General features: G+C 50.7%; 58 protein-coding genes and 1 riboswitch (1 of these 59 running past the window's edge). Of the genes, 54 read left to right on the forward strand and 4 right to left on the reverse strand.

Translation table 11 applies throughout. From position 1 onward, the window contains the following. Positions 1-6: 6 nt before the first annotated feature. The gene (locus tag L3D05_RS24215) at positions 7-534 is read right to left on the reverse strand and encodes a transposase (RefSeq protein WP_239618957.1); all 528 of its coding nucleotides are present in this window, start codon (positions 532-534) and stop codon (positions 7-9) included. Between the two features lie 156 nt (positions 535-690). Here L3D05_RS24215 and L3D05_RS24220 point away from each other — a divergent pair, with 156 nt between their 5' ends. The 11 genes from L3D05_RS24220 to rsmI all read left to right on the forward strand — a co-directional run bounded on the left by L3D05_RS24220 (position 691) and on the right by rsmI (position 9,721). Next, complete coding sequence (locus L3D05_RS24220; RefSeq protein WP_369418010.1) at positions 691-882, forward strand: sigma factor G inhibitor Gin; 192 nt, start codon at positions 691-693, stop codon at positions 880-882. Positions 883-992: 110 nt separating this feature from the next. Then, positions 993-2,510 carry an aminotransferase class I/II-fold pyridoxal phosphate-dependent enzyme gene (locus L3D05_RS24225; RefSeq protein WP_239618958.1) on the forward strand — a complete coding sequence of 506 codons (1,518 nt, stop codon included), beginning with the start codon at positions 993-995 and terminating at the stop codon, positions 2,508-2,510. A 68-nt stretch (positions 2,511-2,578) separates the two neighbouring features. Next, complete coding sequence (wsfD, locus tag L3D05_RS24230) at positions 2,579-3,991, forward strand: glycan biosynthesis hexose transferase WsfD (protein WP_439647979.1); 1,413 nt, start codon at positions 2,579-2,581, stop codon at positions 3,989-3,991. Positions 3,992-4,016: 25 nt separating this feature from the next. Next, a complete protein-coding gene (gene tmk, locus L3D05_RS24235; protein WP_239618960.1) occupies positions 4,017-4,655 on the forward strand; it encodes a dTMP kinase in 639 nt (212 codons plus the stop codon). A gap of 89 nt (positions 4,656-4,744) precedes the next feature. Continuing rightward, the gene (gene darA, locus L3D05_RS24240) at positions 4,745-5,074 is read left to right on the forward strand and encodes a cyclic di-AMP receptor DarA (protein WP_115995932.1); all 330 of its coding nucleotides are present in this window, start codon (positions 4,745-4,747) and stop codon (positions 5,072-5,074) included. Positions 5,075-5,096: 22 nt separating this feature from the next. Next, positions 5,097-5,540 carry a YaaR family protein gene (locus tag L3D05_RS24245; protein ID WP_239618961.1) on the forward strand — a complete coding sequence of 148 codons (444 nt, stop codon included), beginning with the start codon at positions 5,097-5,099 and terminating at the stop codon, positions 5,538-5,540. Between the two features lie 22 nt (positions 5,541-5,562). Continuing rightward, positions 5,563-6,540, forward strand: a complete 978-nt coding sequence (holB, locus tag L3D05_RS24250; RefSeq protein ID WP_239618962.1) for a DNA polymerase III subunit delta' — start codon at positions 5,563-5,565, stop codon at positions 6,538-6,540. Positions 6,541-6,542: 2 nt separating this feature from the next. Then, positions 6,543-7,343 (forward strand): PSP1 domain-containing protein, encoded by an 801-nt coding sequence (locus tag L3D05_RS24255; protein WP_239618963.1) that lies wholly within the window; start codon positions 6,543-6,545, stop codon positions 7,341-7,343. Between the two features lie 87 nt (positions 7,344-7,430). Continuing rightward, positions 7,431-7,796 carry a DNA replication initiation control protein YabA gene (yabA, locus tag L3D05_RS24260; RefSeq protein ID WP_439647980.1) on the forward strand — a complete coding sequence of 122 codons (366 nt, stop codon included), beginning with the start codon at positions 7,431-7,433 and terminating at the stop codon, positions 7,794-7,796. 147 nt (positions 7,797-7,943) lie between these two features. Then, positions 7,944-8,783 (forward strand): tRNA1(Val) (adenine(37)-N6)-methyltransferase, encoded by an 840-nt coding sequence (locus L3D05_RS24265; RefSeq protein ID WP_239618965.1) that lies wholly within the window; start codon positions 7,944-7,946, stop codon positions 8,781-8,783. A 29-nt stretch (positions 8,784-8,812) separates the two neighbouring features. Further along, positions 8,813-9,721 carry a 16S rRNA (cytidine(1402)-2'-O)-methyltransferase gene (rsmI, locus tag L3D05_RS24270; RefSeq protein WP_239619026.1) on the forward strand — a complete coding sequence of 303 codons (909 nt, stop codon included), beginning with the start codon at positions 8,813-8,815 and terminating at the stop codon, positions 9,719-9,721. A 115-nt stretch (positions 9,722-9,836) separates the two neighbouring features. Here the strand turns inward: rsmI and L3D05_RS24275 are convergent, their stop codons facing one another. Further along, complete coding sequence (locus L3D05_RS24275; protein WP_027086730.1) at positions 9,837-10,091, reverse strand: AbrB/MazE/SpoVT family DNA-binding domain-containing protein; 255 nt, start codon at positions 10,089-10,091, stop codon at positions 9,837-9,839. Positions 10,092-10,423: 332 nt separating this feature from the next. Between L3D05_RS24275 and L3D05_RS24280 the strand changes: the two genes are divergently transcribed. From L3D05_RS24280 to L3D05_RS24350, 15 genes are all read left to right on the forward strand, one after another. Further along, complete coding sequence (locus L3D05_RS24280; RefSeq protein WP_239618966.1) at positions 10,424-11,716, forward strand: HD domain-containing protein; 1,293 nt, start codon at positions 10,424-10,426, stop codon at positions 11,714-11,716. A 48-nt stretch (positions 11,717-11,764) separates the two neighbouring features. Beyond that, positions 11,765-12,538, forward strand: coding sequence for a TatD family hydrolase (locus L3D05_RS24285; RefSeq protein WP_239618967.1), 774 nt, complete (start codon positions 11,765-11,767; stop codon positions 12,536-12,538). A gap of 177 nt (positions 12,539-12,715) precedes the next feature. Next, a riboswitch (cyclic di-AMP (ydaO/yuaA leader) is annotated at positions 12,716-12,937 on the forward strand. Positions 12,938-13,215: 278 nt separating this feature from the next. Then, positions 13,216-14,373 (forward strand): resuscitation-promoting factor, encoded by a 1,158-nt coding sequence (locus tag L3D05_RS24290; RefSeq protein WP_239618968.1) that lies wholly within the window; start codon positions 13,216-13,218, stop codon positions 14,371-14,373. 174 nt (positions 14,374-14,547) lie between these two features. Next, positions 14,548-15,099, forward strand: coding sequence for a ribonuclease M5 (gene rnmV / locus L3D05_RS24295; protein WP_239618969.1), 552 nt, complete (start codon positions 14,548-14,550; stop codon positions 15,097-15,099). Positions 15,100-15,285: 186 nt separating this feature from the next. After that, on the forward strand, positions 15,286-16,164 hold the full coding sequence (rsmA, locus tag L3D05_RS24300) for a 16S rRNA (adenine(1518)-N(6)/adenine(1519)-N(6))-dimethyltransferase RsmA (protein ID WP_305037464.1): 879 nt from the start codon (positions 15,286-15,288) through the stop codon (positions 16,162-16,164). Between the two features lie 63 nt (positions 16,165-16,227). Next, positions 16,228-17,106, forward strand: coding sequence for a sporulation peptidase YabG (yabG, locus tag L3D05_RS24305; protein ID WP_239618970.1), 879 nt, complete (start codon positions 16,228-16,230; stop codon positions 17,104-17,106). A 149-nt stretch (positions 17,107-17,255) separates the two neighbouring features. Beyond that, complete coding sequence (gene veg / locus L3D05_RS24310; RefSeq protein WP_115995944.1) at positions 17,256-17,531, forward strand: biofilm formation stimulator Veg; 276 nt, start codon at positions 17,256-17,258, stop codon at positions 17,529-17,531. A gap of 142 nt (positions 17,532-17,673) precedes the next feature. Then, a complete protein-coding gene (locus L3D05_RS24315; protein WP_239618971.1) occupies positions 17,674-17,856 on the forward strand; it encodes a small, acid-soluble spore protein, alpha/beta type in 183 nt (60 codons plus the stop codon). Positions 17,857-18,023: 167 nt separating this feature from the next. Next, the gene (gene ispE / locus L3D05_RS24320) at positions 18,024-18,887 is read left to right on the forward strand and encodes a 4-(cytidine 5'-diphospho)-2-C-methyl-D-erythritol kinase (RefSeq protein ID WP_239618972.1); all 864 of its coding nucleotides are present in this window, start codon (positions 18,024-18,026) and stop codon (positions 18,885-18,887) included. 101 nt (positions 18,888-18,988) lie between these two features. Next, positions 18,989-19,816, forward strand: a complete 828-nt coding sequence (purR, locus tag L3D05_RS24325) for a pur operon repressor (RefSeq protein WP_239618973.1) — start codon at positions 18,989-18,991, stop codon at positions 19,814-19,816. 27 nt (positions 19,817-19,843) lie between these two features. Continuing rightward, positions 19,844-20,242: a RidA family protein gene (locus tag L3D05_RS24330; RefSeq protein WP_239618974.1), complete on the forward strand. Its 399-nt coding sequence runs from the start codon at positions 19,844-19,846 to the stop codon at positions 20,240-20,242. Between the two features lie 109 nt (positions 20,243-20,351). Further along, complete coding sequence (gene spoVG / locus L3D05_RS24335) at positions 20,352-20,636, forward strand: septation regulator SpoVG (protein WP_115995948.1); 285 nt, start codon at positions 20,352-20,354, stop codon at positions 20,634-20,636. Between the two features lie 117 nt (positions 20,637-20,753). Beyond that, complete coding sequence (gene glmU / locus L3D05_RS24340) at positions 20,754-22,151, forward strand: bifunctional UDP-N-acetylglucosamine diphosphorylase/glucosamine-1-phosphate N-acetyltransferase GlmU (protein WP_239618975.1); 1,398 nt, start codon at positions 20,754-20,756, stop codon at positions 22,149-22,151. A gap of 17 nt (positions 22,152-22,168) precedes the next feature. Continuing rightward, positions 22,169-23,125: a ribose-phosphate diphosphokinase gene (locus L3D05_RS24345; protein ID WP_239618976.1), complete on the forward strand. Its 957-nt coding sequence runs from the start codon at positions 22,169-22,171 to the stop codon at positions 23,123-23,125. Positions 23,126-23,188: 63 nt separating this feature from the next. Then, positions 23,189-23,833 (forward strand): 50S ribosomal protein L25, encoded by a 645-nt coding sequence (locus L3D05_RS24350; RefSeq protein WP_239618977.1) that lies wholly within the window; start codon positions 23,189-23,191, stop codon positions 23,831-23,833. Between the two features lie 64 nt (positions 23,834-23,897). Here L3D05_RS24350 and L3D05_RS24355 read toward each other — a convergent pair whose 3' ends face one another. Then, positions 23,898-24,092, reverse strand: coding sequence for a hypothetical protein (locus L3D05_RS24355; RefSeq protein ID WP_182303991.1), 195 nt, complete (start codon positions 24,090-24,092; stop codon positions 23,898-23,900). Positions 24,093-24,216: 124 nt separating this feature from the next. Here L3D05_RS24355 and pth point away from each other — a divergent pair, with 124 nt between their 5' ends. The 26 genes from pth to L3D05_RS24485 all read left to right on the forward strand — a co-directional run bounded on the left by pth (position 24,217) and on the right by L3D05_RS24485 (position 53,456). Beyond that, entirely contained in the window at positions 24,217-24,783 is a 567-nt protein-coding gene (gene pth, locus L3D05_RS24360) for an aminoacyl-tRNA hydrolase (RefSeq protein ID WP_239618978.1), read from the forward strand. Positions 24,784-24,863: 80 nt separating this feature from the next. Next, positions 24,864-25,094 carry an anti-sigma-F factor Fin gene (gene fin, locus L3D05_RS24365; protein WP_239618979.1) on the forward strand — a complete coding sequence of 77 codons (231 nt, stop codon included), beginning with the start codon at positions 24,864-24,866 and terminating at the stop codon, positions 25,092-25,094. Between the two features lie 114 nt (positions 25,095-25,208). Then, on the forward strand, positions 25,209-28,730 hold the full coding sequence (mfd, locus tag L3D05_RS24370) for a transcription-repair coupling factor (RefSeq protein ID WP_239618980.1): 3,522 nt from the start codon (positions 25,209-25,211) through the stop codon (positions 28,728-28,730). After that, positions 28,717-29,799, forward strand: a complete 1,083-nt coding sequence (locus L3D05_RS24375) for a peptidylprolyl isomerase (protein WP_239618981.1) — start codon at positions 28,717-28,719, stop codon at positions 29,797-29,799. Before mfd ends, L3D05_RS24375 begins: the two co-directional genes overlap by 14 nt. A gap of 248 nt (positions 29,800-30,047) precedes the next feature. Next, positions 30,048-30,833: a methionine ABC transporter ATP-binding protein gene (locus tag L3D05_RS24380; RefSeq protein WP_239618982.1), complete on the forward strand. Its 786-nt coding sequence runs from the start codon at positions 30,048-30,050 to the stop codon at positions 30,831-30,833. After that, complete coding sequence (locus L3D05_RS24385) at positions 30,830-31,498, forward strand: methionine ABC transporter permease (RefSeq protein ID WP_239618983.1); 669 nt, start codon at positions 30,830-30,832, stop codon at positions 31,496-31,498. Before L3D05_RS24380 ends, L3D05_RS24385 begins: the two co-directional genes overlap by 4 nt. A gap of 71 nt (positions 31,499-31,569) precedes the next feature. Continuing rightward, entirely contained in the window at positions 31,570-32,478 is a 909-nt protein-coding gene (locus tag L3D05_RS24390; RefSeq protein ID WP_239618984.1) for a MetQ/NlpA family ABC transporter substrate-binding protein, read from the forward strand. 247 nt (positions 32,479-32,725) lie between these two features. Continuing rightward, entirely contained in the window at positions 32,726-36,643 is a 3,918-nt protein-coding gene (locus tag L3D05_RS24395; RefSeq protein WP_239618985.1) for an S-layer homology domain-containing protein, read from the forward strand. 319 nt (positions 36,644-36,962) lie between these two features. After that, positions 36,963-38,237, forward strand: coding sequence for an urea ABC transporter substrate-binding protein (urtA, locus tag L3D05_RS24400; RefSeq protein WP_239618986.1), 1,275 nt, complete (start codon positions 36,963-36,965; stop codon positions 38,235-38,237). Positions 38,238-38,378: 141 nt separating this feature from the next. Then, positions 38,379-39,284 (forward strand): urea ABC transporter permease subunit UrtB, encoded by a 906-nt coding sequence (urtB, locus tag L3D05_RS24405; RefSeq protein ID WP_239618987.1) that lies wholly within the window; start codon positions 38,379-38,381, stop codon positions 39,282-39,284. 27 nt (positions 39,285-39,311) lie between these two features. Continuing rightward, complete coding sequence (urtC, locus tag L3D05_RS24410; RefSeq protein ID WP_439647981.1) at positions 39,312-40,421, forward strand: urea ABC transporter permease subunit UrtC; 1,110 nt, start codon at positions 39,312-39,314, stop codon at positions 40,419-40,421. Then, on the forward strand, positions 40,372-41,160 hold the full coding sequence (gene urtD, locus L3D05_RS24415; protein ID WP_239618989.1) for an urea ABC transporter ATP-binding protein UrtD: 789 nt from the start codon (positions 40,372-40,374) through the stop codon (positions 41,158-41,160). The genes urtC and urtD overlap by 50 nt, the downstream gene beginning before the upstream one ends. Further along, positions 41,138-41,845 carry an urea ABC transporter ATP-binding subunit UrtE gene (gene urtE / locus L3D05_RS24420; protein WP_239618990.1) on the forward strand — a complete coding sequence of 236 codons (708 nt, stop codon included), beginning with the start codon at positions 41,138-41,140 and terminating at the stop codon, positions 41,843-41,845. Before urtD ends, urtE begins: the two co-directional genes overlap by 23 nt. 607 nt (positions 41,846-42,452) lie before the next feature. Then, the gene (locus L3D05_RS24425) at positions 42,453-43,103 is read left to right on the forward strand and encodes an energy-coupling factor ABC transporter permease (RefSeq protein WP_239618991.1); all 651 of its coding nucleotides are present in this window, start codon (positions 42,453-42,455) and stop codon (positions 43,101-43,103) included. Further along, on the forward strand, positions 43,100-43,453 hold the full coding sequence (locus L3D05_RS24430) for a PDGLE domain-containing protein (RefSeq protein ID WP_239618992.1): 354 nt from the start codon (positions 43,100-43,102) through the stop codon (positions 43,451-43,453). Before L3D05_RS24425 ends, L3D05_RS24430 begins: the two co-directional genes overlap by 4 nt. Then, positions 43,425-45,068 carry a cobalt ECF transporter T component CbiQ gene (cbiQ, locus tag L3D05_RS24435; RefSeq protein ID WP_239618993.1) on the forward strand — a complete coding sequence of 548 codons (1,644 nt, stop codon included), beginning with the start codon at positions 43,425-43,427 and terminating at the stop codon, positions 45,066-45,068. Before L3D05_RS24430 ends, cbiQ begins: the two co-directional genes overlap by 29 nt. Before the next feature lie 185 nt (positions 45,069-45,253). Beyond that, entirely contained in the window at positions 45,254-45,796 is a 543-nt protein-coding gene (gene spoVT / locus L3D05_RS24440; protein ID WP_239618994.1) for a stage V sporulation protein T, read from the forward strand. Between the two features lie 170 nt (positions 45,797-45,966). Next, complete coding sequence (locus L3D05_RS24445) at positions 45,967-47,676, forward strand: polysaccharide biosynthesis protein (protein WP_239618995.1); 1,710 nt, start codon at positions 45,967-45,969, stop codon at positions 47,674-47,676. A 7-nt stretch (positions 47,677-47,683) separates the two neighbouring features. Next, the gene (yabN, locus tag L3D05_RS24450) at positions 47,684-49,171 is read left to right on the forward strand and encodes a bifunctional methyltransferase/pyrophosphohydrolase YabN (RefSeq protein WP_239618996.1); all 1,488 of its coding nucleotides are present in this window, start codon (positions 47,684-47,686) and stop codon (positions 49,169-49,171) included. 189 nt (positions 49,172-49,360) lie between these two features. Further along, positions 49,361-49,633: a non-specific DNA-binding protein Hbs gene (hbs, locus tag L3D05_RS24455; RefSeq protein ID WP_120979884.1), complete on the forward strand. Its 273-nt coding sequence runs from the start codon at positions 49,361-49,363 to the stop codon at positions 49,631-49,633. A gap of 3 nt (positions 49,634-49,636) precedes the next feature. After that, a complete protein-coding gene (locus L3D05_RS24460; RefSeq protein WP_239618997.1) occupies positions 49,637-49,918 on the forward strand; it encodes an RNA-binding S4 domain-containing protein in 282 nt (93 codons plus the stop codon). A gap of 517 nt (positions 49,919-50,435) precedes the next feature. Further along, positions 50,436-51,512: a lactonase family protein gene (locus L3D05_RS24465; protein WP_239618998.1), complete on the forward strand. Its 1,077-nt coding sequence runs from the start codon at positions 50,436-50,438 to the stop codon at positions 51,510-51,512. 59 nt (positions 51,513-51,571) lie between these two features. Next, positions 51,572-51,853: a sporulation protein YabP gene (gene yabP / locus L3D05_RS24470; protein ID WP_239618999.1), complete on the forward strand. Its 282-nt coding sequence runs from the start codon at positions 51,572-51,574 to the stop codon at positions 51,851-51,853. Then, positions 51,850-52,443, forward strand: a complete 594-nt coding sequence (gene yabQ / locus L3D05_RS24475) for a spore cortex biosynthesis protein YabQ (RefSeq protein ID WP_239619000.1) — start codon at positions 51,850-51,852, stop codon at positions 52,441-52,443. The genes yabP and yabQ overlap by 4 nt, the downstream gene beginning before the upstream one ends. A gap of 133 nt (positions 52,444-52,576) precedes the next feature. Further along, positions 52,577-52,885 (forward strand): FtsB family cell division protein, encoded by a 309-nt coding sequence (locus L3D05_RS24480; protein WP_239619001.1) that lies wholly within the window; start codon positions 52,577-52,579, stop codon positions 52,883-52,885. A gap of 124 nt (positions 52,886-53,009) precedes the next feature. Then, positions 53,010-53,456, forward strand: a complete 447-nt coding sequence (locus L3D05_RS24485; protein WP_239619002.1) for a S1 domain-containing RNA-binding protein — start codon at positions 53,010-53,012, stop codon at positions 53,454-53,456. Between the two features lie 201 nt (positions 53,457-53,657). Here the strand turns inward: L3D05_RS24485 and L3D05_RS24490 are convergent, their stop codons facing one another. Beyond that, positions 53,658-53,801 (reverse strand): hypothetical protein, encoded by a 144-nt coding sequence (locus tag L3D05_RS24490; RefSeq protein WP_239619003.1) that lies wholly within the window; start codon positions 53,799-53,801, stop codon positions 53,658-53,660. Between the two features lie 57 nt (positions 53,802-53,858). Here L3D05_RS24490 and spoIIE point away from each other — a divergent pair, with 57 nt between their 5' ends. After that, positions 53,859-56,402 carry a stage II sporulation protein E gene (gene spoIIE / locus L3D05_RS24495; protein ID WP_239619004.1) on the forward strand — a complete coding sequence of 848 codons (2,544 nt, stop codon included), beginning with the start codon at positions 53,859-53,861 and terminating at the stop codon, positions 56,400-56,402. A 542-nt stretch (positions 56,403-56,944) separates the two neighbouring features. After that, positions 56,945-57,671: the 5' portion of a vWA domain-containing protein gene (locus L3D05_RS24500; RefSeq protein ID WP_239619028.1), read on the forward strand. The gene runs 32 nt beyond the window's last position; the window shows 727 of its 759 coding nt (coding positions 1-727); it begins with the start codon at positions 56,945-56,947; its stop codon lies beyond the right edge, outside the window.

Below are 57,671 nucleotides of genomic sequence, written 5' to 3' on the forward strand. Positions count from 1 at the left end.
TTTGCGTTACTGGTGATAATAAGAGACTTCCTTGGATTCCAGTCGAATCACTCCGTCGCCGCGCTCGCGCCGAAGCGACAATAACAGCTTAATGCGAGGAGTAAGTAGCCATAGGTGCCAGTAAGCCATCGCAATGACGAGCGAGGAATGCGCCCATGGGTAGAATAGGCCTGCAACGCAGCACCCGACGAGGAACAGGTGGAAATGCAGCCGGCGGAACAGCGAAAGCTGAGTATCCATAATCGGAAGCGGTCCGATCCAAGGCCAATCCCTTCGGAACGTCCATCTTTTCTCTGACAGTTGGTCCACGCGGCGAATGGTTATTCGCAACACTAGAGCATGGACGAGGAGCATGACGATGGCGCCGACGGCCGAATAGATCAAACCGATCCAACCGTAGATAAAATAAAGCGCGGTTAGAACGAGCAACGCCGTAGACATGTAACTATACTTACTCTCGGGACGTAGTCCTATTTTACGAATGAGCCTATAATGGTAGAAGGTGGCATCTCGCATGATCGATGGTTCGCCCATCTTAATTCTGTCCTCCTTGAACTAAAAACGTATTCTGTTCATTACTATCGGATGTTATTGTTCTTATTGTTATGTTTAGTATAGATTTCTTACTATGAATGTGTATATTTTCATAGAATTCGGACATAATAGATGCAACAATAGGGAAGGGCAGGGATGTTCATGGAAGACAACGAACGAAAAACCTGCATCGTTTGCGGCGAGGCCAGGGAAGAAGGCATTACTGTTGTAACGGAATTCATCTGTACGTCATGCGAAGCTGAGATGGTTAATACGAACGCGGAGGATGACAAATATTCCTTTTTCGTGAAACAATTAAGGCAGCTATTCGTGCGGTTTCATGCTTAATAGAACATTAATGAACTTAACAGGGTTAGAGAGGAACAACGACCGATCGTTGTTCCTTTTTTTTTATTTGTCTATAATGATGGAATATTAGAAATGTAGGAGGAGTTAGGTTGTCGCATGGAAGTGAAAGAGCGCCGCTTTACGAGGCGCTAGTCGCTCATGACAGGCTGAAGGCTCATGCATTCCATGTGCCGGGACATAAGCAACGCGCAGCATGGGGGGATACGCTCGCGGCTTCCTATTTCAGCCATCTCTTAGCCCTTGATGTGACGGAGCTGTCGGACACGGATGATTTGCATCACCCGGAAGGACCGCTAGCAGACGCTCAGGAGCTCGCGGCTCAATGTTACGGTACGGATGAGACAAGATTTCTAGTGGGCGGGAGTACAGCCGGTAATCTTGCGATGATCATAGGAGTATGCCAACCAGGAGATCTGGTCATTGTGCAGAGAAACGTACATAAATCGATTATTCATGGTTTAATGCTAGCCGGAGTCCGAGCGGTGCTGTTGCCCCCGGATATCGACGAAGCTTCGGGATTGGCGACGGTACCGGGAAACAAGCTACTGCAGTCGACACTTGAACGCAATCCCGATGCGAAAGCAGTCATCCTCTCTGCGCCTAATTATTATGGAATGAGTCCTGATCTGAAGCCGCTTGTTAAACTTGTTCACGAACAAGGAATTCCCGTACTCGTAGACGAAGCGCATGGAGCGCATTTCGGGTTTCATTCGCGTTTTCCGGACTCAGCGTTGCAATCGGGTGCAGACGTCGTCATTCAGTCGACGCATAAGATGCTCTCTTCGATGACGATGGGGGCGATGCTTCATATGCAAGGGGAGCGTATCCGTAGATCGGCGATACGGCATACTTTAACGATGGTGCAGAGCTCGAGCCCATCATTTCCGATCATGGCGTCATTGGATTTAGCACGTATGCAGCTCCATACTCAAGGCGAACATGCCTTTAATACGGCACTGGATGCTGTGTCGCAGGCGGTAGAAGGAATCGGGGTTACGTCATTCAGAGCATTGGGTTATGGTGAATATGCAAGCTCAGGGATCTCTTACGATCCGTTAAAACTCGTTCTGTTCGATGAGACGGAAAGATTAAGCGGATTTACGCTTAGAGACGAGTTGCTGCGGAGAAACTGTATAGCGGAGATGGCGGATGCCAGGTATGTCGTCATGGCTTTCGGGACGGGTTCCACGTTGGACGATGGCATGTGCTTGAGGGAAGCGTTGCTGGACATCACTGCCGCCGATAGCGGTAACGGTATCGATAATGCAGAACATACGAACAAGAACAATGGAGTTACTAAGGCCCTACCGAGAACTTATCAATCTCCTATAGATTCCAACACGGATTCAAGCGCTGTAATTGAACCTGTATTATTCGGGCGAGAAGGGTTCCCTTCGCATTCTGTACCCATTGATCGTTGCGTGGGTTTAACGGCAGCGGAATGGATAATTCCATATCCTCCAGGTATACCCGTACTCTATCCCGGCGAGATCATCACGGAAAATATCGTGAACCAATTAAAGCTCTGGAAGCACGAGGGAGCACAAATTCAAGGCGCTCATGATCCTGAATTGCAAAACATCGAAGTAAGGAAGGAATTAAGTTGACGTAATAGAGGTGAACGAAAATAAAACAGGATTCCAATCGGGAGATTCGAATAATCGTAGCGTGGGTAATGGGTATCACAGCGAGTCTTCTAATAATAGGGCTCTTAATGATTCCTCCTGTGATCGGGATGGCGGACAGCGGTGATTTCGGACGCGTGTTAGGCGTAACCGGATTGGCGGTGCTGGACCCTCATCAATCGTACGAGCAGTTATATTTTAATTACGCGCACCAAAAGTACGGATACGGCGGATATCAACTAGGCGGATATGTGTCCACGCATGTTATTCTAGTCGCGATTGCAGGGTGGATCGGGAGAATCGTGAATAGCGAAGTGTTCGATATTCGAATTCTTGGATTAACCTATTCGGTATTTTTCGTCTGGGCGCTGACTTTGCTTGTAAGGAACGCGCCAGAGGCCGGCAACAAAAGAAATACATTAATCGTTACGTTAGCATTATCCCTTAGCTTGTTGTTCGTATTTGGCGATATCGGGTACTTAGCCTATTTCCAATCGTTCTTCGGTGAGCCGTTCGCACTGATCGCTACGTTGCTGATGGTGGCTTCAGCGATTGCATTAGCTTCTTCTCCTAGACCTACAGGGAAACTGCTAGCCTTATTCATAGTAGCTGCATTAGCGGTGGCCACCTCGAAAATTCAGAATGCGCCGTTAGGGTTTGTATTCGCGTTGCTAACTTGGAGAATGAGCGGGTTAAGGGTCGATATCAAATGGAGAAAACAAGTGTGGGCGGGAGTGGCCATACTCCTATTCGGTTCCGCGTTGATGATCCTCGTTGCGCCGGATAGGCTTAAGAATACGAACCTCTATCAATCCATCTTCTACGGAGTATTGAAGGATTCGCCGAACGTGGCAAGAGATATGAAAGAACTGGGTATACCGGAAAAATACGCTGTGCTTGCGGGAACGAATTATTTTCAGAAGGATACGGCGATTCCGCAGAAGGACCCTATCTTGCGACAGGAAGTGCTGGAGCAACTGAGCCATAAAGATATTGCGATGTATTATTTGCGTCACCCTTCCAGGTTTATGCAGAAGCTGGATAGGGCGGCCGAGAATGCCATGTATATCCGGCCTTATTACCTGGGCAATTACGATCAATCGGCAGATAAACGGCCTAAGGAGATTTCCTATTCGTTCAGCGCATGGAGCCAATGGAAGGACAAACAAATGCCGAACAGCGCGGGAGTGTACATTGGCCTCATCTTCGCGTACTATGTAGCGCTAGGCGTCTTGTGGTGGCGAAACCGATCCAGAAGGCTAAGGCTAGTAGCAGAAACATTAGCGGTTATTGCTTTGGCGGGCGTCTTTTCTTGCGTTGTACCTTTAATAGGCGATGGAGAGGCGGATCTCGGCAAGCATTTGTTTATGTTTAATGTCTGCTTTGATATGATGGTAATAAGCGTAATAACGGGAGCGGTCTACGGACTCGTTCGTCTCGTTGAGCGAAGAAATCGGACATAGGGGTTAGTTGAAAGGGGTAAGCCAGGTGTCGGGCGGACTGTTCATTACAATAGAAGGCGGAGAAGGCGCGGGGAAGACGACGCTTATCTCCAGATTGTCGGAAAGAATTTATGTGGAAACGAAACGAAAAACGCTCAGTACCCGGGAACCGGGAGGAGTTCCGATCGCGGAATCAATCCGTAAGGTGATACTGGATACGAAGAACACGAAAATGGAAGCGAAGACCGAAGCCTTACTATACGCAGCGGCTCGTCGACAACATCTCGTCGAAGTTGTGATGCCGGCATTGAGCAGGGAAAACATCATTATTTGCGATCGTTTCGTCGATAGCAGTCTTGCTTATCAAGGTCATGCGCGAGGACTGGGAATCGATAAGGTTTGGGAGATCAACCGGTTTGCAACGGAAGATTGCATGCCCCACCTGACGCTGTATCTCGATATTGATCCGGAATTAGGACTGTCCCGTATCGAGGCGAATGCCCATCGCGAGGTGAACCGACTCGATTTGGAAAACTTGTCTTTCCATACGAAAGTTAGGGAAGGTTATATGGAGGTCTTAAAAAGGTTTCCGGACAGAATCCGAATGCTGGATGCTTCGGGCAATCCGGATGAAATCGCCGACCAGGCTTGGGAGCATGTAAGCAAGTTACTGAGCGAACAATGATCAAAAAAGAGGATTTTAGCGTATAAGTGTCCAATTTATATATAAGAAGCTACAGACCCCTATTTAAGAACTTAGAGGAGGCCTGAACGATGAAATTACTGATAGCTGTCATTCAAGATAAGGATAGCAACCGTTTATCCAACGCACTAATTAAGGAAGGGTTCCGGGCAACTAAGCTGGCTAGTACTGGCGGGTTCTTGCGCGCAGGAAATACGACTTTCCTGATCGGAATCGAGGACGACCGAATTCAAAGCGCGCTCGACGTTATTCGAGCGAATTGCAAAGTGCGGGATCAGCTGGTTACCCCGGTATCGCCTGTTAGTGGTGCCGCGGATTCTTACATCCCTTTTCCTGTCGAAGTGCAGGTTGGCGGAGCGGCCGTGTTCGTGCTTCCGGTTGAGCGGTTTGAACACTTCTAATGTGGCCGGGCGGTGATTGTGGATGAAGATTCAGACAGGCTTCTACCCCGTTAACAAGACAGTACAGCGGGGCGAGATGACGGCTAGGCCAACGCAGACTCAGAACTTCGGCGATATGATGCAGCAGCAGGAAGAGCAGCGAACGCACGAAGAGCTTCAGCGGAAGCTGGAGGATATCCGGATGCAAGGCGAGCGGTTGACCCGTTCCATGACCGTGCGGGAATTGGTTCTGTATCGGCAGATGGTTAAAGCATTCTTAGAGGACACGGTTCGTCGGGGAATTGCTTTGAAGGAGACCAAAGGCTGGGACCGGAGAGGTCGCGGCAAAAGATATAAATTGTTGGAAGAGGTCGACTCGATGCTCGTTGCTATGGGCGAAGAGCTACTGCAGAGCGAAGAAGGCAGAATAGATCTTCTTCAGAAGGTCGGCGAAATTCGTGGAATACTAATCAATATCGTATTTTAAGTTCGACGTAAGGAGCATCATCATGGGATTTCAACACCTATCGGGGCAAGAAAGGGCAAAAGCCCTTCTGCAGAATGCGCTGGCTTCCCGTAAAATCGCGCACGCTTACTTGTTCGCGGGACCGGCCGGTTCAGGTCGTCGGGAAATGGCAAATGTATTTGCCCAAGCCCTGTTCTGCGAAAGAGGCGGGAACGATGCTTGCGGCGAATGTCTGGAATGCCGTAAGGTGATGCATGGCAACCATCCCGATCTCCATGTCATTACTCCGGATGGGGCAACGGTAAAGATCGAGCAGATTCGTACGCTTCAGAGGGAGTTAGCCTATCGCAGCGTGGGAGCGGGTTATAAGGTCTATATCATTGAAGGCGCGGAGACGATGACCGTTCAAGCGAGCAATAGCTTGCTTAAGTTTCTGGAAGAGCCTCCATCTCCCGTTGTGGCTATCCTGTTAGCACCCAGTGCCCAAGCGGTATTGCCTACGATATTATCGCGTACGCAACTGATCGCATTCGTGCCGGGAGACCGGGAAGCGTTGGAAAAGGTACTCGTACAAGAGGGTAAATCTCCGCTTCTGGCACGCGCGGCGGTGAATCTTGCATCCGGCTTGAATGCTAGCAGAAAATTAGTAGAAGAGAATTGGTTTGCAGAGATCCGAAACGTAGTGATACAATTAGGCAAGGAGAATCCAACCCGGTTCACTGCGAGTCTGCTTCAAGCACAAGCGCAGGTATTTAAAACGGATCTCTCGGAACATGTGGAAACTTTGCTACAGTTGTTAGCTTTGTGGTATAGAGATATGATCTACGCAATGACCGACCGTCAGAGCCAGATGGTATTTCCGGACCAATCGGAATGGATCTCGAAGACGGCATGGAGCCGATCTGTCCAATCCTGGGTTGCGGTTATGGAGTCCGCGCTGACGGCGGCAAGACGAATAAAGGCTCATGTGGCGCCTCAATTGGCGCTTGAGCAATTTCTGGTGAACGTGCGGGAGGGATAGATTTGTACGATGTGGTGGGAGTCCGCTTCAAGAAGGCGGGCAAAATCTATTATTTCGATCCCGCCGAGCATCCGGTGTCCAAAGATCAGCATGTCATCGTGGAGACGGCGCGTGGCGTAGAATACGGCAAAGTCGTCGTTGGCCCGAAGACGGTAGGAGAAGCGGATGTCGTTCTTCCTCTGAAGAAAGTCATTCGGGTAGCGGGAGATCCCGACGCGAAGGCGGTCGAGGAAAACCGCAGTGCAGCTAAGAACGCGTTTACCGTTGGACTGCAGAAAATCAAGGATCACGCGCTTAAGATGAAGCTCGTGGACGTGGAATACACGTTTGACCGGAACAAAATCATCTTCTATTTTACAGCTGAAGGACGCGTCGATTTCCGGGAATTGGTGAAGGATTTGGCCGGTGTATTCCGGACCCGCATCGAATTGCGGCAGATCGGCGTGCGCGATGAAGCTAAGATGCTCGGTGGTATCGGGCCGTGCGGGCGCGTGCTTTGTTGTTCTTCTTGGTTAGGCGATTTCGAACCGGTCTCCATTAAGATGGCGAAGGATCAGAATTTATCGCTTAATCCAACGAAAATATCAGGCTTGTGCGGTCGCTTAATGTGTTGTTTGAAATACGAGCATGACAACTATGAAAGTGCCAAAGAAGAATTACCTGCGGTTGGCCGTACGGTTGTGACTTCCATGGGCGAAGGTAAGGTCGTCGGGATTAACATTGGCAGCCGTAGCGTACACGTTCAGTTGTTCGACCTGGGTAAGGTGAAAGAGTTGCCATTTGACGATGTCGTCTTGAAATAATTCGTGACGACTGGACATGGTGAATCATCACTTTGCATCAGTCTCACTCCAATCGACATAATCGTGCCTTGAGGTGGATCGTTGTTCATGAAAGACATTTTCCTTCGCGTGGAAGAGCTCGAATCGCATTTAGGAGACGTACATGCCGACTTCGGGGATCTCAAGCTGAAGATTAAAGAGTTGTTGGAAGAGAACCAACGACTTAGAATCGAAAATCAGCAGTTAAGAAAAGTACTGAAGCGGGAAACAGAACCCGCAGCAATGACCCAAGAAGTGGCGGAAGAACCGGCTGCCATCAAGGGAGACAAGCCGTCAGTCGTCATGGGCGTCGGCGAGGGTTATGATAATTTAGCCCGGTTGTATCATGAAGGCTTTCATATTTGCAATGTGTACTATGGTCATTTGCGAATGGAAGGCGACTGCTTGTTCTGTTTATCTTTCTTAAGCAAATAGCCATTACGATTAAAAGCAACGTACCTCTCGAGGCGCGTTGCTTTTTCTTTAGTTTTCCTGCTATATGCTCCAAACATTGCGATAGGCCAAGGAATCAAGTAAGCTAAGTGGCGTGAACCATTATTTTGTTGGAAGGTGCATGATGGAATGGAACCGAATCCGATGAAAGAAGTCGAACCGTCTTTGCAAGCGGGAGAACGGCTTGACGATCTTCTTACTCATAACTTACAAATTATCCAAAGCTCAGAAGTATTCAGCTTCTCGCTGGATGCCGTATTACTGGCGAGGTTTGCCGGAGTGCCCCCGAAAGGGCGCATTCTCGATCTATGCACGGGTAACGGCGTAATCCCTATGTTGCTTACGACTAGAACCGATGCAACGATTGACGGCGTGGAGATTCAGCCTCGTTTGGCGGATATGGCGAGACGAAGCGTGGCTCTGAACGGATTAACCGATAAAATCAATATCGTGGAGGGGGATTTGCGCGAATGGAAACCGAATGGCGAGCTTTATGACGCCATTACGGTTAATCCTCCATACCTTCCTCTGCAAAGTGGCGATTACAAGGAGAATCACCATCAAGCGATGGCGCGCCATGAGATCGGCTGCAAGCTGGAGGATGTGATCGCCGCCTGCGCCAGATCCGTACGAATCGGCGGACGCGTTGCCATGGTGCATCGTCCGAGCCGAATGGTCGATATTATCGATCTCATGCGCCGATATCGTCTGGAGCCGAAGAGGATAAGGTTCGTTCATCCCCGTAAAGAAGCGGAAGCGAACATGATATTAATAGAAGGAACACGAGACGGCAAGCCAGAGGTAAGGCTGTTGCCGCCGCTGATCGTATATGAGGAAGACGGGGAATATACCCCCGAATTGCTCGCAGTATTTTATGGCCAAGCTGCCGAATTGCCCGATTTCAAACGACAGAACGGGAGAGCGCCGCTAACTAGGACAACGAATGAAAGGGAGGAGGGAAGTAAGTGAGTAATGAAAGCAATGACAAAGGGGTAAACATGGAGAAAGCAACCGTTCAGAAGAGCTTCGCTGCCCGGGAGGTTCCCGGAACTTTGTATTTGGTTGCCACCCCGATTGGCAACTTGGAAGATATGACCTTCCGTGCCATTCGAACTCTTAAGGAAGTACAGTTAATTGCCGCAGAAGATACAAGGCAGACTCGAAAGCTGCTTACGCATTATGAAATCCAGAACAGGTTAGTTAGCTATCATGAGCACAATCGGGACGCAAGCGGGCCTGAGCTCATTCGGATGCTGCTAGAGGGCCAGCATATCGCATTGGTGAGCGATGCCGGTATACCTGCCATCTCCGATCCGGGAGCCGATCTTGTGCGGGACGCGGTAGCCGAAGGCATTCCAGTCGTTCCGATCCCGGGAGCTAACGCCGCGTTGTCGGGGCTCATCATCTCCGGACTTCCCACCGATCGATTCTTGTTCGTCGGGTTTCCCCCGCGCGACCGCAAAGGTTTGAACAAGGTACTGGATAGCCTGGCCGGAGAAACCGGGACATTGCTGTTCTACGAATCGCCTCATAGATTGAAGAAAACGTTAACTGTGATCGAAGAACGATGGAGTAAGCGTAAGATGGCCATCGTACGGGAACTGACGAAGCGGCATGAGGAAGTTATCCGCGGAACGGTAACTGCGTGCTTGGGGCAGATCGAACAAGTTCCTCCGCTTGGAGAGTGCTGCATTATAATAGAAGGAACAAGTTCGAACGAAGAGGGAATGACGGCAGGAGAAGCGGGTATAGGGCAATGGTGGTCGCCATTAACTTTAGCCGAGCACGTAGCTCACTATGAGTCTCGACAACTAAACCGTAAGGAAGCGATGAAGTCGGCCGCAACGGACCGTGGCCTATCCAGGCGCGATGTCTATCAAGCACTTCTGGGAGAAAGCGACGAATAATGGAATAAGCGCAAAAAAAAGCCTCCCGACATCATCTCGGGAGGGGCGCAAGGAGTATTAAAAAGGTTGGAATTAACAATTATTAGAATACAGTTTTTATTATAAACTATTTTCTCTAATTTGTCACAGGTGAAGGCAAATCCTTCAAACATTCTCTGCAAACAATTTTTCCCTTGAAGTAAGTAACGTTCTCTGCATTTCCGCAGAAGATACAAGCAGGCTCGTATTTCTTAAGCATGATGCGCTCTCCGTCTACGTAAATCTCAAGAGCGTCTTTCTCGCCGATACCTAATGTACGGCGCAATTCGATCGGAATAACCACCCGTCCCAATTCATCAACTTTCCGTACGATACCTGTAGATTTCATCATTTGGTAATACCCCTCTCATAAGGTTAAAATAAAAACAAACGGACCCTTTCAAGTTGAGCTTGTCCGTGTTCGCCAGCATTCGACAAAGTTCTCTGTTTTCCGTTTTCTATCGTACCAACCTTTCCCAAAAAAGTCAACCTGAATTGCTAGTGTTGAAGGCCTTTTATTGCTGAGAATTTCCTGAGAATACTATTAAATAAGGCGATTTGAAGAACTAAGATACATGTCTCAAAGCTCGGAATAAAAGGAAGGCGAAATTCGACATCATTCGACATAAAACGCTGATGTATTTGGTATATTGTCGAAAACTGACAAATAATGAGGTGGAGTCCATGCTCAAGAAATTGCTAGAGGAGAAGGTTTTTAAGGATCCCGTGCATCATTCTATATACGTACAGGACCTGACTATCTGGAAACTCATTAATACGCCTGAATTTCAGCGACTTAGAAGAATTCGCCAGTTAGGCACCTCCTATCTCACTTTTCATGGAGCGGAGCACAGTCGTTTTTCCCATTCCTTGGGTGTATATGAAATTACAAGGAAAATAATCTCTCAGTTTGAGCGTAATGGATACTCGGATTGGCCGCAAGAGGAAAAATTAGTCAGTCTATGTGCTTCTTTGTTGCATGATGTCGGACATGGTCCGTTTTCTCATTCTTTGGAACAAATTTTCGATACCGACCATGAACAGTGGACCTGCGAGATTATTCTGGGGGATACCGGAGTCAATCGCGTCCTACGCGAGGTTGATCCGCAATTTCCTGCTCGAGTGGCCGCGGTCATCCGCAAGAAATACGAGAAACCAATTGTCGTGAGCTTGGTATCGAGCCAGCTTGACGCGGATCGGATGGATTATTTGCTTCGGGATGCTTATTTTACGGGAGTGAATTACGGTACATTCGATTTGGACCGTATCCTACGCGTATTGCGTCCTTATCAAGGAAAGATCGTGGTGAAAGACAGCGGAATGCACGCCGTCGAAGATTACCTCATGTCCCGTTACCAGATGTATTGGCAAATTTACTTTCATCCGGTTACCCGAAGCTCGGAGATCATTCTACGGCAAATTTTTCGCAGAGCAAGCGAGCTGTACCGTACAGGATATGAATTTGCCTTTATGCTGCCGCCAATCCGTGCGTTGTTAGCCGGCAATATTGCCCTTGAACAATACATAAAACTCGACGAAGCGATGGTACAAACAACCTTCGGACAATGGTCGGAAGAACGGGATGAGCTGTTGTCGGATTTGTGTCGACGATTCCTGAATCGACAGCTCTATAAATACGTTCCATTAAATCCGGAGGACCAAAGCTGGCTTGAGGAAGTTCGACAGGAATGGCAACAAATCGGGCTCAACCCGGAGTATCATCTTGAGGTCGATACCCCTATGGATTCGCCATATGATGTATATAAACCGGGGACGTTGCCCGATGCTAAGGAGAAGCCTCCGATCCTATTATTGGATGAGCAGGAGCAATTGACGGAGATCTCCGTCAAATCGGATATTATACAGTCAATAGCCGGTCTGCATCGCGGGAAATACTACATTTATTATCCGGAGGATAAGGTACTTCCACACGTCCACAAGCTCCGATCCGAGACGCGCAAAAAACTATCTATATAATAGAAGAAAGCGATTTATATTTACTATAGAAGGGAGACATTTTCCGACATGCTTATTGACACACACGCCCACCTGGATTCTCCCAAATTCGACGCCGATCGCGAAGCGGTTATATCCCGCGCTCTTGAGGCAGGGATCGACACGATCGTCAATATTGGCTTTAACCGAGAAACGATTCCAACGACGATGGCATTAGCTGAAAAGTACCCCTTTATATACGCTGTCGTAGGTTGGCACCCTACAGATGCGATAGAGATGAAGCTGGAAGAAGATCTCGCCTGGATTGAGCAGTTATGCAACCATCCCAAAGTCGTGGCCATCGGAGAAATCGGCCTCGATTACTACTGGGATACCTCACCGAAGGAAATACAGCATATTGTATTTCGTGAACAAATCCGACTGGCCAGACGTTTGAACAAGCCGATCGTGATTCATAACCGTGATGCTCATGAAGATGTAGTGAGGATTCTTAAAGAAGAGAAAGCGGAGGAAGTGGGCGGAATCATGCATTGCTTCTCCGGCAGTCCCGAAACGGCGAAAAAATGCCTCGATATGAACTTCTATATTAGCTTCGGAGGACCGGTTACGTTCAAAAACGCAAGAGTTCCTAAAGAGGTTCTGGAGCGGGTTCCATTAGACCGAATATTGCTCGAAACGGATGCTCCTTATTTAGCTCCGCACCCTCATCGAGGACAACGAAATGAATCGGCTTTTGTTCGTCTTGTCGCCGAGACGGCAGCGGAAATAAAAGGAATTTCATTGGCAGAAATGTCACGTATTACAAGCGAAAATGCTCAACGTTGTTTGGGCATAACGAGATAAACGGATAATATGGGAGTAAAACAGCCTGCTTTGAAGAAAAAACTAGCATTTGCTTAGAATAATCCTTAAGAAATCGTCTATTTCCGTAAAAATGGGGAAATTCGTCCGATGCATCATCTTTACACCGTTGGTGAGTAGAGGTTATTATCATCAACAGAAGTTCGAATATGACATTCCTTTTCCAGTGCGCTTAATCTCCCGAGTGGGAGAGTGGGGGACCCAACGCAACGACGTTTATGTGTACAAACGTCCAAAGCGGTCCGAGCAATCTTGGGGTGAATTATGCAAGTGTTATGGACGCGGCTCTATCTGAGTAACTCGGCCTAACAGGAGCAAATAGGGCAACTCTCTTTCGCCCGAACCCGACAGCTAACCCCGCAAGCGTGATAGAGAGAGGTCAACCTCGTGCCGCGATAATTCCCTTTAATTCTACTACATGCGGAAGCCACGAACAGGTCCTCTGTCTCGATGGCTTTTTGTGTTGAAAAAAAGAGCCGTGAGAGCTTGTACACCTTGCAAAAGGGTACAACGAACTGGACAAGGCGGCACTTAATCATTACGGCCAGAATGTGAGAGACTGGCTGATAATAGAGTGTCGATAACCATTTTGGATTAGTCGCGTCTGACAAGTATCATGCATCACAGTCGACGGCGGGGCTATGAAGGAGGAGCGAGATATGGGCAGTATTCCTACTGAGGAAACCCATGTTCCACGACCGACCGGCAAGCTTTTCGCACTGCGATGGAAGCATGAGCATTTGCGCGCAGCTCTACTAGGCGCAATTCTCGTTTTTGCCATCACCATCATGTTCGTATCGCTGTTACAGAGAGCAGCGACTAAGAGCATCACGATTATCGATAACGGAATCGCATCCGTTCTCAAAACCAAATCTTCGAACGTACTTAATTTGCTCGAAGAGCAGGACATCGAAGTTGGACCGCACGACCGCCTTTCGTTATTGCCTACCGATTCTCTTAAAGAGGGTAGCCAGCTCGTCATTGATCGGGCAGTAGGAGTAACGGTTAAAGCGGACGGCAAACAGCAAGTTGCCTATACGACCGAAGATACGGTTGGGGGAGTCATAAGCACGTTAGCTATTAAGCTGTCGGATCATGACCGGGTAGTTCCGGCGATGAACAGCCCCTTGAAAGAGGGAATGACAGTGGCGGTCGTCAGGGTACATAAAGAAGTCACAGAGACCAAGTACCCGATCGCTTACAAGGTTGTGAAGCAGGACAATGACAAGCTGGAAACCGGCAAACAAAAAATCGTGACCGCAGGGAAGAATGGCCTTGTCGTATTCAAGACCGAGCGGGTGTACGAGGATGGCAAGCTGGTTAGTCAGGAAATGATCGAGAAAACCGTCGCTCAGCCTGCCGTACAGCAAGTCGTTGCAATTGGAACAATGAAGAAAGCGGAAGTGGCTACGTTAACGTATAACGGTCCGCCATCCGCATCAGAAGCGCAAGTCGTGAAGTTAAACGGACAAAGCGTAAAAGTTAAACGCATGCTTCACAATGTAACGCTGACCGCTTACTCGGCCGGATTTGCTTCAACGGGTAAGTCCGAAGGAGATTACGGTTATGGAGTTACAGCGTCGGGCACAGTCGTTCAAGAAGGCCGCACGATTGCGGTGGATCCGAAAGTGATCCCCATTGGCTGGTGGGTCTACATCGACGGCATTGGATTCAGAAGAGCCGAAGATACAGGCAGCGCCGTCAAAGGCAAGAAGATCGATGTTTATTACGATAGCGAATCGCGTGCGAACAAGTTCGGGTTAAAACGCGGCTATAAGGTATACGTAATCGGACCGAAAAAGCCATCATTGGATTAATCCGAGAAGCTGCATGCGTTTGAATAGCAAGATTAGTCGGGGAGAGGCTGAAAAGCCGCTTCCCGGCTTTTGTTTTAAATACGGCCATAGGGGATTGCGTTCGATGTACTTGCCGTCTTCCTGAATCTCGTATAGGCTTGTAGGAATGGCTGTGTAAAGGCGGAATGAAATGTTATGATTCGAGAAATGATTGTCGTTGAGGGGAAGGACGATACAACGGCTGTCCATAGGGCTGTCGGAGCCGATACGATCGAGACGGGCGGGTCCGCGATCGGAGAGGACGTGCTTAGGCGCATCGAGTTGGCTTATGAACGTCGCGGAGTCATCGTTCTGACAGATCCGGATGCCCCTGGGGAGCGCATCCGTAAGATCGTTACGGAACGCGTGCCGGGCTGCAAACATGCTTTCCTTACGAAGAGCGAGGCAAGAAGCCGCAAAGGAATCGGAGTCGAGCATGCGTCCGATGAGGCGATACGCAGAGCATTGGAAGCTGTGCGAAGCCCTGAGGGCGATTCCGGAGAGCTTGGAGAGATAGATTGGAGCGATCTGCTCGATGCAGGGCTTATCGTGCAGGCGTCAGCTGCAAGCCGCAGAGAACGCATGGGAGAGCTTCTAGGAATCGGGTACGCGAACGGCAAACAATTTTACAAAAGGTGTCTCATGTTCCGGATTACGCGAGTTGAGTTTCTAGCCGCGTTGGAACAGCTGGAGCGGGAAGGGTTATAGACGAACATGAAGAAAACGACAGATAAGAACGGCGGAGCCAAAAGCGGAGGTACTAACCGCGGTACTAAGAACGGCGGGGAAAAGAAGTACGGTCCCCATACGAAGCCTTACCAATACTTTAAGTCGTCCAAGCCGGAGGGCGCAGCGGCAAAAACGAGCGGTTCGTCGGGTACGAGTTCCAACGACATGCTGAAGGAGATTGCCACCTCCAGCCGCACGCGCGATATTATTCGCAAGCATGGCTTTACCTTCAAGAAGAGCTTGGGGCAGAACTTCCTAATCAACTCGGATGTATTGGATCAGATTATTGCCGCCGCAGGCCTGGATGAGACGCGTGGAGCGTTGGAAGTCGGTCCTGGGATCGGATCGCTCACGGAACGGCTGGCGAAGGCGGCGGGTAAAGTAGCGTCGGTCGAAATCGACAGGCGCCTTATTCCGATACTAGAAGATGTACTATCTCCGTACGGGAACGTTAACGTTGTCCATAGCGATATTCTAAAGACCGATCTTCAGCAGTTATGGAAAGAGCAGTTCGCGGGACTCGCGGGCGTAAGCGTAGTGGCCAATCTTCCTTACTACGTCACGACTCCGATCATCATGAAGCTGCTGGAAGAAAGACTGCCGCTGGAGAATATCGTTGTTATGGTGCAGAAGGAAGTCGCCCAGAGAATGGCGGCTAAGCCCGGCGGGAAGGATTTCGGAAGCTTAAGCATTGCCGTGCAATACTACTGCGAGCCTGAGCTCGTGTGTATCGTGCCTGGTAAAGCGTTCATTCCTGCGCCTAACGTGGAATCCGCGGTCATTAAGCTGAAACGTCGTGCGGAGCCCGCCGTGATCGTGTCCGACGAAGCGAAGTTCTTCCATGTCGTTCAGACTTCATTCGCGCAGCGTCGCAAGACGCTAGCAAATAACCTCGCGGCGTTGTCCGGCAAAGACCGTAAAGGCGAGCTGACGGAATTGTTATTAGCGTGCGATATTAATCCGGAGCGCCGCGCGGAGACATTATCTCTCCAAGAATTCGCGCGAGTATGCGAAGCGTTAATCCGAAGCGGGATGCTCGTTTAAAGTTCGGGGACGCGCACCCGAAGTTCATTCGCACCATAGGATAGACGAAGAGGTGATTTGCCCATGAAGCAGGGGGATCTAGTCGTTCGCAAATCCTATGGTGGAGACGTATTGTTCCGGGTCGCTGCATTCGCCGCGCATCAAGCCGTACTCAGGGGAATGGATTATCGCTTGCTTGCCGACGCGCCGATTGAAGATCTCCAAACGGTGCGAAATCCGGACGAGCTAGGTGGGACGCGCCAAGCGCGCGTGCAGGCGAACGAATCATTGCGCCGCATGAACGAGGAACGTAATCGGCAAGCCGCGCGGGTAGGGTTCTCTACGGCTCTAGATGACCGCAGGCAGCCCTTCTTCGAGGTGCCAGGCAAAGTTCTCCACTTAGACGGAGATGCCAACTATTTGAGGAAGAGCATGCAGGTATATAACCAATTAAAGGTGCCTGCAGAAGGAATACATTGCCACGAGTCGCAGATGCCTCAGGTTCTATTACGAACGCTTCCTCAACTGCATCCGGATATTGTCGTGATTACCGGACATGACGGCGTTCTCAAGCAACGAGAGGATCTGCAGCAGCTCAGCAGCTACAAAAATTCATTGAATTTCGTGCAAGCGGTAAATGTGGCTAGAGACTACGAGCGTAATCGCGATTCGCTGGTGGTCATCGCGGGAGCCTGTCAATCCCACTTCGAAGCATTGCTTCAGGCGGGAGCGAATTTCGCAAGCTCTCCAGGCCGAATTATGATCCATGCGCTCGACCCTGTGTACGTGGCCGTTCGCGCTGCTTTCACCCCTTTCAGGGATACGATCAACATTGCCGACGTCATAGCTCATACGATTAGCGGAAGGCAGGGCGTTGGGGGAATCGAAACGATGGGGCGTTATCGGATAGGAGTCCCGAATTTAAAAGCGGTGAATCCGGAACAAAATGTGAACATTGTGTGACGAAAATGAAGATAACTTTAGAAAAACCCTAGATCCATAAGGAAAATGACCGTTGACATGAAATCAGCATCGTTGATATAATATTCTACTCATTTGACACCTCCCCTGATTTTAGATATAATTTACAGGGAAAGAGGTGGTAGTGGATCATGGCTAAAAACGCTCTTCTAGAGATCAAACGAAGCCTGGAACCGCATGTCGGCTCCAAAATCATGCTCCGCGCCAACGGTGGACGACGCAAAACCATCGAACGCACGGGGGTATTGGAAGAAATCTACCCATCGGTTTTCATTGTTAAACTGGATCAGGAACAGCACGCGTTTAAGCGGGTTTCGTACAGTTACGCTGATATTTTGACTGAATCCGTGGAAGTTATGCTGTGCAATGACGATGGCCAGGTACGCATCAATTATTTATCGCACTGACACGGTTTAATAGTACGGGCAGCATCGCGCTTGAGATCAAGCGCTGTGCTGCCCGTTTTGCATGTATTGGCTTGCGCAGAGGCATTCTAAAGAAGGACTCAACTTAGTTAGGATTGTTAACTCATGCGTAGGAGGCGAAGGGATGAGTCGCAGAAGAGGGGTTATGTCCGAGCAATTCAAGGCGGAGCTGGCTAAGGATTTAGGATTCTACGGAACGGTGCAGCAGGAAGGCTGGGGCGGCATACGAACGAAGGATGCCGGAAACATGGTGAAGCGGGCTATTCAGATCGCGGAGCAGGCAGCGTCGAAGTCTCCGCAATCCTAACGACGGATGGAATCACGAAAGGAGGCGAAATCCCTATTGGCGGGAATTCGACCTTCTTTTTCGCATTTAGAGGCGCTGTTTGTTATAATATGTAAAGGTTTTTTGAGGACTTGCGTATTGTAAATTACTGTCTGAGATCAACTTAGCCCTTAACATGGGAAGTGGTGATGAACTTGTCGAAAATTTATGAGAAAGCGCCCGCCAAAATCAATTTGCTGCTAGATGTTCTGCGCAAGCGGGAGGATGGCTTTCATGAAGTAGAAATGATCATGACGATGGTCGACTTGGCCGATCGCCTGGAGATGGAAGAGCTTCCTCGCGATCAGATCGTGCTGTCCAGCCAAGTAGGCTTTATTCCTCTAGATGAGAAGAATCTGGCCTTCCAAGCGGCTAGATTAATTAAAGAACGCTATGGAGTCACGAGAGGCGTCTATATTCATTTGGATAAACAAATACCGGTCGCCGCCGGTCTTGCGGGCGGAAGCAGCGATGCCGCGGCAACGTTAAGAGGGCTTAATCGGCTATGGAATCTAGAGTTATCGACGGATGAGCTGGAAACGCTAGGCGCAGAGCTGGGTTCGGATGTACCTTTCTGCATACGCGGAGGAACCGCTCTTGCCCGAGGTCGCGGAGAGAAGCTGCAGACGATCTCGCCGCCGCCGCAATGCTGGGTCATACTGGCCAAGCCTCCGATTAACGTATCGACGGCAGACGTATACGGGAAGTTCAGAGTCAACGACCTGAAGGAGCATCCGTCTATCCCGAACATGCTGGATGCGCTGTCCCGGCAATCTTTCCAAGAGATGTGCTCTTCCCTAGGCAACGTGCTGGAGAGCGTAACGCTTAATCGTTATCCCGAGGTCAGGCAAATTAAAGATTGCATGATTAAAGCAGGGGCAGACGGGGTGCTCATGTCGGGTAGCGGACCTACCGTGTTCGGACTTGTATCCAAGGAAATCAAAGTTGCACGGGTATATAACGCCTTAAGAGGGTTCTGTAAAGAAGTATATGTGGTAAGAATGCTAACATAATTTCTCTATTAGGGACCACGAAGCCAATCTTCTTGAACAAAACCGTATAAAAATGTTATGATACTCCTAAAATATTCGGATTTTGGACGGGAGAGGGGAACTTGAAAAAGTTGAAACGAAGCGCTAGGCTCGTGGAAATGACGCAATACTTATTGGCCCGCCCTCATACGTTAATTTCTCTGACAGCATTTGCTGAGCGTTATCAGTCGGCCAAATCATCGATTAGCGAGGATTTGGCGATTATCAAAGAAGTATTCGAGGACGAAGGAATCGGGGAATTGAATACGTTGGCCGGTGCTGCCGGCGGCGTGAGGTTCGTACCTAAGTGCCGTAAGGATCAAGCTTTGGAGAAGATGGGTTCCATCTGCCGCGAGCTAGAGCAACCGGAACGGTTGCTTCCGGGCGGTTATTTATATATGACGGATTTGCTTGGGCAGCCTGCGATGATGCAGGAGGTTGGCCGGATGTTCGCCACGGCATTCGCGGATCGGAATATCGACGTGATTATGACAGTGGAGACCAAGGGGATTCCTCTTGCGCATGCGACAGCGCAATATTTGAATTTGCCGGTCGTAATCGTTCGCCGCGACCATAAGGTTACGGAAGGTTCTGCCGTGAGCATCAATTACGTGTCCGGCTCCACTAAGCGTATACAGACGATGTCTTTAGCTCGTCGTGCGCTTAAAGAAGAATCGCGAGTGCTAATCATTGACGACTTCATGAAAGCCGGCGGAACGATTCAAGGGATGGTCGACTTACTGTACGAGTTTCGAGCCGTCGTCGCCGGGGTTGGCGTATTCGTGGAATCGGGCGAAATCGATAGCGAGGAAAGATTGCTTCATGACTATGTTTCGCTTGCCCGCTTAACGGAAGTCGATCTGAAAACTCGCCAAATTAACGTGCAGCCGGGGAACTTTTTTCTGAAATAAGGTTACATACCATTGGAGGAATAGATTATGGCGCTCAAAATCGTCTCTACACCGGAAGCTCCTGCGGCAATCGGACCTTACGCGCAAGCCGTTCGCGCTGGTAACCTACTGTACACTTCCGGACAGATTCCGCTCACTGCAGCTGGCGAGCTTGTGGTCGGCACGATTCAGGAACAAACGCATCAAGTTTTAACTAATTTGAAAGCGGTATTAGCAGCCGAGGGTGCCAAGTTCCAAGACGTCATCAAAACGACCGTGTTCTTGAAAGATATGAATCAATTTACGGAGTTCAATTCCGTCTACGCAGCCTACTTCGGAGAGCATACTCCTGCACGTTCAACCGTAGAAGTGGCAAGGCTTCCGAAGGATGTTCTTGTCGAAATAGAATTGATTGCGACGATATCTGTCGAAACTGTCAGGAATTAAAAAATTATTTCAAATTTAGCAATTGTTTTTCCATATTTAAGAAGGAATTTGCCCTGATTTGTGGAATATTACACCAAGTCTTTCTGATGGACAAAGGTGGTGAACACAGGTGCAAATTACAGACGTGAGACTCCGCCGCGTCAATTCGGAGGGGCGCATGAAAGCCATTGCTTCAATCACGATCGATAACGAATTCGTCGTACATGACATACGCGTTATCGACGGAAACAATGGAATGTTCGTCGCTATGCCGAGTAAACGGACTCCGGATGGAGAATTTCGGGATATCGCTCATCCGATTTCTTCTGGTACACGCGAGAAGATTCAAGCTGCAGTATTGGCTGAATATGAGCGAGCCGCGCAAGAAGAAGAAGTTATGGTCGAAGGGGCATAATAGTGAAAATCGAAAAGAGGGCCCAAGAGGCTCTCTTTTCATTTGCGCAAGAATAGGCTATGATTTTGGTGATGTTTAAATGAAAGCGAATTGCAAGGGAAGGGGCGTATTTACCCGATGAAAAAGATGGCGATCGTGCTTGCCGCGGGACAGGGCAAGCGCATGAAATCGAAACTATATAAGGTGTTGCATTCCGTATGCGGCAAGCCTATGGTAGGGCATGTATTGGATGCAGTTCGCGGGGCATCCTGCGAGCGTTCCGTCGTGATCGTAGGTCACGGAGCCGAGACCGTTAAGAACACGTTGGGAGACAACGTAGAATATGCACTGCAGTCCGAGCAGTTGGGTACAGGGCATGCGGTTCTGCAAGCGGCTCCGCTCTTGGCTAATGAAGAAGGCGTAACTATCGTAATCTGCGGGGACACTCCTCTCGTACGCAAAGAAACAATAGAAGCGATGATTGACCTGCATACGAAGCAAGGCGCGGCGGCTACGATCCTCACGGCTGATCTAAGCGACCCAGCTGGATACGGCCGCATTGTGCGGGGCGCGGATAACGGCGTTCTTCGCATCGTGGAACACAAGGATTGCTCGCCTGAAGAAGCCGGCATCAAGGAAATCAATACCGGAACTTATTGTTTCGATAATCGTAAGCTATTCCAAGCGTTGGCACAGGTAACGAACGATAACGCTCAGGGAGAATATTACTTGCCGGACGTGATCGGGATATTGCAGCGCGAAGGGGATGCCATCGTGGCTTGCCTGGTCGACGATCCTGCGGAAGCGATCGGCGTGAATGACCGTATCGCGCTTGGAGAAGCAGAGCGACTTATGAGACTGCGGATTAATAAAGGCCATCAGGTGAATGGTGTGACTTTCATCGATGCCGAGCATACGTATATCGAAACGAATGTACAAATCGGTCCGGATACGATCCTCTACCCAGGCACTGTCCTGCGGGGCCGTACGACGATCGGATCCGATTGCATCATCGGCCCATCGACCGAATTAACGGATACGGTACTAGGGGATAACGTGACGATCCGCCAAACCGTCGCCGAAGGAGCGGAAGTCGGGGACGAAAGCACAATTGGACCGTTCGCATACTTACGTCCTGGAACGAAACTGGGACGGCACGTGAAAATCGGGGATTTCGTAGAGATTAAGAATACGGTTATCGGAGAACATAGCAAAGTACCTCATCTGAGCTATGTAGGTGATGCTATCGTCGGATCTAACGTAAATATTGGCTGCGGAGCGATTACGGCTAATTACGACGGGTATAATAAATCGAAGACCGAAATCGGCGACAACGTATTCGTCGGCAGCAATTCCAATCTCATTGCTCCGCTCAAAGTCGGCAACGGAGCTTATATCGTAGCTGGATCCACCATAACGCACAACGTTGCGGACAATGACATGGCTATCGCTCGCGAGCGGCAAGTGAACAAGCCGGGTTATGCGGATAAACTACGCGCGCGTGCCCGGGCTAAGAAGAATAGAGAAACCGAGTAAACAAAGGCGGTTATGCGATGGCTTATTCGGATCCAACATTAAAGCTATTTTCCTGCAGCTCGAACCCCGAGTTGGCGAAAGCGATTGCTAGCCATATCGGGCTTGAGCTAGGGAATGCTGAAATGAGCCGGTTTAGCGATGGAGAAATTCATATTCGGCTTGATGACAGCGTCAGAGGCAGCGACGTGTATGTTATCCAGTCTACGTCTGCGCCGGTGAATGATCATCTTATCGAGCTTCTCGTCATGGTGGACGCCTTGAAAAGGGCATCCGCTAAGACGATTAACGTCGTTGTTCCTTATTACGGGTACGCCCGCCAAGATCGCAAGGCTCGTTCTCGGGATCCTATTACGGCGAAGTTGGTCGCCAATCTTATTGAGACGGCGGGAGCACATCGTGTAATCGCTATGGATTTGCATGCGATGCAAATTCAGGGCTTTTTCGATATTCCCGTTGACCACTTGCTAGGCGTTCCGATCTTGGGGGATTATTTTCACAGCAAAAAGCTAAATTCTCCCGTAGTCGTCTCGCCGGATCATGGCGGTGTGGTTCGTGCACGCAGATTAGCGGATACGTTACAAGCGCCCCTGGCGATTATCGATAAGCGCAGACCCGAGCCTAATGTCGTGGAAGTGATGAACATTATCGGTGACGTCTCCGGCAGAACGGCTATTCTGATCGATGATATCATCGATACAGCGGGTACGATTGCGCTTGCGGCCAATGCGCTTAAGAAAGCCGGAGCGGGCGACATATATGCTTGTTGTACGCATCCCGTTCTCTCAGGCCCCGCTATTGAGCGGCTCGATGCTTCTCCGATTGTCGAGATTGTCGTCACGGATACGATTCCATTACGGCAGCCGTGTCACACGGATAAGGTGAAGGTGCTTTCCGTAGCGCCATTAATTGCGGAAGCGATTGTCCGAATTCACGAGAAGCAATCGATAAGCAAACTGTTCGAGCCTCATGTTTAAATGTTTAATGACCTCCTCTAAAGGGTAAAACAAGGTTATACGTACTTGAGGAGGTATTCATTAATGAGCGCAACGTTACAGGTACAAGCACGCGAAGCTTCAACAAAGGGTGAACTAAGGCAAATACGTAACTCCGGTAAAATCCCGGGAGTTGTTTATGGGAAGGGCTTAATGAGCCCTTCGAAAATATCAATGGATGCCAAGGATCTGAATACGCTGCTTAGAACCCATTCTCATGCCGTAATCGAGATGGAAATTCCCGATCAAGGAAAACAGCCGGTTATGTTATCGGAAGTGCAGCGAGATCCGTTATCTCGCCAAATCCTGCATATCGACTTTCATCGAATCGACTTGAACGCGAAAATCTCGACTGCGGCTCGTCTTGATGTGACCGGAGTTTCTCCCGGGGAAAAAGAAGGCGGAATGCTCCAGCTTACCCTTCACGAAATCGAAATCGAGTGTTATCCGAAGGATATTCCCGATTTCATTGCCGTCGATGTCGGCCGATTGGAGATAGGGGAGCATTTGACGATAGGGGAACTGACGCTGCCGAACGGAGTAGAGGCGACTCAAGATCCGGATACGGTCATCTTGGCCGTATTGGCTCCGCAGAAAGAGCGTACCGAAGAGGAATTGGATGCTCTCGATGATAAGGCCGAAGAAGACCGCAAGCATTCGGAAGCGGCATTGGCCATCGATAAAAATTGATCCGAACATAGAAGGGGCCGCGCTTAAGCAGCGCGGCCCCTTTCCTGCAATAATAAGCTTGCGGTTAATATCCCGGACGAGACACGAAGGTGAATTGCTTGCGATTGTAGAAAATATTGTTGACCTGAACGAATTCTTTGCCATAATATTCGATGAACCCAATATCGCTGTGTCGCTGCCCGCAGTAAATTTGTACTGGAACTTCCGAAGACATATGATCTAGGAAATGTCGATCGTCGTAGAGCATTTGACCGTTCATGTACACCTTCAATTCCCCCCTCTTCTTTGTGAACTCTGTATCCTTTAGGACACACGAGGGGTAAAAATCGTTGCATCTCTAAAAAAATATTTGATTCGTTACAATTTGGAGGATGAATGTTGTTATGCGTTGGATAGTCGGATTAGGGAATCCAGGCTCCAATTATGCCCATACTAGACATAATGCCGGATTCATGGTGATTGACGAATTGGCGCGCCGTTTGAATATCGAGGTCGGTACTCAGAAGTGCAAAGCTCTCGTTGGAGAAGCGCGCGTCGGAGATACGAAAGTGGCGTTATTGAAGCCCATGACCTATATGAACTTATCGGGCGAATCGTTACGGGCATTCATGGACTATTATAAAGTAAAGCTTGAAGATCTGATCGTCGTATACGATGACCTCGATACCGAGGTTGGCCGTATTCGATTGCGGTATCAAGGGAGTCCCGGAGGGCATAACGGGATCAAATCGATCATCCAGCACACCGGTACTCAGAACTTTAACCGTGTCCGTGTAGGCATCTCGCGACCGAAGCCGGGGATGGTTATTTCGGATTACGTATTATCGAATTTCGCCAAATCGGAACAAGATGATTTGCGTAAGTCTGTCGAGGATGCGTGCGATGCGATCGAGTTTTCATTGAGCCACTCCTTCGAGCAGACGATGGCCAAGTATAACGCCAAAGGCTGATACGCTTAAAAAAGGGACTTTGCGGGAATACTGGAGAGAGAAGCGGGAAGCCGCATAACCTTACTTCAGGAGGCATACATATGGCTGTAAACTATATTTGCCGACATTGCAGCATGTCCCTTGGGCGGTTCGAGAACGCAGATGTCCCGGAATATCGGCTGGGCCTGCATTTCTTGACCCTCGAAGAGCGAAAGCGTATAATAGCGTATAATTCCAACGGGGACGTGACCGTACGGGTAATATGCGATTATTGCAGCCAAACTTTGGACGCCCACCCCGAATTGGCTTTGTTGAACAATCCATTGCAATGAACGCTTTAGTATCACGTTCCGACATCCTCAAGGAGTCCTTGGCATGTGCCGGGGCTTTTTTCATGATTCTGCAGAGCGAATTTACGTAAGTGTGTATCGGAGAGGGGAAATGCCATGAAGCCGCTAATCCAATCGCTGGTGACCGATCCGGATTTAATTAGCGTCATACAAGGGCTGAAGGGCGGAATGCGGGAGCAGCTTGTCGCTGGCTTGTCCGGTTCCGCGCGCCAAGCGGCTATCGCGGGTATGTATCGGGAATTACAACGGCCTATTCTCGTCATTACCCATAATATGTTCTCGGCACAGAAAATGGCGGACGATCTGCAGGAGTGTCTCTCGGCAGATGACGTATTGCTGTATCCTGCTAACGAGCTGATTGCGGCTGAGACGGCGATCTCAAGCCCGGAAACATCAGCGCGACGCCTAGATGCCATACTTAAGCTTGCGGAAGGCTTCCGCGGCATTATTGTCGTGCCGTTCGCGGGTATTCGGAGATTCCAGCCCGACCTGAGGACGATGGCGGAAGCCCATATGGACCTCGCGGTCGGCAACACGCTCCCGATGGAGCAATTTCTGCGCAGAATGATCGAACTCGGTTACGAACGGGTCGATCGGGTTGAGCAAAAGGGCCATCTAAGCGTTCGCGGAGGAATCGTAGACTTCTTCCCGCTTGCATCTGGGGTTGCTTACCGGGTGGAGTGGTTCGACGATGAGATCGATTCCATCCGTACGTTCGATCCTGCAGACCAACGGTCGATCGACAAGCTGGAGACGTATACGGTACAGCCTAGCCGCGAGTGGATCGCGGGAGAAAGGCGGTTCCAGAATGCAGCTCAGCATGCCCATGATCTGCTGGAGAAGCAATTGGAGAAAATGTCCGACCGGCAAGCGAAAGAAAGGCTGAGCTCGGAAATTACCCGGGAAATCGAGCTCCTGCGGCAAAATGTGTATTTCTCCGAAATTTACAAATATATTTCTTTGTTGTATCCGGAGAGACAGACGTTATTAGACTATATTCCTAAAGATGCAGTGCTCCTGATGGATGAACCGAACAGGCTGGGCGAGACCGCTCGTCAACTGGAACGCGACGAGTCGGAGTGGACGACCCATCTGCTGCAGCAAGGGAAGTCGTTGCCCGGTTTCGTGCTGGCCGTTTCTGCGGAGCAAGCGCTCTATCCGAAAGGTTTCCAAACGGTTTACATGAGTTTGTTCGTAAGGCAAATTCCGCATACGCAGCCTCAGAATATAATCAACTTCGTCTGTCGTTCGATGCAAAATTTCCATGGGCAGATGAATGTGCTCAAGGCGGAGATGGAGCGTTGGCGCAAGAGCGGGATCCGCATCTTGATGTTAGCGGGCAATGCTGAGCGCGCGGATAGAATGAGACGGGTGCTCGAAGACTATCAGATCGATACACCGGAAATTCTGCAAGGGAATTTGCAGAGTGGCTTTGAGCTGCCTTCTATTAAGCTTGTCGTCATTACGGAAGGCGAGATGTTCACCCAGAAGCAACGCAAGGCTAGGCGCGTCGACCGCCATCTGGATAACGCCGAGCGGATTAAGAGCTACACCGAGCTTAAAGTCGGGGATTACGTCGTACATCAGAATCATGGCGTCGGCAAATATCTCGGCATCGGAACGCTTGAAGTCGGAGGTATCCATAAGGATTATCTTCATATCGTATATGCGGGAGGAGACCGACTTTCCGTACCCGTCGAACAATTCGATCTCATTCAGAAGTATATTGGCAACGAGGATAAGGAGCCTAAGGTCAGCAAGCTAGGCGGGGCGGATTGGAACCGAGTGAAATCTAAGGTTCGCAGTTCGGTTCAGGATATCGCGGACGATCTAATCAAGTTATATGCGGAACGGCAGGCCACGACGGGTTTCGGCTTCGGGGAGGATACGCCGTATCAACAAGAGTTCGAAGAGATGTTCCCCTACGATGAGACCGTTGACCAGCTTCGCGCCATACAGGAAATCAAGGAAGATATGCAGACTCCTCGGCCAATGGATCGGTTGCTTTGCGGAGACGTTGGATATGGGAAGACGGAAGTCGCTATCCGTGCCGCGTTCAAAGCGGCTATTGAAGGCAAGCAGGTTGCCGTATTAGTTCCGACGACGATTCTAGCGCAGCAGCACTACGAGACGTTCCGGGAGAGATTCTCCGGTTATCCTTTCAATATCAAAGTGCTGAGCCGGTTCCGTTCCCGCAAGGAGCAGACGGATACGATGAAAGGATTGAAGGCGGGTACGGTTGATGTCGTAATCGGCACGCATCGCCTCCTCTCCCAGGATATCGTATTCAAGGAGTTGGGGCTGCTTATCGTGGATGAGGAGCAACGTTTCGGGGTTACCCATAAGGAAAAGCTCAAGAAGATCAAGACGAACGTAGACGTGCTGACCCTTACGGCTACGCCTATCCCGCGTACTCTTCATATGTCCATGCTTGGCGTTAGGGACTTGTCGGTCATTGAGACTCCGCCTGAGAACCGTTTCCCGGTTCAAACGTACGTGGTGGAATATAGCCCGACGCTTGTCCGCGAAGCCGTGGAGCGGGAGCTGGCCAGAGATGGACAGGTCTATTATTTGTTCAATCGCGTGCAAGGCATATACCAGATTGCGGAGCAGATTAGCGGGCTCGTTCCGGCTGCCCGCGTTGCCGTCGCGCATGGCCAAATGTCGGAGCAGGAGCTGGAAAGAACGATCTTGGACTTCCTGGACGGCGAATACGACGTGCTCGTCAGCACGAGTATCATCGAGACCGGGGTCGACATTCCGAACGTCAACACGCTGCTCGTCCATGACGCGGATCGCATGGGATTATCCCAGCTATATCAACTTAGGGGGCGCGTCGGGCGTTCGAACCGGATAGCCTATGCCTATTTTACCTATCAACGAGACAAGGTGTTAACGGAAGTTGCGGAGAAACGTCTGCAATCGATCAAGGAATTTACCGAACTCGGTTCCGGCTTTAAGATTGCGATGCGCGACTTGTCTATTCGCGGAGCGGGTAATTTGCTCGGCGCCGAGCAGCATGGCTTCATTGCTTCGGTCGGTTTTGATCTGTATTCCCAAATGCTTGCCGAAGAGATCCAAAGCCGCAAGCTGGAGATGGGGGGAGTCGTCCTGCCTCCGCAGCCGGTGAATACTCAACTCGATCTGGGCGTGGATGCGTATTTGCCTCCGGAATATATATACGATAGCATTCAGAAGATCGAAATCTACAAGAAAGTCGCTACGGCAACTTCGCTCGAGGATGTCGAAGACTTGTTCGAAGAGCTGATCGACCGTTTCGGAGAACCGCCGAAAGCGGTTCTTAACCTGATGACGGTCGCGAGACTGAAGGTATACGGCCGTAAATACGGAATCGAATCCATCGTTCGACGCGGAGATGAGCTTACGCTGAAGCTGGAAGAGCGCCGTCGGGCGGACATCGAAGTGAGTAAGCTTAAGGCGATGGAAACCAAGTTCCAAGGGCGTATGGTTACGGCATTCACCGATCAGCAGCTACTTATCCGCTTTAAGGTACGAGGAATGGATGAGAACGCTTTATTGGCGCTCGTGGAGGACTTTCTGGTACAATATAAAGAAGCGATAAAATCAAAGGGGGAACTACAAGATGTTGCACCATAAAAGCATGCCGTACCGCCGGCTCGCTACGCTGACGCTGGCATTGGTCATGCTCGTCGCATTGATTTCCGCATGCGGCAAGAAAGAAGGAGCGGCGGGGGGAACTGTAATCGCCACTTATAAAGGCGGAGAGGTTACGGAAAAAGAGTTCAACAAATACGCGACTTTTCAGTCCATTATGAACCCTCAAGCTTCGATGTACATGTCGATCCCGCAAATTAAAGAGCAATTTATCAAGCAGTACATCGTGAGCAAGGTTCTGATCAAGGACATCTCCAAAGAGGAAGACAAGAAAGCTCAAACGGCTGCAGATTCTTTCAAAAAACAGCTGGAAGAGATCATGAAAACTGAGCCGGATTTGAAGAAACTCATGGCTGACGGAGATCTTTCCGTAAAAGAAGCGGTCGCGCATTACAAAGATTTGGCGGCTTTCCAGTCCTATTACGCGGCTAAAGGCGAAGAGCTGAAGCCGACGGTTAAGGAAGAAGAAATTAAAGCGGAGTTTGAGAAGAATCCATCCGACTTCAACGTCATCTCCGTTCGCCATATTCTGATTAAAACGACCGATCCTCAGACCGGAGATGCCGTAAGAACGGATGAGGAAGCTTTGAAAATCGCCAAAGACGTTAAAGCGAAGCTTGATGCAGGCGGCGATTGGAAGGAACTGGCCAAGCAATATTCCGAAGATGACGGATCTAAGGAAAATGGCGGGTTGTACGAGAATCAGAAATCCGGCGGTTGGGTAGCGGCTTTCAAAGAAGCGGCTAACACGCAAGCGGTCGGTGTGATCGGCGAGCCGGTTCAGTCGGAATACGGCTACCACGTCATGAAAGTCGAGAGCCGCGTAGCGGCTGCGTACGATAAGCTCACCGAAGCGGACAAAGACGGGATCAAAACATCCGTCGCGTCCGTCAAATTGAACGAATTTTTGACAGCGGAGCAGGACAAGCTGGAGATCAAGGTAACGCTGCCGGCAGAACCATCGCCTAGCGCATCCGGTTCTCCTAGCGCATCCCCATCGGCATCGCCTTCCGCTTCCCCGAGCGCGTCGCCATCGGCTTCCGCTAAGTAATTTCATCAATAACCGTAGACGTGATCTGGAATTCCTATCGATTAATCGAGGGGTTCCGGGCACGTCTTTTTTGTATGGCGAATGCAAATAAACCTTGACATTAGGTCAATCTTGAACTAAATTAAATAAAAACCAATATGTTTACTTGGAATTAAAACAGTTGACCAGTTCACTGGAAACTAAGCCCGTTACGCTTTAGTCAAAGCGCGCGGAAGCTTGGTTTTTTTTGTTGGAATGGGAGTGGAGTCATGATCGTCATACGCGATTTAAGCAAAGCTTACAAAACCGCGAACAACACGTTAACGGCTTTGAACAAACTTAATCTTACGATTAAACGGGGAGATATTTTCGGGATTATCGGTTTCAGCGGAGCGGGGAAGTCGACGCTGGTTCGATGCATGAACCGGTTGGAGGAGCCGGATGCGGGGAGCATTCTTATCGGGGATACGGTTATCACGGATCTGAACGATAAAGAGCTTCGACTTGCCAGGCGCAAAATCGGAATGATCTTTCAGCAGTTTAATCTGCTTGACGGTAAGACGGTGTTTCACAACGTCGCTTTTCCTTTGAAGGTTGCGGGCTATGGCAAAGCGGCTATCAAGCGGCGAGTTAGGGAAGTGTTGGAGATGGTTCAGCTAAGCGATAAGGAAGATGCGTATCCTTCGCAACTAAGCGGAGGTCAGAAGCAGCGCGTAGGTATCGCGAGAGCCCTTGCCAATGAGCCGGATGTTCTGTTGTGCGACGAAGCTACTTCAGCCCTAGATCCTCAGACGACCTATTCCATTCTGGAATTGCTTCAAGAGATCAATAAGAAACTCGGTCTAACGGTGGTGTTGATTACCCACGAGCTCGATGTGCTTCAACATATTTGCAATCACGTAGCTGTTATCGAGAAGGGAACAATCGTCGAGACCGGTACGGTCGACAAGTTCTTCCTCGCCCCGGAAAGCGACACGGCGAGAAGATTCGTCAACATCGTGGAGCATTATCGGCAGAAACGTTACGTGGTGGAAGGAGCGGGGTCCGGCATATGAGGGATGATCTGCTTGAACTGCTATGGGAAGGGTTGCGACAGACGCTCTACATGCTTGTATGGTCATCTGTTTTTGCCATCATTCTAGGTTTGATTCTCGGAATTACGCTCGTCGTTACGGAGAAGGGTAACGTGCTGGAAGCACGGTTTATCCATAAAATCGTTAGCTTCATTATCAATGGAGTTCGTTCCCTTCCTTTTATCATTTTAATCGTGCTGCTTCTGCCTGTGGCCAGATGGGTCGTCGGTACTTCTTTAGGCCCTACTGCCGCGATCGTATCTCTTTCTATTGGAGCGGCTCCATTCTTAGGCCGTATAGTGGAAAGCGCCTTGAAGGAAGTGGTGATAGGGAAAATCGAAGCCGCTAAGTCGTTCGGAGCCTCTCCATTCGACATTATCTTTCGCGTGCTTATCCCGGAAGCCCTTCCTGCGCTTGTGCGCAGCTTGACGATCGCGGTCATTGCGATTACCGAGCTTACGGCAGTTGCCGGTGCGATCGGAGCCGGCGGACTCGGTAGTCTAGCTATACGGTTCGGATACCAGAGATTTCGCGAGGATATTATGATCGCTACCGTGGTCGTGATCATTTTACTCGTCCAGACCCTTCAGTGGACCGGGGATTGGATAGCCCGCTCGATCAATAAAAGGCGGTATAAGCAGGAGTAGCGCGCATGGCTAACAAGAGGTTTCACGGTTTCACCAAATAGATAGCTAAAAATTAGCGGGAGTGAGAGAGAATGTCCAAGAAAAGTTTGTTTGTCCTAGTGTCTTTATTCGTAATCCTTAGCGCGGTAGTTACGGGGTGCGGCTCGAAAAATAACAATAACGCATCGCCATCGCCATCCGCGTCTAGCTCTCCGGATGCTTCGGTAACGCCTTCCGAATCCAGCAGTCCTTCCGCATCCGAATCTCCATCGGCTGCGCCTGAAGTCACACTCAAAGTAGGAGCTGCGGCAGTGCCGCATGCGGTTATTCTAAATTTCGTCAAGCCGGCGTTGAAGGCGCAAGGGGTGAACTTGGAGGTTATCGTATTCGACGATGAAGGTCAATTAAACCCGGCTCTGAACGAGAAGCAGATCGACGCTAACTACTTCCAGCACGTTCCTTATCTAGACTCGATCAAAGGGGAGAAGGGCTACGATTTCGCCGTGACGACGAAAGTGCACGTGGAGCCAATCGGTTTCTACTCCGATAAGCTCAAATCCAAGGACGATATCAAAGAAGGCGCGACAATCGGAATTCCGAACAATCCGTCCAATGAATATCGGGCTCTCGTGCTATTGGAGCAGCAAGGCTTCATTAAGCTGAAGGAAGGTATTACGACGTATGAAGCGACGCCGAAGGAAATCGTAGATAATCCGAAGAAGCTCAAGTTCGTCGAAGCCGATTCCGCGACATTGCCGCGAGCGTTACCCGATCTGGATGGCGCGATTATAAACACTAACTTGGTGCTCGAAGCGAAGATCGATCCGAACTCGGCTCTGTTCCGCGAAGACGCGAACTCTCCTTACGCTAACGTTATCGTTGTCCGCAAGGGTGACGAGAATAACGAAGCGATCAAGAAGCTCGATGCGGCATTAACAACGCCGGAAGTGAAGAAGTTCATCCAAGATACTTACGGAGTGGCGGTCGTTCCGGCGTTCTGATTCGTAGCGAATCTGACTTACTAATTCAATATGAAGAAACCCTCGCTTGGGAGTTTGAGAGACGCAAGTCTTGATACCCATAAGTCGAGGGTTTTATTCTATTTATTCCAAAACAGCCTTATTTAATGGAGATTTTAGGAAGGGAATAAACAAATCGTGTTAAAATATGTAATATATTATCGAAATAAGGGGTAATTTTCCCTTGGGAATCGGTAATGATTTCAATTCACAAACAGGAGGAGTAGCTTTGAAAAAGTCAAAGAGTCGATTGTTTTCAATTCTATTAGCATTTCTCGTAGCGATGATGAGTATTATGCCTTCCGTATCGGCGTCCAAGTTAAGCGATTCACAAGGCCATTGGGCGCAGAAAGCCATCGAGAGATGGAATGAATCGGGGGTCGTGAGCGGGTATGGCGGACAGTTCAGGCCGAACGACCATGTAACAAGAGCCGAATTTGCCATGATGATTAACAATATTATGAAATACATAGAAAAAGGAAGTAATCCTTTTACGGATGTGAACTCATCGAAATGGTATTCCGAATCCATCATTAAATTAGGTACGGCAGGTGTCTTGAGCGGAGAGGGCGGGAAAGCGTTGCCCGATCAGAATATTACTCGCCAAGAAGCGGCTGTTCTGATCTCGAAAGCATTCGGAATTCCGGATAGCCCTAGCAATTCGAGTGCAACTAACTTCAAAGACAATAAAGATATTGCGGCTTGGGCTAAGCAAGCAGTTGCGGCTCTAGTCTCCAAGAAAGTGATCCAAGGCTCGCCGGATGGCGCTTTTAACCCGCTTGCTCCTTTAACGAGGGCGGAAGCGGTCACGATGTTTAACAATTTCGTTCAAGAACTGATCTCTAAACCGGGCGAATATTCGAAAGACGTACAGGGGAATGTCGTTATCAATTCCGCTGGCGTTATTCTGAAGGATATGAAGATCTCGGGTGACCTCTATATCGCACAGGGTGTCGGCGAGGGCGAAGTTACGCTTAACAATGTAAAAATAGAAGGTTCCGTATATGTTCGTGGCGGCGGAGAACATTCGATTATATTCAATAGCGTCGATGTAAACGGTGCGCTTGTCGTAAATAAATATAACGGTAAAGTACGCATCCTCGCGACAGGTAACACGTCGGTTTCCGTTACAAAGCTGGAAAGCGGAGCATTGCTAGTAACCAAAGAGCTTACGGGCGGCGGATTTGAAACCGTTGAAATTCCGGCAGATCTCGTGGCAGGCCAAGAGATCGTCCTGGATGGTAATTTCAATAAAGTCGTTAATCATTCCGAAACGGCCCAAATTACCGTAAACGGCAAAATTAAAGAACTGGTTGCGGAAGTTGACACGAATATAAGCGGCAAAGTTACGATTGATAAGGTAACAACCGCGAGCGGAGTAAGCGCTACGGTAAACAATCAACCTATTCCTTCGACTAGCGGAACTAGCAGTGGCGGTGGCGGTAGTGGTGGTGGCGGACCAGGCACTGCAACAGTCTCGGTAACGGGTGTTTCAATTAACGAGACTAATGTGAGCTTGGTTGTCGGACAGACCAAACAGCTCACCTCGACGATAACGCCGAGCAGTGCCGCTAACAAGACGGTAACTTGGTCGGTAGCGGATAATAGCACCAACGTCGTAACCGTTAGTCAGAATGGATTGTTAACGGCCGTCGGGGCAGGCACGAAGGCGATTAAGGTCGTAACCCAGGACGGAAACAAATCGAATCAAATCACTGTCCAAGTCGGTAAAGCTCCATTCAAGGTCGCTCTCTCGAAGTTCGAAGGTGCAGTGATCAATCAGAGCGAGGCGTTGGACAATGCTGTCGTTACTAACAGTGGGAAGCTGTCTATTCAAGGCAGCGGCTCAGCTGCCGGACAGTATCATGCATTAATTACCGCAACTGCGGCAATGCAACAAACGGTGCAACCGGCGGGCCACTTTGCTTATGCCATTATTACATTGACGGATCTTGCCGGAAATCCAATCACAGATACAACTGGAATTAACGCGAGCGTGACAGGTGCAACGTATTCGTATCAGCCGGTCTTCGGTGCTGGGATTGCCGATGGGTACAAGGCAGGAAGCTTTATCTTAAAGCTCGATGCCGGGAATCCTGAAGCGATTCAACATTTGAACTGGACTTTCACGCATAGCAACTACGCTAACACAACCTTTGCAATCGATTATTTGCCTGCGGGAACGGCATTCATTAAGGGCATCCAGCCGATTACAGGCGAGAAAAATATCGGATCGGTATTAACGGCCGGTAATGTTCAGTACGAAGGCACTCCGGCAAATAACAATGTATCTTATAGATGGTTAAGGTCTGATTCTGCTGATGGCTCTTATTCCGTTATTGGCGGCGCTACCGGCAATACCTATACGATAACGGCGGAAGACAGTAACAAGTATATCCGCGTTGAAGTAACGGCTGATCAAGCCCTTGTGGGCGGTACTGCCGTAAGTGCTGCATTCGGCCCCATTCAGAAGGTATTAGGGGCTTCAGAGGTATTCGCGGCTATTGAAGCGGCATACTTGTCGGGTAACGCGGACCGGAATAATGTCATTTCCAATTTGAACCTTGTCACATCTTTGCCGGAGTTCCCGGGCGTTGCGATTTCCTGGACTTCTAATAATCAAGCAGTAATAACGAACGGCGGGGTTGTAACTAGAGGCGAAAAGGATGATCAGTTCGTAAGCTTGACGGTAACTCTTAGCGGAAGCATAACGGGTACGCAAACCTACGAGTTGATCGTTAGAGCCAAGGGCACTGATAACGTAGATATCGTTGGTTTTGTTGATCCTTATTTTGTCGATGGTTACCCGCAAGCTTTCGTGAAAAACGGAAAGATTTCCGTTCGGTATAAGTTAAATGCTCCGGCCGAAGTCTATATGGTAGTGAACTCGATAAACGGACTATGGGAGTCGAGCGTAAAAGCGGTGCTGGAAGGACGTGCGGGGCCGGATAACGATATTATTTATGTAGATGACTGGCCGTACTCCAAACTGGAAAGCTCCGGCGTTAATCAATTGCAAGAATTCGATACCGGCGTTAACTTGGGGGAGCGAACGACTCGCGTGGAATTCGTCATTCGGGATACTAGCAGGAGCTATACTTCCAGTGCCGTAACTACGATCTTATTCGATCAAGAGACGGTCAGCGCTTTAGATACCTTCCCTCCGAGAGCAAACGGCTATTTCGTTAATGATGATTTGAGCGCAGTCTACATTTATTATAACGAGAACATTGATTTAACCAGTGTACCTCAGGCAACGGATTTTCAGTTGAATTATGGAACGGTAAACAATGTCGTTCTATACAATTACCATGACCAATATGGATTTATTAACTCTTATGTGAAACTTCTGGTTAGCGGAATACCGCTGCAGCAAAAAAATGCCTTGCGACTATCGTACACGGGTACTGCCATTCAAGATCTATCCGATGCGCACAACAAAGCGGAGACATTCTCCGATTATTCGCTAGCCGCTGATGATGCACAGATCAAAAAAGTCACGATCAGTTCCGATAGGAACTCCATGATTGTTGATATCTTGCCTGGATTGAATCCGAGCGATAATAAACAAATCAATCTAATGGACGCTTCCAGATATATGATTACCGTCGCCGGGCAGAATTACGTTCCGTCTTCGGTAAACTATAGCTATAGCGTTGGCAATCTATCGTTCAAATTAAAGTTCGACACCCCGCTTCCTGCCGGAGCTGCATCCGTCAAAGTGAACACGTCGGGCATCGTGGATTGGAGCATGGATAGCTATCCTGGCGAGATTTCCTCGCAAGCCATTACGGAAATAGGGGCGCCAGGCACTCCGACTGCTTCCTATGCGGGCGGAATAATTACGCTTACTTTCGCGAGCGGGTTTGAGCTTGGCACCAGTTCTTCGGCCGTAGGTTTCGTTTTAAAGGTAGATGGCGTTGAATACGCTCTTAGAGGGTTTATCGCAAGAACGGGTTGGCCCAACAGAAATGTTCGACTGTTCGATCTAAACGATAAGTATTCCTCCCAGTTCAAGGCTGCGATCGATTCCGGATCGGCGATTGAAATCAAATACACGAAGCTAAATGGCTCTGAGTTCTCTCAGCCGTCCGATTCTGCTGGAGCATTGCTTCCTGACTTCGGGTATATAACGGTTACAAAATAATAGGATACCGGAGCGATCATCGCCCCGGTATTCTGAAACCCCCGCTGGGGGAGTTGAGACAAATCTCTCAAACCTCCCACAAGCGGGGGTTTTCTTGTTTAAAGGGCTTTAGCTAAGGTTAATCAATCATTAAATGTAATATAATATTACATATACTCACTCAAAAATGAGTTAAAGACGAATAAAAACATATTTTATGTAAGGTATATTGACACAAAACCTATCATAGCCATATAATGTAATTACGAACGGTTGGGCTGTGGAGAGATCCGAACGTTCGGTTTTAGAGAAACCATACTAAAGATCGGGGAGTGGAAGGATGAAGAAGGGCAGTGGGTTAAAGGGATTCGTTCTGGCATTGACGGCAAGCTTGGTATTGGCGGGTTGCGGCAGCAACAACAACGAGGCAGGAAGTTCGACGTCATCGTCCGCGCCTGCATCCTCGGCGGCAGCATCGTCGCCGGCAGCAAGCGGGGGCACGGTTAAAGTTGGGATTCTGCATTCCTTGAGCGGAACGATGTCCATCTCGGAAGTGACGGTTAAGAACTCCGAGCTAATGGCCATTAAAGAGATTAATGCCAAGGGCGGCGTGCTGGGCAAACAGATCGAAGCGGTAGTCGAGGATGGCGCATCCGACTGGCCGACATTCGCGGAGAAAGCACGCAAGCTCTTGTCCGAAGATAAAGTCGCGACGGTATTCGGAGGATGGACTTCTTCCAGCCGGAAAGCGATGTTGCCCGTATTCGAAGAGTTGAACGGACTGTTGTGGTATCCCGTTCAATATGAAGGATTGGAATCATCCCCTAACATTTTCTACACTGGCGCAACAACGAATCAACAAATCATTCCTTCCGTTGATTTCTTATTAGAGAAAGGCAAGAAGAAAGTGTTCTTGCTAGGCTCGGACTACGTGTTCCCGCGCACCGCCAACAAAATCATCAAGGCGCAATTGGCGGCCAAAGGCGGAGAGACGGTAGCGGAAGAATACACTCCTCTCGGACATACGGATTACACCACGATCATTGCGAAGATCAAAGAAGCGAAGCCTGATGTCGTGTATAACACGCTGAACGGCGATAGCAACGTGGCATTCTTCAAGCAATTGAAGGACGCGGGAATTTCCTCGGCGGACCTCATGACGATCTCCGTATCCGTTGCGGAAGAAGAAGTGAAAGGGATCGGTCCAGAATACTTAACGGGTCACCTTGTCGCTTGGGATTATTATCAAACGACCGATACACCGGAAAATAAAGTTTTCGTAGAGAACTTCAAGAAAGAATACGGCGCGGATAGCGTAACGAGCGATCCGATGGAAGCCGGTTACGTAGCGGTGTACCTGTGGGCGGCTGCCGCCGAGAAAGCGGGATCCTTCGAGGTGGATAAAGTGAGGGAAGCGGCCAAGGGCATCGAGTTCAACGCTCCGGAAGGCAAGGTCACGATCGATGGAGAGAACCAGCATATCTATAAAACCGTTCGGATCGGCGAGATCAAGGCAGACGGTCAAATCGTGGAATTGTGGAACTCCGGAGGTCCCGTTAAACCGGACCCTTATCTCAAAACCTATGATTGGGCTAAAGGTCTAAGCGATCAATAATGGATTATTCGCAGTAGAAGCCGGGGAAGTGTTCGGTGCAAACCGGGGCTTCCCCTCGCTTATAAAGTGATGGGTGAGTAGGGTAGGACGCATCGATGTTCTTGGAAAGAGTTTGATGCAATTGGAGCAGGGGGTTACGTCATGGAGATTTGGTTCTCGCAAATTTTTAACGGTTTGAGCGTTAGTTCGATTTTGTTGCTGATCGCTCTTGGTCTTGCCATTACTTTCGGTTTGATGAGAGTCATCAACATGGCGCATGGAGAGTTTATTATGATTGGCGCCTATGGGGCGTACATGACTCAGCAAATATTCAAATCAACCCTTCCCAAAAGCCTATTCGACGCTTATTTTCCCGTAGCTATACTTGTCAGCTTCGTCATCGCATTCGCGATAGGTTATTTGCTTGAAGTGACGCTCATCCGATTTCTCTACGGCAGGCCGCTCGACAGCTTGCTTGCCACTTGGGGAGTCGGTCTAATGCTCCAGCAGCTGGCTCGCTCTATCTTCGGAGCGCCTAACGTTGCCGTAGCGAGTCCTTCTTGGCTGAATGGCGGACTGACCGTATTCTCGGGAGTGGTGCTTCCTTATAAACGGTTGTTTATTATTGCTCTCGTGGCTCTTTGCCTAATCGGCATGTATCTCTATATCTACCGTAGCAATGCGGGACGGCGTATGAGGGCGGTTATGCAAAACCGAGAAATGGCGGCTTGTCTAGGAATCTCGACTAGGAGGGTGGATTCGTTCACGTTCGCCATAGGTTCCGGAATCGCCGGCATCGCGGGATGCGCGTTAACGCTGATCGGCCCGATCGGACCGTCAATCGGCACTTATTATATTGTGGATGCTTTTATGGTCGTCGTACTCGGCGGCGTTGGCAAATTACTTGGTACCGTAGCGGGCGCGCTCGGCATCGGGGTGTTCAATACGCTGTTCGAATGGTGGTCGGATGCTTCGCTCGGTAAAGTGTTGGTGTTCCTCTGCATCGTCGCTTTCCTTCAGTGGAAGCCGATGGGGATGTTCGCGGTAAGGACGCGGTCCTTGGATTAGTAACAGATTAACGTATGGAAGAAGGTGATCGCGGTGCTATCCTCCTCTATTCTACCGCGCCGTGTCTGGTTGTTGCTCGGCTACGCTTTCGCTGCGGCCGCGTTGTTCTCTGCGCCGCTCTATTTGAACGATTTTCGACTGAACCTATTGGCGAAATGCTTGGCGTTCGCTATCGTCGCGCTCGGATTGGATCTGTTATGGGGTTATACGGGTATCTTGAGCTTGGGGCACGGCGTGTTCTTCGGGCTCGGAGCTTATGCGATGGCCATGCACTTGAAGCTCGTGTCGAGCGGTTCCCGTATGCCCGATTTTATGGATTGGATGGGGCTGACGAAGCTCCCTTGGTTCTGGGAACCGTTCAAGAGCTTCGCTTTCGCGGCTTTCATGGGGATTGTCATACCGGCAGGCTTGGCGTTGGTGCTTGGGTTTTTCACCTTCCGTAATCGAATCCGAGGAGTTTATTTTACGATTCTTACCCAGGCGTTGGTTATTATTACGGTGACGTTATTCGTGGGACAACAGGCGTATACGGGCGGAACGAACGGACTTACGGGTTTTACGAAAATGTTCGGATATAGTCTGAAGTCGGGTACGGCTAAAACAATGGTTTACTTGGCTACGGTAGTCGTTCTGATCTTGGCGTTCCTGCTGTGCAGATATTTGGTCAAGAGTCGTTTCGGTAAGGTGTTGCGGGCGATTCGGGACGGCGAGAACCGCACTCGGTTCCTCGGCTATGATCCTTCGAGCTACCAAATGACGGCATTTGCCGTATCGGCGGGTTTGGCGGGAATCGCAGGCATGCTGTTCGTGCTTCACGTAGGCATTATATCCCCGACGATGATGGCGATCGTACCTTCTATTGAGATGGTGCTCCTAGTCGCGATAGGCGGACGTGGAACGTTGGTGGGCGCGGTCATCGGCGCGGTGATTATGACGCAAGCGAAAAGCGAGCTTAGCGCTTCCTATCCAGATTTCTGGTTGTTTTTCCTAGGTGCGTTGTTTATCGTGGTCACGGTGTTCTTGCCGGGCGGAATCGTCGGCTTGGTCCGTCAATTGCGCCAAACGATTATAAGGAGGCGGAGTGTAAATGAAATCAACCTCAATCCTGTCGTGCCAGAAAGTAACGGTGTCATTTGACGGATTTAAGGCGGTACAAGAGATGAGCTTGGAGCTTGCCGCTGGCGAGCTTAGATTTCTAATCGGTCCTAACGGGGCTGGCAAAACGACGATGTTGGACGCGATATGCGGCAAAGTCAAACCTGCCTCGGGCGGCGTTGTGTTCCATGGCCGTAAAGGGACGGTTGACGTCACTCGGCGTAAGGAGCATGAGATTGCGGAGCTGGGTATCGGACGGAAGTTCCAGACGCCGTCGATCTTCACGGGGCTGACAGTCGAAGAGAATCTGGAGATCGCGATGGCGCAGAACCGCGGAGTGTGGTCGACCTTGCGCGCTAAGATGAAGAAAAGCGATCAAGAGCGCATTGATACGGAGCTTGAGCTGATTGGACTCGGCGACAAGAAGTTGCTTCGCGCGGGGCTTCTGTCCCATGGGGAGAAGCAATGGCTGGAGATCGGCATGATGCTGCTGCAAGAGCCGGAAATTCTTCTGCTTGATGAACCGGTAGCGGGAATGACGGACAAGGAAACGGACAAAACGGGCGAGCTGCTGCAGGAAATCGTCCGCAAGCGCACGGTTGTCGTCGTTGAGCATGATATGGAATTCGTTCGTAATTTCGCGAGTAAAGTGACCGTCATGCACGAAGGAAAGCTCCTTAAAGAAGGGACCATGGACGAGGTGCAAAGAGACGACCGGGTGGCGGAAGTGTACCTGGGCAGGAAAAGGCGGGATTACGATGTTATCAGTTCAACAGCTTGAAGCGGGATACGGCGAGAGTGTGATTTTGCGAGATGTATCGCTTACGGTTGAACCGGGTCAGGTTGTGTGTCTGATGGGCCGCAATGGCGTGGGGAAGTCGACGCTAGTGAAGAGTATTATGGGATTGCTTAAGGCGCGCAAAGGTTCTGTATCGTTCAAAGGCGCTGATGTGACGAAGAGGGCGCCGGGGGAGCGCGCGAAGAAGGGAATCGGATACGTTCCTCAAGGGCGGGAGATTTTCTCTCAACTGTCCGTCTATGAGAATCTGCGAATCGGACTTGAGGCTCACCCGGATTCCGCTAAGCGCAGGAGCAAGGAAATTCCGCAAGACGCGATTGAGAAATTCCCGATTTTACCGACCTTCTACAAGCGTCGCGGCGGCGATTTGAGCGGCGGCCAGCAGCAGCAACTGGCTTTCGCGCGAGCGTTAATATCCGAACCGGATCTGCTCGTGCTCGACGAACCTACCGAGGGCATTCAGCCTTCTATCGTAGATGATATCCAAGATGTCATTCGGTCTATTCGCGACGAAGGCAAAACAGCAATCCTATTGGTCGAACAAAGCTTAGACTTCGTTCGCAGCGTCGGAGATCGCTTCTATATCATGGAGAAGGGCACGATCGTATGGCAAGGCGGGCGCGATGATCTGGACGATCCGGCGGTTATGAAGCACTTGACGATATAAAGGAAAACCGATTGCGGTGTCGCACAAATAGAAATGGGGTGGAGAGGGGGGGGGGGCGTGCCTGTGCTCCGCCCTTTTTCGTTAAGGCAGCTCAATTGGCGCGTTCTAGTAACGGTGAGGACACAGGAGCCCTTATTTATGTGTTTTTAGGGTCGAATAGCTTTCTGGCGGACATAGGAGCCTTTATTTGCCCTAAAACGCATGGGAATGTGCGAAATAAGGTCTGTAGTGTCCGTAACTATTCACCAACAGAGGTTTATGCAGCGGATAAGGTCTCTGATGTCCGTTCGTTTAATGCCAAGCACCGATTTGGTGTTGATTTTGTTGGTTATGATTCAAAAAAGCTAAAGTTTACTATCGATGGAAAAGGCTCAATGTGCCTATTGGCTGCGTCTGGCCAAAATTAAAGAAGAATCGGAACTAGGTTCAATAAATATACTTAGATTACATTGGCCTGTTTTCTTGTAAATGTAATAATATCTAACATAAATATTGACGTTGGAAAAGCCGAATTGGTAGAATAGTAACAATTTAATAGGGATTTTTCTTATTTTTGTGAATAAACCTAACAATCACGCTTGTGATAACGGCTAGGAGGGAACTCGCTATGCACATTCCGGACGGATTCCTCGATGTGAAGTCATGCGTAACGACAGGCGTGCTTGGAATTGGAGCGGTTGCCTATAGCTTAAGAAAAACGAGGCTGACGCTGTCCCGGCCGGAAGTGCCGAAGATCGCATTAATCGGGGCGTTCATCTTCGCTGCTCAAATGCTCAATTTTCCTATTGCGGGCGCGACTTCCGGACATTTTCTCGGAGGGGCCATGGCTTCAATCTTGTTCGGTCCCGCCGTCGGCGTCGTGATCATGTCCGCGGTGCTGATCATCCAAGCTCTGATCTTTCAGGACGGGGGACTAACCGTTCTTGGAGCCAACATCATCTGTACGGGTGTCATCGGATCTTATGTGGGATACGGCGTATACCGGCTAGGAGTCAAGTGGCTTCGCGGACATGCGACAAAAGCGGTAAGCTTCATCGCCGCTTGGTGCTCGATCGTGTCGGCTTCGTGCGGGGTGGCGATACTGCTCGCTTGGTCGGGCACATTTTCTCTCGGAGTCGCGCTGCAAGCGATGGCAGGCTGGCATAGCCTGATTGGCGTTGGAGAAGGCTTGATTACGGCGATGGTCGTCGCCTATTTGACGGAACGAAACGTTGCCTTCGATGGAATCCCATCCAAGAAGGAGGCTAGGCTGTCATGAATAAGCAGCCAGATCCGGTAGTTACGAACAAGAGGATGAAATGGATCGTGATGGCGGTAGTCACCTTGATCGCCGCAGGCCTGATCTCATACTTTGCCTCGCCTCATCCCGATGGTTTGGAGCGGGTTGCCGCAAATCACGGGTTCATCGATCGGGCGAAACAGCCTTCCTGGTCGGCGTGGATTCCGGATTACGAATTTCCCGGCATCCATTCGGCGTATGTTAGAGTCGGTTTAGCCGGAGTTATCGGAGTGGCGACTCTGTTCGGAGTCTTATATGCGTTGACGAAGCCGCTAGCTCGTCGCGAGGAGGTAGAGAGCCATGGGGAAGGCGATCATCACTCTTCATGAGAACGAAGGGATTCATCCCTTCATCGCCAAGCCGGCGCACCGCCTATGGACGGTGCTCATTCTCCTTGGCGGTACGGTTGTCGCGTGGCAGCCCTCCGTTCTCGCAACTGCAGCAGGGGTGTTGCTCTTGTTGCTGCTGTGGTGCGGCATATCGATTAGAACGATACTGGGACGTCTGCTGCTCTTGCTGCCTTTTGGCGCGGGAGCGGCAATTTTTATTCCTTTTCACACGGAAGGGACTGCGGCTTTCGAATGGTTAGGCTTTGTTGCCACGGATGAAGGAATTCAGAGAGCCGTCGTCATTTTACTAAAATTGGTAAATGCGAATTTTCTGCTGACGTACTTGCTGGCGGTTACTCCGCTATTCGTGCTTCTCCGAAGCTTACGTTCGGTAGGGATACCGGCGGTGCTGCTCGAGCTGATCCTGCTCATGATGAGATACTTCTTCTTGTTGAAGGAGGAAGCTCTCAGTATGGTGAAGGCGCAGCGGTCGCGGGGAATGAGCTTTAAGGGCTGGATATGGAGTGCCAGGGCTTACAAACGGTTCGGTGAATTGGCGGGCGTATTATTCTTGCGGGCTTACGAACGGAGCAAGCGGATCTACATCGCGATGTCGGCAAGGGGCGGATTGGAAGGGGAGAAGATCATGGGGACAAAAGCTGCGGATACGGAAAAAGAAAAGAAACAATCTCCCGCCAATGGACGCGGTAACCCGTCGTCGTTATTTGCCGTAGAAGTCAAAGGTGTAAGCTTTGCTTACGGAAAAATCAAAGCGTTAAGCGGGGTGAGCTTCGATATTCCAACTGGCTCGAAGGTAGCGTTAATGGGACCTAATGGGGCCGGGAAGTCAACGCTTATCTCCTTGCTTAACGGATTGGAGCTTTCCCAAGCGGGAGAGGTCCGCCTATTCGGCGAAACGGTAAAGCGGGACAATGGCGATCGCTTGCGCCGCAGGGTCGGAGTCGTGTACCAGGACCCGGATGATCAAATTTTCTCAACGTCGGTCGAGGAGGATGTGGCGTTCGGCCCTAAGAATCTTGGCTTGCCGGAGGCGGAAGTGGAGGAACGGGTGAACGCGGCTCTTGGCAGCGTCGGCATGAGCGAGATGAAGCGGAGGTCTCCGTTCGAGTTGAGCTACGGTCAGAAGCGCAGAGTCGCCATCGCCGGAGTGCTAGCGATGCAGCCGGACTTCATCATCCTCGACGAGCCGATGTCCTTCCTCGATCCGAAAGGGCGAGACGAGCTTCAAGCGCTGCTGGAAGGAATGCGGCTGAAAGGAATGACAATTCTGATCGCGACGCACGACGTCGATTTCGCCGCGGAATGGGCGGATAGCGTTCTCTTGCTTAAGGATGGGAAATTACTCGCGTCGGGTACTCCAGAGCTCTTGTTCGAAGAGGAATTGATCGAGCAAGCTTCGCTCCATCTCCCCAGATTAGCTCGTCCTTTTCGCTTGTTGCAAGGAGCGGAAGGGTACCGGCCGCGTTCGGTAAAACAAGCGGCGCAGATGATCTGGAGGCTGATCATGAAAGGTGCTTCCGATACGGACGACCGCGGCGAAAGTGAAGAATCCATGCAACGGTTAGCAAGAATGAAACGTTTGCCCCCTTCTTGATAACGAATTGGATGATTCCTCCAAGCGAGGGTGAACGCATAAGAAAATGGGAGCGGTTAAATACTACACTCACGATTCGATGACACCTTTTTCCGATTGTTCAAGCGTTCGTCATACAAGCCGGCATGTCATTGGCGTCGGCAACCGCAGTGTGAATACACCAACGAAAGTGGGGCAACACGAGCATGAAAGCAACCGGGATTGTACGCCGCATTGATGACCTCGGTCGGGTCGTCATTCCGAAAGAAATTCGTCGCACGCTCCGAATCCGCGAAGGAGATCCGCTGGAAATATTCGTGGATCGCGACGGTGAGGTTATTCTCAAAAAATACTCTCCAATCGGCGAGCTAGGCGATTTCGCCAAAGAATATGCAGAGTCATTGTCCGAGAGTACGGGGCATATCGCTATGATTTCCGACCGCGATACTTTTATCGCCGTAGCGGGAGCATCCAAGAAGGAGTATTTGGACAAGCCGATCGGAAACTTGCTGGAAAGCTGTATGGAAAATCGCAAAATTATTTTGGAGCCAAGCTCGGGCAACTATGAAGTTCTGCGCGATGTGAGCGAAACGGTCAGCTCGTTCGTCGCGGCTCCGATCGTAGCCGGCGGAGATCCCATCGGAACCGTGGTGCTGCTAAGCAAGGACGAGCAAGTGAACATGGGCGACATGGAAAGCAAGATGGTGGAGACGGCGGCAGGATTCCTAGCGAAGCAAATGGAGCAGTAAACGAAACGCCCGTCGGCAAAAAAGTTTCCCGTACAGATGCACGATCTGTTCGCCGGGAAGCTTTTTTGCTGTGCGGGTATCGTTTATAATCGAAGCAGAGGCCATGCATCGGGAGAATGAGAGGAAGCCGGTTTTACGCGTCTTAAAGAGGGAATGGGGAATGGTTGGCAATGGAAACTGAATACGAAGCCCGGAACGTGGGGAAAAAAGCGATTTGGCACGGGGCTGCATTGCTTGGAGGAGCGGCGCTGTTATCCAAGCTGATTGGCACGCTGCAGAAAATTCCGTTGCAGAATATGGCCGGAGATGAAGTGTTCGGCTTATATAGCGCGGTCTATGCTTTAGCCGTCATGTGGATGACGCTGGCTTCCGCGGGAATTCCCGTAGCGGTCAGCGTGCTGGTAGCCGAAAAGACGGCGCGCGGCGATGAACACGGGGCACAGCGGGTTCTTCGTTGGGCTTTGGGGCTACTCGGTATAAGCGGGCTCGTGATGTTCGTTATTTTGTGGCTGGGGGCGGATTTGTTCGCGGGCTGGATGGGGCTGGAGTCGGCCGCTCCGGCTATTCGGATGTCCTCGTTGGCTTTGCTTGTTGCCCCTGCGACAGCCGTGCTTAGAGGTTATAGCCAAGGCAAAATGGAGATGCTTCGACCGGCCGTGTCCCAGCTTGCAGAACAAATCGCGCGGGTTACGTTTATGCTGGTTGCCCTCCTCTTGGCGGTTAACGCATCCTGGTCGGCTTCTGCGACGGCGGCTTCCGTGCACGGGGGGCTAGCGGCGGGAGCGGCGGCCGGATTGATCGCCATGTTATGGGTCACAAGCCGCAGTCGGAACAAGCCGGTCGTCATCCGCGCGACAGGCGCAAGGAAAACCTTCGGTAAAGAAGGGCCTTCCGGAGCGACAATCCGGATCGTCCGGGTGACCGAAACGCGAACCGTTTTGCTAAAACGTATTTTCGCGGTAGCTATTCCGGTCGCAGTCGCTTCCGTTGTCGCTCCCTTATTCGGATTGATCGATGCCTTCTCTATTCCGCGTTTTCTACAGCAGGAGGATGGAGAGGCGGCGTGGACGATTGCCCAATACGGCGTTTATAATCGCGGAGTCGCGTTGTTGCAGTTGGTCATCATGGGCGCGGCCGGGGCAGCCTCCGCCCTTGTTCCGGCTCTAACGGCGGCCCGGGCTCGCGGCGACGACAAGGCATTCGCGTCGCGCGCACTGTTCGTTATGCGCCTAGCGTGGTGGATCGGCTGCGCGTCGGCCGTCGGATTGGCGCTGCTCGCGTCGCCGATCAACAAGGCTCTGTTCGCCGACGGCAACGGCACGGCCGCGATGGCGATCATCGCCTTTGCCGCCGTAGGCGGCACGCTGCAGGCGGCAAGCGCCGCACTGCTGCAGGGCATGGGCGACCTGCGGTCGCCCGCCGTTAACTTGGCCGCAGCCGCGCTGCTCAAGTTAACGCTCAACGCCGTGCTGGTGCCCACGCACGGCATCCGCGGCGCAGCCGCCGCCATGGCGATGGCGTTCGCCATCGCGGCAGTGCTGAACGCGCTATCCTTGCGTCAGCGCGTTCGATTGCCCGCCCCGCGCGTTAGCCTCGCGTGGCGCTCCGGCGCTGCGCTGGCCGCGATGGCGGCCGCGGTCGCGCTACTCGCGCTAGGGCTGGGCGCGCTAACCGCGGCCTTGCCTACGCGCGTGGCGGCCCTGCTCGTCACCCTGCCGGGCGTCGCGGTCGGTGCCGCCGTCTTCGCCGCGGCGCTCGTCGCCTTGGGCGCCGTCGCTCCGCAGCAATGGCGCGAGCTGCCGGGTTTATCCGGCAGCCGCTTTGAACCTTATTTGCTTCGAATTCGATCCCTTTTTAAACGCTTGCACAAGGAAGGATGATTGACATATGCCACCCTCAATTACGGTCGTTGGACTCGGTTCCGGCGGAGAAGATCAATTAACATTGGGCACGCTCAAAGTACTGGAACAATCGGCGCGCCGATATTTACGTACGGCCGACCATCCGGTCGTGTCCGATCTGAAGCTGCGCAACATCACTTTCGAGTCGTTCGATCGCCTATACGAGCAGCTCGATTCCTTCGAAGAAGTGTACGAAACAATCGCTCAACAATTAATCGAAGCTTCTAAACGATACACGGGGGAAACGATTATTTATGCGGTTCCCGGCCATCCGATGGTCGCGGAACGAACGGTCCAGCTCCTCCGGCAACGGGCGTCTGGGGAAGGCGTAGAATTGAAGCTGCTCGGAGGCGAAAGCTTCCTTGACCAGGCTTTTACGCGGCTAGGTTTCGATCCGATAGAAGGCTTCCAACTGTTGGATGCCGCCGATCTGACCCGCGAGCATCTTCGGCCGCGCATACATACGGTGATCGGGCAAGTGTACGATGCGTTCACGGCGTCCGAAGTCAAATTAACGCTTATGAACGTGTATCCGGACGATCATCCAGTCATCGTGGGACAAGCGCTTGGCGTGGACGGCCAAGAAAATATTTTGCACGTTCCCCTGCACGAATTAGATCGATTGGAGTCCTATGGCAACCTTATGCTCGTCTACCTTCCAGCCAGCACGGATGAACGGTTGCGCCGGCGTTCGTTCGAGCGGTTGCACGAGATCGTCTCCATTCTTCGCAGCCCGGAAGGCTGCCCGTGGGATCGCGAACAGACGCATCAATCGATTCGACGCAATTTCATCGAGGAAACATTCGAGGCCATCGAAGCGCTTGATCTCGATGATCCGGACGGCATGAAAGAGGAATTCGGCGATGTCATCCTCCAAGTGTTGCTGCACAGCCAGATGGAAGAAGAGACGGGCGCATTCGATGTCTACGACGTATTGGCCGAGTTGAACGACAAGCTTATTTTCAGGCACCCTCATGTGTTCGGCGGAGAGAACGCCCAAGATGCCGAAGAAGCGCTGCAAAACTGGGAGCAGATGAAAGCCGAGGAGAAAAGACGCAAAGGAATTCCGGAACGTCTCTCGATTCTCGACGGAATACCTAAAGATTTACCCGCGCTCCCCCGCGCGCATAAGCAACAGAAGAAAGCAGCGGGAGTCGGCTTTGATTGGCCGGATTTGGATGGCGTATTCGACAAGATCGAGGAAGAGCTTCAGGAGCTGCGCCAAGCCGTGAAGCAAGAATCTCGGGAACGGCAGAAAGACGAATTGGGCGATTTACTGTTCGCGGTCGTGAATGCCTCGAGGTTCATTAAGGCCGATCCCGAGGAGGCGTTGGCGGGCACCAACCGCAAGTTTGCGGAACGCTTCAAGTACATCGAGGAGCAGCTGCGTATAAACGGACGCACTTTTGAGCAGACTGACTTGTTAGAGATGGAAGCATGGTGGCAGGAGGCTAAAACGCGCTTATTACCTTAAAAAAACCTAAATTTCGCCGAAATCCCCGTACTTTCTACCTATTTCGAGAATTTTTTTTCAAGTTTGGCAGGATTTTTTTAACAGAGGGCAGAATAGTATCCTTCGTGCATTAAACAATCAAACGTTTCAAAGCGGCTATCGGCTTGCGGGAACGTAATAAGGTAACAATCATAGGAGGAATTCCGTACCATGAACAAAACAGACCTGATCAACAACATCGCAGAAAAAAGCGGCTTGACTAAGAAAGACGTAGAATCCGTATTGAATGGCTTCCTTGGTGAAGTTACTGACGCTCTTGCAGGCGGAGACAAAGTTCAACTGATCGGCTTCGGCACGTTCGAAACTCGCAGCCGCTCCGGTCGCGTAGGCCGCAACCCGCAAACGGGTAACTCCATCACGATTCCAGCATCCAAAGTACCTGCTTTCAAAGCGGGTAACAAATTGAAAGACGCTGTTAAGTAATTAATGCGTCTCGATAAGTTTCTGAAGGTGTCGCGGCTCATTAAGCGCCGCACCGTCGCGAAGGACGTGTCCGATCAAGGACGCGTCCTTCTCAACGGTAAAGAGGCAAAACCGAGTACCGTCGTCAAAATCGGGGATGTGCTGGACATCCAATTCGGTCAGCGTACGTTAACCGTAAGGATTGAACGGCTGACGGAATCGAACCGTAAAGAAGACGTCTTGGGGCTCTACACCATACTGAAGGAAGAAGCCCGTAAGCGCGAAGAAGATCCTTTCGGGCTTTAGTGGTTTTCTGCGAGTACCTTGTCATAGATAATAGGGAGTCAGCCAGCGGCTGGCTCCCTTTTTGAATCCTCTGCGACTTAAATGATTTTCCGCCACCTCCAATACTGGCTTTGAAAGCCGTTTATGCTATGCTGGCAAGTTGGAAAGCCCCAATTCATTTCAGAGGAAAATGTCTAAGTGTAAAATATACAAGTAGATCGATTTTTTTACCTAGCTAAATAGACTAAATGTAGAACATACAACTATTTCGGGTCATTTGCCGCTTTAAGTCCGACTGCTCGTAATCTAATTGCACTTTTTCCATTTAGATTCTGAGGGTGGAGAGGTTCAAGAAATCTAGTTGTACATTTTACACTTCCTAATGTTCAACGCCTGAATGTAAGAACAAAGTGCCTAGGTGGGTTAATCCTTGAAATCCATGTCACTACCCCTTCGGAATAATTCCTAAATGTTGTATGATATTAGAGTTCCCGGTTCAATATGGGGGCTCTATTTTTACATAAGAGGAGCAGAATTCATGACCAAAGCTCACGAAATATGGATCGGCGCTTACGGCGCCAAGAACGAAGTAGGCATTACCCGGGTTGAACTGCTGACGGATACGGGAGAGCTTGTGAAAACCGCAGAATACGGTGGAATCGAGAACCCATCTTTTCTCCGCATGAACAAAGCGGGCACTCGGTTGTATGCGGTAAGCGAGACGGACGAGTACGTTGACGTAGACGGCGACAAGGCAGAGGGCGGTCAGCTTGCTTCGTTCCCTATAGACGCGGAGTCGCGCAAGCTAGGGCCGGGACAATACCATCCGACTCATGGGAATCATCCTTGCCATCTCTCATTGACGCCGTCGGAGGATTGGCTTGCGGTTTCGAATTACAGCGGGGCATCCGTCATGATGTATCCGATCGGTCCGGACACCAGGCCTCTGACTCCGGCCATTCGTTTCCGGCATACCGGCACGGGGCCGAATGCGGAACGCCAAGAAGGACCGCACCCGCATTCCGTCTTCTTCAGTCCGGATGGACAATATTTGCTCGTCGCGGATCTGGGGATGGATAAGGTCATGGTCTATACCCGTGGGCCGGAAGCAAATGAGTGGTCTGCCTTTGATGCCGCTACTGTAGAGCCCGGGGCAGGACCGCGCCATCTCGCCTTCCATCCGTCGGGCAAACAACTATACGTTGTGAACGAGCTTAATAGCACGATTACTCGGTTTGCCTATGAGCAAGGCAAGCTGGAGCTTCTCGACTCCTTATCGACGCTTCCCGCGTCGTTCGAGGGAGAAAGCTGGTGCGCGGAAATTTTGGTTTCGCCGGATGGGCGCTTCGTCTATGCCTCCAACCGCGGCCATGACAGTATCGCTGTTTTCCGGGTCGAGGAGCAGACGGGTGAGCTTCAGGCTTCGGGATACGTATCGACGAGAGGCAAGTTCCCGAGGAATTTCGCTCTCACTCCGGACGGTCAGTGGTTAGTTGCCGCTAATCAACATTCGGACTCTGTTGTTCTATTCCGAATTGAGCCGCAATCCGGCTTGCCGATCTATGCCGGAGCGGAGTTACACGTCAATAAACCCGTAAGCGTTCTAATTCGTTAAATGTTCTAATTCGTCCCTCTAGCCCATAGGCTAGTCTTAAAGGCAAGGAGGGACGTGCCATGGAACACGCCAAAGGCGTCAAGCAACAGGAGGTTCGTATGCTTAACCGGAAATCTCTCGATATTTCCGGTGTCAGCAACGTCGAAAGCTTCGATAACGAAGAGTTTCTGCTGGAAACCGAATGCGGATTTCTGACCGTTCGGGGGCAAAATCTCCATATGAAAAACTTGAGCCTCGACCAGAAATTCGTCTCGATCGAAGGGACTATCCACTCCCTTGTCTATTTGGACGGCAGCACGGTGAATAAGTCGAAGGGCTTGTTCGGGAAGCTGTTCAAGTGAGCGCGGCGGCTCAAGGGATGACGATCGCCTCCATGATGCTTTGCGGCGTGGCCATGGGGCTCGTCTTTGACGTATACCGTGTCGCTTCTCACCGTTTCCATATTGCCCGCTGGTTGCTTCCCGCGCTGGATGTGGTCTATTGGGCGGCGGCAACCTTAGGGGTATTCAGTATTTTGCTCGGCAGTAACGAGGGCGAAGTACGAATGTACGTCTTCCTAGGTCTTGGGATCGGCGTGACCGGCTACTTCGGCTTGTTCAGCAATGGGGTAGTCAAGCTGTCCGGCAAGCTCATCGATATTTTTAAATCGATATTCCGTTTCGCCTGGAAGCTGATTAACGCGCTTGTGTGGACCCCTTTACTGTGGATGGTTCGCCTCTTGGCGAAGGTGCTGGATATCTTATTTATCGTGACGGTAGCTATATTGCTGTGGGTAGGCAAGCTGCTTCTGAAACCTTTCGCCCGATTGGCGAGAGTGATGTGGCCTAAGCTACTGCCGATTCGAAGAAGGTTCTGGCCAATTATGCGGACGTATCGCCGCGCGCGAGAGAAGGCCAGTCAGATTCGCAACTTATTCCGAAAAAAACAGTAGAGATAGTTCGACAATTATTTTTACAGGAATGCGTCGGAAGAAGGATATTTCTAGGTGATCATATTATGCTATAATAATCGCGTCCCATCGTTTTGAGGGGCTGTTTTTGCAGCTTGGGAAAGGAGGCATCGGATTGTCTTCACGCACAATGACCGCGACACCTGTCATGACAGGCGCTCGCAGAAGACTGAAATTATTGTTATTCGTGTTGGTATTATTTATGAGCTGGGCTACATACGTACTAATCGTTCAATACGGGCAGATCAGCGATCGCAGAAGTCAATTGCATGAATTCGATCAGAAGCTAACCGATGCCCAGGCGAAGAACGAAGAGCTGCAACAGCAGATTGCCCGCTTGAATGATGACGAATATATTGGCCAGATCGCTCGTAAAGAGCATGGGCTAGGGCTTCCGGGCGAAGTTCCGATCAATACAAAATAAACTATCGTTCTATCCGGGGTAGACTAGCGTCTGTTGACCTTGCTTTGAATTGTCGGTTATAATTGGCATAGCCGGACTTATGCAGTTCGGGCACATTTAGGTTCAGGGAGGAACATCGGTTTTTATGGCCATCGAAGTGGGAACCAAATTGGAGGGCAAAGTTACCGGCATCACGCATTTCGGAGCTTTCGTGGATTTAACGGGCGGAGTTACAGGACTCGTTCATATTTCCGAGATTGCCGACAGCTATGTGAAGGACGTTCATGAGCACCTGAAGATTAATGACATGGTAACGGTAAAGGTCATTAACGTGGACAAAGACGGAAAGATCGGTCTATCCATTCGTCAAGCCGTGGACAAACCGCCGGAACAGCAACAGCAGCAGCAACAACCGCAACAACGTGGACCTCGCGATCGCGGTGGTCGTCCCTCCAAACCGGGTGGTTTCGGAAGATCCCCCTCTTTTGATGACAAATTGTCTCGCTTCCTAAAGGACAGCGAAGAGCGCATTTCTAATCTTAAGAAAAGTACCGAATCCAAACGTGGCGGACGAGGCGGACGTCGTTCGTAAGATATAAGATGATCCTAATTTTTTTCAAAGCCGGACCCCAGGGTCCGGCTTTGTTGTGTTTTCTGGACGATGAGAAAACTTTAACCCTCCGCATTCATTCGTGCCTATCCGGCATTGCGGCGCGGTTCGCGTCTGAGAGTGAGCGGCAAGGAGCGCCATTCGTAGTCGGATGAGGGCGTTTTTTTGCTGTCGGAATTGGAGTTAATGCCCGGGCTGCTTCTTGCCATATGGGGAATAACCTATGAGCACCATGGGTTTGGCGAGTTCGCGCAACCGGGCACGAGCATCCGCCCGATCCTGTCGGAAAAAACTTTTTTCCCGCCAACCGTTTCTGACAAACTTCATGAATTGCCCCCCCTATAATAAAGAACACAATTCAATCTGGTGAATGGGGTGTGCATCATGGACAAGCCGTCCGTCGTTCCCTTCGTACCTCGTACGGGGACCGGACCCTCTATTGTTCCCGACACAGGGCGCAAAAGTTGGTTTCAGAAGAAAGGGAAAGCCAAACAAACGCAAGGAGACTCCCATCCGCATTCGCTTCTAACGCGATGGGGGGAAGCCTTACGTACCCAGCAGTGGCTGCTAGTGGTTATCGGAGTCGGCTTTTTGTTAGGCAGAGCGGTCATGCTGGAAGGAATCGCACCCTTCGCGGCGGCATTTTTCGGAGTCATTCTTTATTTGCGAAGGGATTTGGCGTTCTGGGCCATGTTGTCTCTCGTAGCGGGCAGCTTCTGGGCGCTCGAACCGATGCCTGCGGTCATTTGCGCGGAAATTGGCGTTATTTATTTACTCTATCGAGGTTTGGTGCTCTATGAGCGCGCGGATTTATCCCATGCGCCTGTCGTCGTGTTCGCCGGGACGTTAATCGTTCGGTTATTCGATACGCTCCTTGTAGACAATACCGGTTGGTTGCCCTACGTCCTAACGCTCGTGGAAGCGGGGTTGGCTTTCGTGCTTACGCTGATATTCGTACATGCGCTTCCCGTGCTTACTAGAACGAGGAAAGCAACAGAGCTACGACACGAGGAGTGGGTAGGCGTTGCGATCTTGCTCGCTTGTCTTCTCACGGGCATGACGGGTTGGACGGTCTTCGGTGTAGCGGTAGCGAGCGTGTTGTCCCGTTATCTCGTCGTATTAACGGCATTCGTTGGAGGACCGGCGCTTGGGACCTCTGTCGGCGTGGTCGCGGGAATGATCCTAAGCTTGTCCAATCTTGGAGCGGCATCCGAGATCGGCTTGCTAGCTTTCGGCGGACTGATGGCAGGTCTCGTACGAGAAGGCGGGAAGGCAGCATCCATATTCGGGTTATTGCTAGGCACTTCGGTATTGGCGCTATACGGAAGCACTGTCGCGGAAACGATGGCTTCCACATGGTCGACCGTGGCGGCTTCGATTTTGCTGTTGATTACACGCCGTTCCCTACTGGAGTCTATATCAAGATATGTTCCCGGTACTACAAACTATGCACAGAACCAACACGATTATGCGCAAAAAGTAAGAGACCTGACGGCCGAACGGGTGGAAAAGTTTTCGGAGGTGTTTCGGCAGCTATCACGGAGCTTCCGCCAAATTACCCAACAAGGGGAAACCGTTAGGCAAGGCCGGGACTTCGATCATTTCGTCAATGAGGTTCATGAACGGGCGTGCGCGAATTGCCACCGTCGCAACTTATGCTGGGATGGACAATTCATCCAAACCTATAAGCTGATGACCGACATGATGACGGCGATCGAGGAGGAACCGGACTTGATGCCGGCTCAGATGCCGAAGTCTTGGAGCCGCGTATGCGTCAAGACGCCGCTCGTGCTAGATGTGCTCAAGCGGCAGTACGAGGTCTATCGGAACGACTTGCATTGGCGGCAGCAGCTACAGGATAGCCGATTTCTTGTGGCGGACCAGCTGTCAGGGGTTTCCCAAGTCATGGACGACTTGGTGAAGGAAATTCGTCGCGAAGCCAAACAGATGGATGCTCAGGAGAGGCAAATCCGTGATGCCCTCGACCGTCTGGGGCTGGCGATTCAGAATATAGATATTATTAACTTGGAGGAGGGGCATATCGATATTGAGATGGTGCATGCTTTCCGCACCGGGTATGACGAATGCCGCAAAATGATCGCGCCGTTGCTATCGGAAATACTAGGAGAAACGGTTACGGTAAGCCACGAGCGAAGCGGCGTTCCTTCCGCGCATTTAAGCACGGTGACATTCGCATCGGCCAAAATTTACGAGGTGGAGACGGGGGTGGCGGGAGCAGCCAAGGATGGCGATATGTTGTCGGGAGACAGCTTTAGCATGGTGGAGCTGGGCAACGGTAAATTTGCGGTCGCGCTAAGCGACGGAATGGGCAACGGAGTAAGGGCGCGCATGGAGAGCAGTGCCGCGTTGTCGATGCTGGAGCAGCTGTTGCAGTCGGGGATCGATGAACGGCTTGCGGTGAAGTCGGTCAATTCGGTGTTACTGCTGCGCTCTCCGGAGGAAATGTTCGCGACGGTGGATCTGGCGCTGATCGATCTTTATACCGCGCATGCGACGATGCTTAAGATCGGATCGACGCCCAGTTTTATTAAACGAGGGAGGGAAATTATTCCGATAGCCGCGAACAATTTGCCGATCGGTATTTTACAGGATATCGAGATCGATTTGTTGCGGGTACAGTTGCAGCCGGGGGATACGCTGATTATGATGACGGACGGCATTCTGGATTCGCCCGGTCATGCCATCAACAAGGAGCAATGGATGAAAAGAGTGCTGCAGGAGCTAGTTGCCGATGATCCACAGGACATCGCGGACGAGCTGCTCAATACGGCGCTGCGCCAATATCCGGGAGGAGTGAAGGACGACATGACCGTCGTCGTCACTCGGCTGACTCGCCATCAGCCGGAATGGGCCGCTTTCCGCTGGCCGGGCCTCAATCGGTTAGAGCGGCCAAGAACGGTTAGTTAAGAAGGTTGGTTAGTGACTTTTTGGTTAGTGACTTTATAGATGAGCGGTGTAAAAGGCCTCCCTTGTTGGGAGGCTTTTCGTGTGTTGGGGGGCTGGGTGAAACGAAAGTTTTAGCTGCCTATTAAACCAGACTTCGAACGTTTCCTTCACCCAACAGCACCTTCGCCAAACTCCTCCAACAGCCCGTGTAGTCCGGTAAAACCTAACTACAGCGCACCAAACTCCCCCAACAGCCCGTGCAGTCCGGTAAAACCTAACTACAGCGCACCAAACTACCTCAACAGCCTGTGTAGTCCGGTAAAACCCAATTGCAGCACACCAAGCTCCCTCAACAGCCCGTGTAGTCCGGCAAAACCCAACTACAGCACAAATAAGGAGTGTTAAATGTCAGCGTTGAGTTACCAGATGATCCTCCCCAGCCATACCAAAGACGATTCCGAATAGCTACGTCAAAATTAGCGAAGCTCGCTTCGAAAGGTTAAATCTCCCATTCCTTGGCGACACTCTTAATAGATTCTAGAAAATAAGAGGAGCGTGGAATGATGAAGCAAATCTTGCTCATTACCGATGGAGGATCAAACGTAGGCGAGAGCCCGGTCATTGCTGCCGCACAGGCTTATGCGGAGGGGATTACCGTAAACGTTGCGGGAGTCATCGATGATGGAACGATCGGGGAGTACGGATCGGTGGAGATTGCCGAGATTGCGAGAGCCGGTGGCGGAATTAGCCAGATCGTGACAAGTCGGCAGTTGTCCAGAACGGTACAGATGATGACTAGACAGACGGTAGCGGGGAGTATTCGGCAAGCCGTCAATCAAGAGCTTCGCCAGTTATTTGGGGTAGATAACGTCGGCTCTTTGCCGCCGCCCAAAAGGGCGGAAGTCGTGAAAGTCATGGAGGATATGGAGGAAACGATATCGCTCTCCGTGGCGTTGCTCATCGATGCTAGCGCAAGCATGAAGCCGAAACTACATGCCGTAGAGGAAGCCATTCGCGATCTTACCTTGAGCCTGCAGGCCAGAACGGGCAAAAGCCAAGTGTCCGTCTTCCATTTCCCCGGGGATTCCCAGCATGACTATTGCGTCATGGACGCCGGCTGGACCTCGAATGCCGCTAAGATCGGATCCTTATTCGGACGGATACGCATGAGAGGTACGACTCCGACAGGTCCGGCTCTTATGCAAGTCGTTGATTTTATTGGCGAGACTTGTGGTAAAATAAGCAAAACAGAGCTAGCGGAAGCGCCACTTCAAGCAACGCGTGGCGATC

Origin of the sequence: Cohnella mopanensis, from assembly GCF_022352055.1 — a bacterium.
GTDB classification, from domain to species: domain Bacteria; phylum Bacillota; class Bacilli; order Paenibacillales; family Paenibacillaceae; genus Cohnella; species Cohnella mopanensis.

Bases quoted from the DNA above. Each gene is read 5' to 3' on its own strand.
- L3D05_RS24215 (WP_239618957.1), bottom strand. From the start codon at position 534: ATGGGCGAACCATCGATCATGCGAGATGCCACCTTCTACCATTATAGG.
- L3D05_RS24220 (WP_369418010.1), top strand. From the start codon at position 691: ATGTTCATGGAAGACAACGAACGAAAAACCTGCATCGTTTGCGGCGAG.
- wsfD (WP_439647979.1), top strand. From the start codon at position 2,579: ATGGGTATCACAGCGAGTCTTCTAATAATAGGGCTCTTAATGATTCCT.
- darA (WP_115995932.1), top strand. From the start codon at position 4,745: ATGAAATTACTGATAGCTGTCATTCAAGATAAGGATAGCAACCGTTTA.
- L3D05_RS24245 (WP_239618961.1), top strand. From the start codon at position 5,097: ATGAAGATTCAGACAGGCTTCTACCCCGTTAACAAGACAGTACAGCGG.
- holB (WP_239618962.1), top strand. From the start codon at position 5,563: ATGGGATTTCAACACCTATCGGGGCAAGAAAGGGCAAAAGCCCTTCTG.
- yabA (WP_439647980.1), top strand. From the start codon at position 7,431: ATGAAAGACATTTTCCTTCGCGTGGAAGAGCTCGAATCGCATTTAGGA.
- L3D05_RS24265 (WP_239618965.1), top strand. From the start codon at position 7,944: ATGGAACCGAATCCGATGAAAGAAGTCGAACCGTCTTTGCAAGCGGGA.
- rsmI (WP_239619026.1), top strand. From the start codon at position 8,813: ATGGAGAAAGCAACCGTTCAGAAGAGCTTCGCTGCCCGGGAGGTTCCC.
- L3D05_RS24275 (WP_027086730.1), bottom strand. From the start codon at position 10,091: ATGATGAAATCTACAGGTATCGTACGGAAAGTTGATGAATTGGGACGG.
- L3D05_RS24280 (WP_239618966.1), top strand. From the start codon at position 10,424: ATGCTCAAGAAATTGCTAGAGGAGAAGGTTTTTAAGGATCCCGTGCAT.
- L3D05_RS24285 (WP_239618967.1), top strand. From the start codon at position 11,765: ATGCTTATTGACACACACGCCCACCTGGATTCTCCCAAATTCGACGCC.
- L3D05_RS24290 (WP_239618968.1), top strand. From the start codon at position 13,216: ATGGGCAGTATTCCTACTGAGGAAACCCATGTTCCACGACCGACCGGC.
- rnmV (WP_239618969.1), top strand. From the start codon at position 14,548: ATGATTCGAGAAATGATTGTCGTTGAGGGGAAGGACGATACAACGGCT.
- rsmA (WP_305037464.1), top strand. From the start codon at position 15,286: ATGCTGAAGGAGATTGCCACCTCCAGCCGCACGCGCGATATTATTCGC.
- yabG (WP_239618970.1), top strand. From the start codon at position 16,228: ATGAAGCAGGGGGATCTAGTCGTTCGCAAATCCTATGGTGGAGACGTA.
- veg (WP_115995944.1), top strand. From the start codon at position 17,256: ATGGCTAAAAACGCTCTTCTAGAGATCAAACGAAGCCTGGAACCGCAT.
- L3D05_RS24315 (WP_239618971.1), top strand. From the start codon at position 17,674: ATGAGTCGCAGAAGAGGGGTTATGTCCGAGCAATTCAAGGCGGAGCTG.
- ispE (WP_239618972.1), top strand. From the start codon at position 18,024: ATGAACTTGTCGAAAATTTATGAGAAAGCGCCCGCCAAAATCAATTTG.
- L3D05_RS24330 (WP_239618974.1), top strand. From the start codon at position 19,844: ATGGCGCTCAAAATCGTCTCTACACCGGAAGCTCCTGCGGCAATCGGA.
- glmU (WP_239618975.1), top strand. From the start codon at position 20,754: ATGAAAAAGATGGCGATCGTGCTTGCCGCGGGACAGGGCAAGCGCATG.
- L3D05_RS24345 (WP_239618976.1), top strand. From the start codon at position 22,169: ATGGCTTATTCGGATCCAACATTAAAGCTATTTTCCTGCAGCTCGAAC.
- L3D05_RS24350 (WP_239618977.1), top strand. From the start codon at position 23,189: ATGAGCGCAACGTTACAGGTACAAGCACGCGAAGCTTCAACAAAGGGT.
- L3D05_RS24355 (WP_182303991.1), bottom strand. From the start codon at position 24,092: ATGAACGGTCAAATGCTCTACGACGATCGACATTTCCTAGATCATATG.
- pth (WP_239618978.1), top strand. From the start codon at position 24,217: ATGCGTTGGATAGTCGGATTAGGGAATCCAGGCTCCAATTATGCCCAT.
- fin (WP_239618979.1), top strand. From the start codon at position 24,864: ATGGCTGTAAACTATATTTGCCGACATTGCAGCATGTCCCTTGGGCGG.
- mfd (WP_239618980.1), top strand. From the start codon at position 25,209: ATGAAGCCGCTAATCCAATCGCTGGTGACCGATCCGGATTTAATTAGC.
- L3D05_RS24375 (WP_239618981.1), top strand. From the start codon at position 28,717: ATGTTGCACCATAAAAGCATGCCGTACCGCCGGCTCGCTACGCTGACG.
- L3D05_RS24380 (WP_239618982.1), top strand. From the start codon at position 30,048: ATGATCGTCATACGCGATTTAAGCAAAGCTTACAAAACCGCGAACAAC.
- L3D05_RS24385 (WP_239618983.1), top strand. From the start codon at position 30,830: ATGAGGGATGATCTGCTTGAACTGCTATGGGAAGGGTTGCGACAGACG.
- L3D05_RS24390 (WP_239618984.1), top strand. From the start codon at position 31,570: ATGTCCAAGAAAAGTTTGTTTGTCCTAGTGTCTTTATTCGTAATCCTT.
- urtA (WP_239618986.1), top strand. From the start codon at position 36,963: ATGAAGAAGGGCAGTGGGTTAAAGGGATTCGTTCTGGCATTGACGGCA.
- urtB (WP_239618987.1), top strand. From the start codon at position 38,379: ATGGAGATTTGGTTCTCGCAAATTTTTAACGGTTTGAGCGTTAGTTCG.
- urtD (WP_239618989.1), top strand. From the start codon at position 40,372: ATGAAATCAACCTCAATCCTGTCGTGCCAGAAAGTAACGGTGTCATTT.
- urtE (WP_239618990.1), top strand. From the start codon at position 41,138: ATGTTATCAGTTCAACAGCTTGAAGCGGGATACGGCGAGAGTGTGATT.
- L3D05_RS24425 (WP_239618991.1), top strand. From the start codon at position 42,453: ATGCACATTCCGGACGGATTCCTCGATGTGAAGTCATGCGTAACGACA.
- L3D05_RS24430 (WP_239618992.1), top strand. From the start codon at position 43,100: ATGAATAAGCAGCCAGATCCGGTAGTTACGAACAAGAGGATGAAATGG.
- cbiQ (WP_239618993.1), top strand. From the start codon at position 43,425: ATGGGGAAGGCGATCATCACTCTTCATGAGAACGAAGGGATTCATCCC.
- spoVT (WP_239618994.1), top strand. From the start codon at position 45,254: ATGAAAGCAACCGGGATTGTACGCCGCATTGATGACCTCGGTCGGGTC.
- L3D05_RS24445 (WP_239618995.1), top strand. From the start codon at position 45,967: ATGGAAACTGAATACGAAGCCCGGAACGTGGGGAAAAAAGCGATTTGG.
- yabN (WP_239618996.1), top strand. From the start codon at position 47,684: ATGCCACCCTCAATTACGGTCGTTGGACTCGGTTCCGGCGGAGAAGAT.
- hbs (WP_120979884.1), top strand. From the start codon at position 49,361: ATGAACAAAACAGACCTGATCAACAACATCGCAGAAAAAAGCGGCTTG.
- L3D05_RS24460 (WP_239618997.1), top strand. From the start codon at position 49,637: ATGCGTCTCGATAAGTTTCTGAAGGTGTCGCGGCTCATTAAGCGCCGC.
- L3D05_RS24465 (WP_239618998.1), top strand. From the start codon at position 50,436: ATGACCAAAGCTCACGAAATATGGATCGGCGCTTACGGCGCCAAGAAC.
- yabP (WP_239618999.1), top strand. From the start codon at position 51,572: ATGGAACACGCCAAAGGCGTCAAGCAACAGGAGGTTCGTATGCTTAAC.
- L3D05_RS24485 (WP_239619002.1), top strand. From the start codon at position 53,010: ATGGCCATCGAAGTGGGAACCAAATTGGAGGGCAAAGTTACCGGCATC.
- L3D05_RS24490 (WP_239619003.1), bottom strand. From the start codon at position 53,801: ATGAAGTTTGTCAGAAACGGTTGGCGGGAAAAAAGTTTTTTCCGACAG.
- spoIIE (WP_239619004.1), top strand. From the start codon at position 53,859: ATGGACAAGCCGTCCGTCGTTCCCTTCGTACCTCGTACGGGGACCGGA.